At 58.3% G+C, this 53,986-nt stretch carries 66 protein-coding genes (1 of these 66 only partly in view); 32 read left to right on the forward strand and 34 right to left on the reverse strand.

Translation table 11 applies throughout. The features are described from left to right. Positions 1-98: 98 nt before the first annotated feature. Positions 99-341, forward strand: coding sequence for a CDGSH iron-sulfur domain-containing protein (locus tag GOW48_RS09820; protein WP_170753318.1), 243 nt, complete (start codon positions 99-101; stop codon positions 339-341). Here the strand turns inward: GOW48_RS09820 and GOW48_RS09825 are convergent. The 5 genes from GOW48_RS09825 to GOW48_RS09835 all read right to left on the reverse strand — a co-directional run bounded on the left by GOW48_RS09825 (position 338) and on the right by GOW48_RS09835 (position 2,271). After that, entirely contained in the window at positions 338-595 is a 258-nt protein-coding gene (locus GOW48_RS09825) for a DUF6455 family protein (protein WP_170753320.1), read from the reverse strand. The two genes, GOW48_RS09820 and GOW48_RS09825, sit on opposite strands and share 4 nt — an antisense overlap. Further along, a complete protein-coding gene (locus tag GOW48_RS22780; protein ID WP_414478914.1) occupies positions 595-867 on the reverse strand; it encodes a DUF6455 family protein in 273 nt (90 codons plus the stop codon). Before GOW48_RS22780 ends, GOW48_RS09825 begins: the two co-directional genes overlap by 1 nt. Continuing rightward, a complete protein-coding gene (locus GOW48_RS22415; RefSeq protein ID WP_234899418.1) occupies positions 855-1,130 on the reverse strand; it encodes a DUF6455 family protein in 276 nt (91 codons plus the stop codon). The genes GOW48_RS22780 and GOW48_RS22415 overlap by 13 nt, the downstream gene beginning before the upstream one ends. A gap of 68 nt (positions 1,131-1,198) precedes the next feature. Beyond that, positions 1,199-1,567: a YigZ family protein gene (locus GOW48_RS09830; RefSeq protein ID WP_170753322.1), complete on the reverse strand. Its 369-nt coding sequence runs from the start codon at positions 1,565-1,567 to the stop codon at positions 1,199-1,201. After that, positions 1,564-2,271, reverse strand: coding sequence for a M48 family metallopeptidase (locus tag GOW48_RS09835; protein WP_170753324.1), 708 nt, complete (start codon positions 2,269-2,271; stop codon positions 1,564-1,566). The genes GOW48_RS09830 and GOW48_RS09835 overlap by 4 nt, the downstream gene beginning before the upstream one ends. 123 nt (positions 2,272-2,394) lie before the next feature. On the opposite strand from GOW48_RS09835, the gene GOW48_RS09840 reads away from it, so the two are divergent. Further along, positions 2,395-2,643, forward strand: coding sequence for a hypothetical protein (locus GOW48_RS09840; RefSeq protein WP_170352379.1), 249 nt, complete (start codon positions 2,395-2,397; stop codon positions 2,641-2,643). Here the strand turns inward: GOW48_RS09840 and GOW48_RS09845 are convergent. Next, positions 2,631-2,906 carry a DUF167 domain-containing protein gene (locus GOW48_RS09845; RefSeq protein ID WP_170753326.1) on the reverse strand — a complete coding sequence of 92 codons (276 nt, stop codon included), beginning with the start codon at positions 2,904-2,906 and terminating at the stop codon, positions 2,631-2,633. The genes GOW48_RS09840 and GOW48_RS09845 overlap by 13 nt on opposite strands. A gap of 136 nt (positions 2,907-3,042) precedes the next feature. Here GOW48_RS09845 and GOW48_RS09850 point away from each other — a divergent pair, with 136 nt between their 5' ends. Together GOW48_RS09850 and GOW48_RS09855 are read left to right on the forward strand one after the other, a co-directional pair. Beyond that, complete coding sequence (locus GOW48_RS09850) at positions 3,043-3,621, forward strand: nitroreductase family protein (protein WP_170753328.1); 579 nt, start codon at positions 3,043-3,045, stop codon at positions 3,619-3,621. Further along, a complete protein-coding gene (locus tag GOW48_RS09855; RefSeq protein WP_170753330.1) occupies positions 3,621-4,316 on the forward strand; it encodes an EI24 domain-containing protein in 696 nt (231 codons plus the stop codon). Before GOW48_RS09850 ends, GOW48_RS09855 begins: the two co-directional genes overlap by 1 nt. A 3-nt stretch (positions 4,317-4,319) precedes the next feature. Here GOW48_RS09855 and GOW48_RS09860 read toward each other — a convergent pair whose 3' ends face one another. Continuing rightward, a complete protein-coding gene (locus tag GOW48_RS09860) occupies positions 4,320-4,595 on the reverse strand; it encodes a DUF1467 family protein (protein WP_170352376.1) in 276 nt (91 codons plus the stop codon). A 16-nt stretch (positions 4,596-4,611) separates the two neighbouring features. After that, positions 4,612-5,016: a methylmalonyl-CoA epimerase gene (mce, locus tag GOW48_RS09865; RefSeq protein WP_170352375.1), complete on the reverse strand. Its 405-nt coding sequence runs from the start codon at positions 5,014-5,016 to the stop codon at positions 4,612-4,614. Positions 5,017-5,153: 137 nt separating this feature from the next. Between mce and GOW48_RS09870 the strand changes: the two genes are divergently transcribed. Both GOW48_RS09870 and GOW48_RS22620 read left to right on the forward strand, forming a co-directional pair. Next, positions 5,154-5,870, forward strand: a complete 717-nt coding sequence (locus GOW48_RS09870; RefSeq protein WP_170753332.1) for a response regulator — start codon at positions 5,154-5,156, stop codon at positions 5,868-5,870. A 1-nt stretch (position 5,871) separates the two neighbouring features. After that, a complete protein-coding gene (locus GOW48_RS22620) occupies positions 5,872-6,006 on the forward strand; it encodes a hypothetical protein (protein WP_269149637.1) in 135 nt (44 codons plus the stop codon). A gap of 47 nt (positions 6,007-6,053) precedes the next feature. Here the strand turns inward: GOW48_RS22620 and aspS are convergent, their stop codons facing one another. The 4 genes from aspS to GOW48_RS09890 form a co-directional block, all read right to left on the reverse strand. Beyond that, a complete protein-coding gene (gene aspS, locus GOW48_RS09875; RefSeq protein ID WP_170753335.1) occupies positions 6,054-7,829 on the reverse strand; it encodes an aspartate--tRNA ligase in 1,776 nt (591 codons plus the stop codon). Between the two features lie 79 nt (positions 7,830-7,908). Next, on the reverse strand, positions 7,909-8,580 hold the full coding sequence (locus GOW48_RS09880) for a CPBP family intramembrane glutamic endopeptidase (protein ID WP_170753337.1): 672 nt from the start codon (positions 8,578-8,580) through the stop codon (positions 7,909-7,911). After that, positions 8,577-9,224 (reverse strand): aminotransferase class IV family protein, encoded by a 648-nt coding sequence (locus GOW48_RS09885; protein ID WP_170753339.1) that lies wholly within the window; start codon positions 9,222-9,224, stop codon positions 8,577-8,579. The genes GOW48_RS09880 and GOW48_RS09885 overlap by 4 nt, the downstream gene beginning before the upstream one ends. Further along, positions 9,179-10,306: an aminodeoxychorismate synthase component I gene (locus tag GOW48_RS09890; protein WP_170753530.1), complete on the reverse strand. Its 1,128-nt coding sequence runs from the start codon at positions 10,304-10,306 to the stop codon at positions 9,179-9,181. Before GOW48_RS09890 ends, GOW48_RS09885 begins: the two co-directional genes overlap by 46 nt. A gap of 176 nt (positions 10,307-10,482) precedes the next feature. Between GOW48_RS09890 and carB the strand changes: the two genes are divergently transcribed. Further along, entirely contained in the window at positions 10,483-13,827 is a 3,345-nt protein-coding gene (carB, locus tag GOW48_RS09895) for a carbamoyl-phosphate synthase large subunit (protein WP_170753341.1), read from the forward strand. A gap of 53 nt (positions 13,828-13,880) precedes the next feature. Here the strand turns inward: carB and GOW48_RS09900 are convergent, their stop codons facing one another. The 3 genes from GOW48_RS09900 to GOW48_RS09910 are packed head-to-tail and all read right to left on the reverse strand — an operon-like array spanning position 13,881 to position 18,444. Next, the gene (locus GOW48_RS09900) at positions 13,881-16,931 is read right to left on the reverse strand and encodes an efflux RND transporter permease subunit (RefSeq protein WP_170753343.1); all 3,051 of its coding nucleotides are present in this window, start codon (positions 16,929-16,931) and stop codon (positions 13,881-13,883) included. 11 nt (positions 16,932-16,942) lie between these two features. Beyond that, on the reverse strand, positions 16,943-17,980 hold the full coding sequence (locus GOW48_RS09905) for an efflux RND transporter periplasmic adaptor subunit (protein ID WP_170753345.1): 1,038 nt from the start codon (positions 17,978-17,980) through the stop codon (positions 16,943-16,945). Further along, positions 17,977-18,444, reverse strand: coding sequence for a MarR family winged helix-turn-helix transcriptional regulator (locus GOW48_RS09910; RefSeq protein WP_170753347.1), 468 nt, complete (start codon positions 18,442-18,444; stop codon positions 17,977-17,979). Before GOW48_RS09910 ends, GOW48_RS09905 begins: the two co-directional genes overlap by 4 nt. A 169-nt stretch (positions 18,445-18,613) precedes the next feature. On the opposite strand from GOW48_RS09910, the gene GOW48_RS09915 reads away from it, so the two are divergent. Both GOW48_RS09915 and GOW48_RS09920 read left to right on the forward strand, forming a co-directional pair. Next, complete coding sequence (locus GOW48_RS09915; protein WP_170352366.1) at positions 18,614-19,738, forward strand: beta-ketoacyl-ACP synthase III; 1,125 nt, start codon at positions 18,614-18,616, stop codon at positions 19,736-19,738. Between the two features lie 128 nt (positions 19,739-19,866). Then, complete coding sequence (locus tag GOW48_RS09920; protein WP_214648660.1) at positions 19,867-20,253, forward strand: ankyrin repeat domain-containing protein; 387 nt, start codon at positions 19,867-19,869, stop codon at positions 20,251-20,253. Positions 20,254-20,267: 14 nt separating this feature from the next. Here the strand turns inward: GOW48_RS09920 and GOW48_RS09925 are convergent, their stop codons facing one another. Beyond that, a complete protein-coding gene (locus GOW48_RS09925) occupies positions 20,268-20,729 on the reverse strand; it encodes a hypothetical protein (RefSeq protein ID WP_068336404.1) in 462 nt (153 codons plus the stop codon). Between the two features lie 357 nt (positions 20,730-21,086). Between GOW48_RS09925 and GOW48_RS09930 the strand changes: the two genes are divergently transcribed. Next, on the forward strand, positions 21,087-21,665 hold the full coding sequence (locus GOW48_RS09930) for a thymidine kinase (protein WP_170753349.1): 579 nt from the start codon (positions 21,087-21,089) through the stop codon (positions 21,663-21,665). Here the strand turns inward: GOW48_RS09930 and GOW48_RS09935 are convergent. From GOW48_RS09935 to GOW48_RS09955, 5 genes are all read right to left on the reverse strand, one after another. Continuing rightward, a complete protein-coding gene (locus GOW48_RS09935; protein ID WP_170753351.1) occupies positions 21,662-22,612 on the reverse strand; it encodes a 2-hydroxyacid dehydrogenase in 951 nt (316 codons plus the stop codon). The genes GOW48_RS09930 and GOW48_RS09935 overlap by 4 nt on opposite strands. Continuing rightward, complete coding sequence (locus GOW48_RS09940) at positions 22,612-22,950, reverse strand: tRNA-binding protein (RefSeq protein WP_170352363.1); 339 nt, start codon at positions 22,948-22,950, stop codon at positions 22,612-22,614. Before GOW48_RS09940 ends, GOW48_RS09935 begins: the two co-directional genes overlap by 1 nt. Then, positions 22,943-23,758: a pyrroline-5-carboxylate reductase gene (gene proC / locus GOW48_RS09945; protein ID WP_170753353.1), complete on the reverse strand. Its 816-nt coding sequence runs from the start codon at positions 23,756-23,758 to the stop codon at positions 22,943-22,945. The genes GOW48_RS09940 and proC overlap by 8 nt, the downstream gene beginning before the upstream one ends. Positions 23,759-23,795: 37 nt before the next feature. Beyond that, complete coding sequence (locus GOW48_RS09950; protein ID WP_170753355.1) at positions 23,796-24,296, reverse strand: type III secretion system chaperone family protein; 501 nt, start codon at positions 24,294-24,296, stop codon at positions 23,796-23,798. Between the two features lie 309 nt (positions 24,297-24,605). Further along, on the reverse strand, positions 24,606-24,854 hold the full coding sequence (locus GOW48_RS09955) for an accessory factor UbiK family protein (RefSeq protein ID WP_170753357.1): 249 nt from the start codon (positions 24,852-24,854) through the stop codon (positions 24,606-24,608). A 97-nt stretch (positions 24,855-24,951) separates the two neighbouring features. On the opposite strand from GOW48_RS09955, the gene lgt reads away from it, so the two are divergent. The 6 genes from lgt to GOW48_RS09985 all read left to right on the forward strand — a co-directional run bounded on the left by lgt (position 24,952) and on the right by GOW48_RS09985 (position 29,169). Next, entirely contained in the window at positions 24,952-25,839 is an 888-nt protein-coding gene (lgt, locus tag GOW48_RS09960; RefSeq protein WP_170753359.1) for a prolipoprotein diacylglyceryl transferase, read from the forward strand. After that, positions 25,836-26,903, forward strand: coding sequence for a class I SAM-dependent methyltransferase (locus tag GOW48_RS09965; protein ID WP_170753361.1), 1,068 nt, complete (start codon positions 25,836-25,838; stop codon positions 26,901-26,903). Before lgt ends, GOW48_RS09965 begins: the two co-directional genes overlap by 4 nt. Beyond that, entirely contained in the window at positions 26,900-27,658 is a 759-nt protein-coding gene (pgeF, locus tag GOW48_RS09970) for a peptidoglycan editing factor PgeF (RefSeq protein ID WP_170753363.1), read from the forward strand. Before GOW48_RS09965 ends, pgeF begins: the two co-directional genes overlap by 4 nt. A 271-nt stretch (positions 27,659-27,929) precedes the next feature. Beyond that, positions 27,930-28,058, forward strand: coding sequence for a hypothetical protein (locus GOW48_RS22625; RefSeq protein WP_269149638.1), 129 nt, complete (start codon positions 27,930-27,932; stop codon positions 28,056-28,058). Between the two features lie 173 nt (positions 28,059-28,231). Next, positions 28,232-28,390: a hypothetical protein gene (locus tag GOW48_RS09980; protein ID WP_170352357.1), complete on the forward strand. Its 159-nt coding sequence runs from the start codon at positions 28,232-28,234 to the stop codon at positions 28,388-28,390. Between the two features lie 2 nt (positions 28,391-28,392). After that, on the forward strand, positions 28,393-29,169 hold the full coding sequence (locus tag GOW48_RS09985) for a Hint domain-containing protein (protein WP_170352356.1): 777 nt from the start codon (positions 28,393-28,395) through the stop codon (positions 29,167-29,169). 116 nt (positions 29,170-29,285) lie between these two features. Here GOW48_RS09985 and GOW48_RS09990 read toward each other — a convergent pair whose 3' ends face one another. Next, positions 29,286-29,786: an Lrp/AsnC family transcriptional regulator gene (locus GOW48_RS09990; protein ID WP_170352355.1), complete on the reverse strand. Its 501-nt coding sequence runs from the start codon at positions 29,784-29,786 to the stop codon at positions 29,286-29,288. Positions 29,787-30,013: 227 nt separating this feature from the next. Between GOW48_RS09990 and trxB the strand changes: the two genes are divergently transcribed. The 4 genes from trxB (at position 30,014) to GOW48_RS10010 (ending at position 35,084) form a co-directional block, all read left to right on the forward strand. Then, positions 30,014-30,955 carry a thioredoxin-disulfide reductase gene (gene trxB / locus GOW48_RS09995; protein WP_170753365.1) on the forward strand — a complete coding sequence of 314 codons (942 nt, stop codon included), beginning with the start codon at positions 30,014-30,016 and terminating at the stop codon, positions 30,953-30,955. A 3-nt stretch (positions 30,956-30,958) separates the two neighbouring features. Continuing rightward, positions 30,959-31,417, forward strand: a complete 459-nt coding sequence (locus GOW48_RS10000) for an RES family NAD+ phosphorylase (protein WP_170753367.1) — start codon at positions 30,959-30,961, stop codon at positions 31,415-31,417. Between the two features lie 60 nt (positions 31,418-31,477). Then, positions 31,478-33,148, forward strand: coding sequence for an adenylate/guanylate cyclase domain-containing protein (locus tag GOW48_RS10005; RefSeq protein WP_170753369.1), 1,671 nt, complete (start codon positions 31,478-31,480; stop codon positions 33,146-33,148). 217 nt (positions 33,149-33,365) lie between these two features. Then, complete coding sequence (locus tag GOW48_RS10010; RefSeq protein WP_170753371.1) at positions 33,366-35,084, forward strand: bifunctional sulfate adenylyltransferase/adenylylsulfate kinase; 1,719 nt, start codon at positions 33,366-33,368, stop codon at positions 35,082-35,084. A gap of 51 nt (positions 35,085-35,135) precedes the next feature. Here GOW48_RS10010 and GOW48_RS10015 read toward each other — a convergent pair whose 3' ends face one another. The 5 genes from GOW48_RS10015 to GOW48_RS10035 form a co-directional block, all read right to left on the reverse strand. Continuing rightward, the gene (locus tag GOW48_RS10015; protein WP_170753373.1) at positions 35,136-35,996 is read right to left on the reverse strand and encodes a hypothetical protein; all 861 of its coding nucleotides are present in this window, start codon (positions 35,994-35,996) and stop codon (positions 35,136-35,138) included. Continuing rightward, positions 35,996-36,880, reverse strand: coding sequence for a PhzF family phenazine biosynthesis protein (locus GOW48_RS10020; protein ID WP_170753375.1), 885 nt, complete (start codon positions 36,878-36,880; stop codon positions 35,996-35,998). Before GOW48_RS10020 ends, GOW48_RS10015 begins: the two co-directional genes overlap by 1 nt. Positions 36,881-36,960: 80 nt before the next feature. Then, complete coding sequence (locus GOW48_RS10025) at positions 36,961-37,185, reverse strand: DUF1150 family protein (protein WP_170352348.1); 225 nt, start codon at positions 37,183-37,185, stop codon at positions 36,961-36,963. Positions 37,186-37,190: 5 nt separating this feature from the next. Beyond that, positions 37,191-37,604, reverse strand: coding sequence for an Hsp20 family protein (locus tag GOW48_RS10030; RefSeq protein ID WP_058280036.1), 414 nt, complete (start codon positions 37,602-37,604; stop codon positions 37,191-37,193). An 18-nt stretch (positions 37,605-37,622) separates the two neighbouring features. After that, positions 37,623-37,769 carry a hypothetical protein gene (locus GOW48_RS10035; RefSeq protein WP_170352347.1) on the reverse strand — a complete coding sequence of 49 codons (147 nt, stop codon included), beginning with the start codon at positions 37,767-37,769 and terminating at the stop codon, positions 37,623-37,625. On the opposite strand from GOW48_RS10035, the gene GOW48_RS10040 reads away from it, so the two are divergent. The 4 genes from GOW48_RS10040 to GOW48_RS10055 all read left to right on the forward strand — a co-directional run bounded on the left by GOW48_RS10040 (position 37,768) and on the right by GOW48_RS10055 (position 40,366). Beyond that, a complete protein-coding gene (locus GOW48_RS10040; protein ID WP_170352346.1) occupies positions 37,768-37,992 on the forward strand; it encodes a YdcH family protein in 225 nt (74 codons plus the stop codon). The two genes, GOW48_RS10035 and GOW48_RS10040, sit on opposite strands and share 2 nt — an antisense overlap. A gap of 65 nt (positions 37,993-38,057) precedes the next feature. Then, positions 38,058-38,543 (forward strand): 5-(carboxyamino)imidazole ribonucleotide mutase, encoded by a 486-nt coding sequence (gene purE, locus GOW48_RS10045; RefSeq protein ID WP_170352345.1) that lies wholly within the window; start codon positions 38,058-38,060, stop codon positions 38,541-38,543. After that, positions 38,540-39,295: an NAD(P)-binding domain-containing protein gene (locus GOW48_RS10050; protein ID WP_170753377.1), complete on the forward strand. Its 756-nt coding sequence runs from the start codon at positions 38,540-38,542 to the stop codon at positions 39,293-39,295. Before purE ends, GOW48_RS10050 begins: the two co-directional genes overlap by 4 nt. A 3-nt stretch (positions 39,296-39,298) precedes the next feature. Then, on the forward strand, positions 39,299-40,366 hold the full coding sequence (locus tag GOW48_RS10055; protein WP_170753379.1) for a 5-(carboxyamino)imidazole ribonucleotide synthase: 1,068 nt from the start codon (positions 39,299-39,301) through the stop codon (positions 40,364-40,366). 60 nt (positions 40,367-40,426) lie between these two features. On the opposite strand, the gene GOW48_RS10060 is transcribed toward GOW48_RS10055, so the two are convergent. The 6 genes from GOW48_RS10060 to GOW48_RS10085 all read right to left on the reverse strand — a co-directional run bounded on the left by GOW48_RS10060 (position 40,427) and on the right by GOW48_RS10085 (position 46,226). Further along, positions 40,427-41,578, reverse strand: coding sequence for an alpha-D-ribose 1-methylphosphonate 5-triphosphate diphosphatase (locus GOW48_RS10060; RefSeq protein WP_170753381.1), 1,152 nt, complete (start codon positions 41,576-41,578; stop codon positions 40,427-40,429). Continuing rightward, positions 41,575-42,348, reverse strand: a complete 774-nt coding sequence (locus GOW48_RS10065; protein ID WP_170753383.1) for an alpha/beta fold hydrolase — start codon at positions 42,346-42,348, stop codon at positions 41,575-41,577. Before GOW48_RS10065 ends, GOW48_RS10060 begins: the two co-directional genes overlap by 4 nt. 38 nt (positions 42,349-42,386) lie before the next feature. Further along, the gene (locus GOW48_RS10070; protein ID WP_170753385.1) at positions 42,387-43,229 is read right to left on the reverse strand and encodes a DMT family transporter; all 843 of its coding nucleotides are present in this window, start codon (positions 43,227-43,229) and stop codon (positions 42,387-42,389) included. Positions 43,230-43,413: 184 nt separating this feature from the next. Beyond that, the gene (gene groL / locus GOW48_RS10075) at positions 43,414-45,054 is read right to left on the reverse strand and encodes a chaperonin GroEL (protein ID WP_170753387.1); all 1,641 of its coding nucleotides are present in this window, start codon (positions 45,052-45,054) and stop codon (positions 43,414-43,416) included. Positions 45,055-45,111: 57 nt separating this feature from the next. Continuing rightward, positions 45,112-45,399, reverse strand: coding sequence for a co-chaperone GroES (groES, locus tag GOW48_RS10080; RefSeq protein ID WP_170352338.1), 288 nt, complete (start codon positions 45,397-45,399; stop codon positions 45,112-45,114). Positions 45,400-45,551: 152 nt separating this feature from the next. Next, on the reverse strand, positions 45,552-46,226 hold the full coding sequence (locus GOW48_RS10085) for a DUF2161 domain-containing phosphodiesterase (protein WP_170753389.1): 675 nt from the start codon (positions 46,224-46,226) through the stop codon (positions 45,552-45,554). Positions 46,227-46,363: 137 nt separating this feature from the next. On the opposite strand from GOW48_RS10085, the gene GOW48_RS10090 reads away from it, so the two are divergent. The 8 genes from GOW48_RS10090 to GOW48_RS10125 all read left to right on the forward strand — a co-directional run bounded on the left by GOW48_RS10090 (position 46,364) and on the right by GOW48_RS10125 (position 53,583). Next, entirely contained in the window at positions 46,364-47,344 is a 981-nt protein-coding gene (locus GOW48_RS10090) for a TraB/GumN family protein (RefSeq protein WP_170753391.1), read from the forward strand. A 100-nt stretch (positions 47,345-47,444) separates the two neighbouring features. Next, positions 47,445-48,365 carry a manganese-dependent inorganic pyrophosphatase gene (locus GOW48_RS10095; RefSeq protein WP_170753393.1) on the forward strand — a complete coding sequence of 307 codons (921 nt, stop codon included), beginning with the start codon at positions 47,445-47,447 and terminating at the stop codon, positions 48,363-48,365. Between the two features lie 131 nt (positions 48,366-48,496). Beyond that, on the forward strand, positions 48,497-49,573 hold the full coding sequence (locus GOW48_RS10100) for a DUF389 domain-containing protein (protein ID WP_170753394.1): 1,077 nt from the start codon (positions 48,497-48,499) through the stop codon (positions 49,571-49,573). A gap of 106 nt (positions 49,574-49,679) precedes the next feature. After that, on the forward strand, positions 49,680-50,555 hold the full coding sequence (locus tag GOW48_RS10105) for a TIGR01459 family HAD-type hydrolase (protein WP_170753396.1): 876 nt from the start codon (positions 49,680-49,682) through the stop codon (positions 50,553-50,555). 100 nt (positions 50,556-50,655) lie between these two features. Further along, on the forward strand, positions 50,656-51,099 hold the full coding sequence (locus GOW48_RS10110; protein ID WP_170352332.1) for a MaoC family dehydratase: 444 nt from the start codon (positions 50,656-50,658) through the stop codon (positions 51,097-51,099). A 47-nt stretch (positions 51,100-51,146) separates the two neighbouring features. Continuing rightward, positions 51,147-52,079, forward strand: coding sequence for a bifunctional riboflavin kinase/FAD synthetase (locus GOW48_RS10115; RefSeq protein WP_170753399.1), 933 nt, complete (start codon positions 51,147-51,149; stop codon positions 52,077-52,079). Next, positions 52,076-52,549: a YcgN family cysteine cluster protein gene (locus GOW48_RS10120; RefSeq protein WP_170753401.1), complete on the forward strand. Its 474-nt coding sequence runs from the start codon at positions 52,076-52,078 to the stop codon at positions 52,547-52,549. The genes GOW48_RS10115 and GOW48_RS10120 overlap by 4 nt, the downstream gene beginning before the upstream one ends. Further along, a complete protein-coding gene (locus tag GOW48_RS10125; RefSeq protein ID WP_170753403.1) occupies positions 52,549-53,583 on the forward strand; it encodes a threonine aldolase family protein in 1,035 nt (344 codons plus the stop codon). The genes GOW48_RS10120 and GOW48_RS10125 overlap by 1 nt, the downstream gene beginning before the upstream one ends. Positions 53,584-53,595: 12 nt before the next feature. On the opposite strand, the gene GOW48_RS10130 is transcribed toward GOW48_RS10125, so the two are convergent. Next, on the reverse strand, positions 53,596-53,986 hold the 3' portion of the coding sequence (locus tag GOW48_RS10130; protein WP_331251786.1) for an alpha/beta fold hydrolase. It continues 416 nt past the right edge of the window; 391 of the gene's 807 nt are visible here — the last part of the coding sequence; its start codon lies beyond the right edge, outside the window; the stop codon is at positions 53,596-53,598.

Consider the following 53,986-nt stretch of genomic DNA (forward strand, 5'->3'; position numbering starts at 1 on the left):
TCTACGCCGTTGTGGCGGAATATCCGACCGTTGCTGGAGTTTCAGAGGATTTGAACTAGAACCATCGGACAACACACGCCAAGAAAAGGAGCAGCCTAATGTCAGATGCGCCAATTATCGCTCAGAAAGCCCCATACCCGGTCGAGGTGACCGAGGGCAAAAACTACTTCTGGTGTGCGTGCGGACAGTCTAAGCGCCAGCCGTTTTGCGATGGGTCTCACAAGGGAAGCGGTATTGAGCCGGTAAAATACACCGCGGAAAGCACCAAGAAGGTGTTTTTTTGCGGGTGCAAACACAGCGCTAATCCGCCGCTTTGCGACGGATCCCATTCAAAGCTCTAAGCCTTCAAGGCGTTCAAAGTCTCGGCATTGGCGCAAAAGCCGGGGGCCTTGTCGGCCCCTGCTTGCTGGTCCGCAAGCCATCTGGCGCATTGACCGCTGCATTTCGAGGCCCTGCATCGCGTCACCATAGTCGCGTAGTCATCTGTACTGAGCCTGCCCTCTGCCATTGCCTCCGACAGCGATAGGTCGATACATCTGGCCATAGACCGCGTAAGCCAGAAATGCATCTCCACTTCGCCTAAAACGTCCCGCATTATTGGGTCTCCTGCATTTGTTGCACCTTTAGTTCTGCAAACCGCTCTCGGTTTGGGCAGGTCTGCGGCGCGCATACCGCATTTTGAGCATCAGACAGCCAGTCTGGGCATCGTTCGGCCCAATTGCATCCCTGACAGGATCTCACCATTCTTGCCCAATCCTGCTGACTAAGACGCCCTTGTCGGTGAGCCGAAGTCACATCTGTGCCTGTCGCCTTTCCCATACGCAGCACCAGCCGCAGATGAGTCATAACGTTCCCTAATTTTTGCATGACATAGCCGCCGACGAGACCAGTTGAGAAAACAGATCCTTATTGCGGCAATATTCTGGTGCCGACGGCGATGTCGCGTCTTGCTCCATTAGGGTTTTGCAATGTCCGGGATTTCCGCATTCCGTGCAACGCAGCACCGCCTCTGATATCTGATCGATCGAGACATCCCCCCGGATCGCCGCATCTTCAAGGTCGATACCGACCCGCGTTGCCATTCGATCAACGAGACTTGCGTGCTGCTTCAACGTTTCTCGGCTGGGCATTCGGCATCCTTTCCCTGACACGTTTTGATCAGAGTATCCGAAAGCTGCTGCGACGCCCTTGACTCAGGTCAACACTCTGCAACGATCTGGTCCAGATAGGCTCGTGTTGCATCCTGAACGCGGCGGAACCGGTCTCCGCCCAGTTTTTTACCACCATACCAACGCGTTACGATGATAACGTGCCCGTCCAAAGCCGCACGTTCCATCATCCGCAGAATAACCATGGCAGCCCCGGCTTCACCGTCGTCCGCCTTTAACGCACCCGTCGGCAGTGTCGCAGCCCAAGTGTTGTGCGTTGCCTTGGCATAACTCTTATCCGATTTCAGCGTCTTCAGAACGACTTCCACATCGGCCCGCGATGCGACCGGAGCACCCGACACGGCGTATTTTGATCCCCGGTCAGCCAGAACCACCCCCAAGCATTTCAACCCGGTCATTGCGTCAACCCAAGCTGGCGCGCTGTATCCACCACAACCTGAACCCGTTTTGCATTGGGCGGATGAGTGCTTAGAAAACTGTCTTCGGGGTCTAGAATGCGATCGAAGTACTTGGCCCCAACAAGTGGGTTATAACCTGCCTTGTAAGTGATAACGGTACCAAGCGCGTCGGCCTCGAGCTCGAAGTCCTTGATATAGACTTGCGCCCCGACCTGAGCACCTAGCTTCTGCGCCTCTTCCACATCTGCACCTTGCGCCCCGCCAAGCCGGGCCAGTTCACCAAAAATGGCAGCACTTTCGCGGGCATTCACCGATTGCCGGGGAATGTGCCGCAGGATGTGATGGGCGGCCTCATGCCCCATAACAAAGGCCAATTCATCCGCATTCTCAGCCGACTGAATCATGGCCCTTGTAAAGATGATTACCGGCTGATCCTTATCGTCCAGCGTTTGAAAGGCATTTGCGGGGGCTTTTGGGTTCAGGTCAACAACAATGGTAAAGTCGCAATTCCTGACACCTTCCCGTTTCAGGCATTCACTGCGAGCCTGTCGGCCCACCCTCCGGCTGATCTCCTGAAAAGCGGTTGCCTGAACCGCAAAACCGGCAGAATCCTGTTGCCAGTCTTCAACGGGTTGAACACGCAGCGTATTGGCTGTGCAAGCTGCCAACACCACAGGTAAAATCAAAGCAATCAGACGGCGCATTCATCATCCCTTTAAACGGTCCTGCCGCTTTTTTCGACCATAGCGCGCCCAGAATAAGACCGCCACTGGTTGAATGCGTTTGAACGGGTTGCAATGGCGTTAAACGCCCGGCAATCTGATCACATGTTTTCGATTGAGCATGAATTCGACTCGACAGTGATTACTCTGGTGGACGAGGGCCAAAAGCCTTTGCAGGAGGACGTAATCATCAACAATTTTGCCGAATGCGTCACGCTGGAACAACTGGATCCACGGACCGACACAGTGCAAAAAATTACACTATCGCCCGAACAGGTTCGGGATCTGGCTGCTGCCCTTGACCTGCCCGAGGGGGTTTACCAGATTCACGAGACACCGGATCAAGGGTCATAGACAAACAGCTTGTCCCGTGATGTCTGCCCCCGCCTTAGTGTCAGTGAAGTCGCCGGAACGCCTAACGCAATCGCAAGAACCCGGCGCACTGCGTCGTTGGCCTTACCTTCGGCGGGCGGGGCGGTGACGTAAACGCGAATTAAACCGCCATCAAGCGTGATACGGTCCAAGGCAGCTTTGGATGTTACCTTTACATTGATCTCAGCCCCCGGAAGAGCAATCCCGGTTAAATCCGGCACGTTTCGCATTTTTGGCTTTGCCATACGGATCTCCTGTCCCCAAACACTCTTGCACCCTATGGCGTGGGATGGAAATGATCCTCGTAGTCCAGCCGTTTGCTCTTGAAACCTGCCAGATGGTCAACCAGATACAATCTGCCTATGTGAAGGAAGTTAACATATGTCCTTGAAGAACCCGGCCGCCCTTGAGTTTCTGCAAACGCGCCGGTCCCGGCCCGCAAAGACGCTGGTCGCCCCTGCCCCGACCCGAGAAGAGCTGTTGCCTTTGCTGACAGCCGCCGCTCGCAGCCCCGATCACGGCAAGCTGGAACCGTGGCGGTTTATTGTGATCGAGAAAGGCGCGATGCCCAGGCTTTCTGCCCTGACACAGACCTGCGGCGAGCGTTTGGGCAAAACTCCGGAAGATATCAATAAGACCCGCAGCCAATTCGACATGGGTCAGTTGGCTGTCGCCGTGGTTGAGGTCCAAAAACCGTCTGACAAGGTGCCTTCTATCGAGCAGACGTATTCGGCAGGCACGGTTTGCCTTGGCTTGCTAAACGCGGCTTTGGCGGCCGGTTGGGGGGCAAACTGGCTGTCTGGCTGGCAATCGCATGACCCCGAATTCTGCCGCGAAGCTTTGGGTCTAAAGGACAATGAACGGATCGCAGGCTTTATCCACATCGCCACAGAATCTGTCACACCGCCTGAACGCCCCCGACCCGATGTGACCGCACTGATCGAATGGGTGTCCGAATGATGATCCTCAACGCGTTCTTCGCGGCGCTTGGTCAAATCGGCGACCCGAAGTTCCGCTCGGTCCTTTTACGCGGTGTCGGGTTAACGATCATTCTTCTGATTGCGGGCTGCGCAGCGGCGATTTGGTTGATTAACTGGTTGGCAAGCAGTGAAATCTCATTGCCTTGGATCGGTACAGTCTCATGGCTGAACGACGTGCTGAACTATTCGGGCATCTTTGTCGTTCTGGTGCTGCCGGTATTCTTGATGATGCCCGTCGCCTCGGCCATCATTTCGATGTTTCTCGAAGAGGTCGCGCAGGCGGTCGAAGACAAGCATTATCCCACGCTGCCCGCCGTACCCGGCATCCCGTTTAGCGACGGTGTCCGAGATGCGCTCAGCTTTATGGGCGTGCTGATTGTGGCCAACCTTCTGGCGTTGATCCTGTATGTGATCTTTTCGCCTTTGGCTCCGTTTATCTTTTGGGCCATGAATGGCTTCTTGCTCGGACGGGAATATTTCACTTTGGCCGCGATGCGCCGGATCGGGCGCGAAGAAGCGCGGAAGCTGCGCGCAAAACACACGTCAACCATTTGGCTTGCCGGCACACTGATGGCCATCCCACTGTCAGTACCGCTAGTGAACCTTGTGATTCCGATCATTGGTGCGGCTACATTCACCCACATCTATCACAAACTGTCAGGGCCGACGCCCTGACAGTTATCCCCTGGGTTCCAACTGGTTCAGCCAGTCGAAATCGCGGACCGAGATCACGCCGGAAACGATGATCCCGGCAATAATCGCCCACAGCACCACGGAAATTCCGGTAGTGATCCACATCTTCTTTTTCATGTGGTGGACTTCCGGCGCACCCGCATGAGTACCCGGCACGATCTCGTTCAGATCCCCCTGCGTCTTGATACGGATCGGCAGCACGATCAGCAACGTCATGAACCAGATGACGGCAAACAGGACGAGTGCAGCAGTAATGGTCATGACATCCTCGCTTTGGTTAAACCTGTTCTAGCTCGACCAGACAGCCGTTAAAGTCCTTGGGGTGCAGAAACAGCACCGGCTTGCCATGCGCCCCGATCTTGGGCTCACCAGATCCCAGCACGCGGGCGCCAGTTTCCTTCAGATGATCACGGGCCGCGATGATATCCTCGACCTCATAGCAGACATGGTGGATGCCGCCAGCGGGGTTCTTTTCCAGAAATCCGTTGATCGGGCTGTCATCGCCCAGCGGATACAGCAGTTCGATCTTGGTGTTTGGCAGTTCGATGAACACAACGGTCACCCCGTGATCGGGCTCGTCCTGCGGTGCACCGACTTTGGCGCCCAGCGCGTTGCGGTACTGCGCCGATGCGGCCTCTAAGTCAGGCACGGCGATGGCGACGTGGTTCAGACGACCAATCATGGAACTCTCCTCTGTTCTCTGCGTTGCAGCGGTTATGGGGCGTGTCCGGGCAAAGAACAAGTGCGCCAAATTGCCGTTAACGTCGTGTTAGCCAGAAGTTCCTAGCCTGAAGGCATCTGCTGAATAGGAGTTCTGCCATGGACGATTCGAACCCCTTCACCTCGCCCGCGCAGCCAACGGCGACGCGGCCGCTGCTGGGTCAAACGATTTTGGTTGTCGAAGACAGCCGCTATGCCTGCGATGCGATACGCCTGATGTGTTTGCACTCTGGCGCACGTATTCGACGCGCAGATTGCTTGAAATCGGCCCGTAGACACCTGCAGATTTATCGCCCCTCGGTAATTCTGGTCGATATGGGCCTGCCTGACGGGTCAGGCGCTGATTTGATCGCCGAACTAACTGAGGCTGTGCCGCGGATCGGTGCCATTCTGGGTATGTCCGGGGATGATTACGCACAGAAGGATGCGCAAACCGCAGGGGCCGATGGGTTTTTGGCCAAACCCCTAAAATCCCTTTCCTATTTTCAGAAGTCGATTTTAGAGCGTCTGCCCGCGGACCGCCGCCCTCACAGTCTGCACGCTGTCCGGGACGAAGTTATTCACCCGGACCCAATGGCCTATCAGGACGATATGGCCCATATCGCTGATGTTCTTGCCGGGCCGAACGATCACCGAAGTTTGGACTATGCGGCGCAGTTCTTGCGTGGCGTTGCACGCGATGCCGAAGACGCGATTCTGGCTGAAGCTGCCAGCAAACTTGCTGAGTCACGCGCGAGTGGCACTCCGGTAACGGCACTTGCGGCTCAGGTGGCCGGCATTGTTCAGGCACGACTTGAACAGCGCGAGGCTATCTGAGATGGCAACCGCCTATTTTGTAACCGCAGGTTTGGTCTGCCTGTGGGCTTATTGCCAGGCAAGACTTGCAGCACGCAATATTAGGGCAGCCCGCGACGAGGTCAGCGATCCGCTGGAAAAGACCGGACGGATATAGCTTGGCGTACAGAAAAAACCCGCCGCAAAGGATGCGACGGGTTTTTGTTATTCCTGCGGGATGATCCTCAGTCCCAGTTCCATCAACTGATCCGAGCTTGGATCGGACGGAGCGTCCATCATCAAATCTTCGGCGCGTTGGTTCATCGGGAACATCATGACTTCGCGGATGTTGGCTTCATCCGCCAGCAACATCACGATCCGGTCAATACCTGCAGCACAACCACCGTGGGGCGGTGCGCCATAGTGGAACGCGTTGAACAACGCACCAAATCGAGATTTCACCTCATCCGCACCATAGCCTGCCAGCTCAAAAGCTTTCAACATGATCTCGGGCTTGTGGTTCCTGATCGCACCTGAGACCAGCTCATACCCGTTGCAGGCCAGATCGTACTGATAGCCGCGCACGTCCAGAGGGTTGCCGTTCAGCGCCTCCATACCGCCCTGCGGCATCGAGAACGGGTTATGTTCAAAGTCGATCGCGCCGGTTTCTTCATCCTGCTCATAGATCGGGAAATCGACGATCCAGGCAAAGGCAAAGCGGTCTTTTTCGGTAAGACCCAGCTCATCACCGATCACGTCACGAGCTTTACCAGCCACCTTTTCAAAGGCCTTCGGCTTGCCACCCAGGAAGAACGCCGCGTCCCCGACACCCAGGCCCAGTTGCTGACGGATCGCCTCGGTGCGCTCGGGGCCTATGTTTTTGGCCAGTGGACCTGCGGCTTCCATCCCATCGCCCTGATCGCGCCAGAAGATGTAGCCCATTCCCGGCAGACCCTCTTTCTGCGCAAACGCATTCATACGGTCACAGAACTTGCGGCTGCCGCCGGTCGGCGCCGGGATAGCGCGAATTTCGGTACCCTCCTGCTCCAACAGCTTTGCGAAAATCGCAAAGCCAGACCCGCGGAAGTGGTCGGAGACCACTTGCATTTTAATAGGGTTCCGCAGGTCGGGCTTGTCGCTGCCGTACCACAGGGCCGCGTCCTTGTAGGATATCTGCGGCCATTCCTGATCCACTTTGCGGCCACCGCCGAATTCTTCGAACACACCGGTCAGAACCGGTTGGATCGTGTCAAACACGTCCTGCTGCTCGACAAAGGACATCTCAAGGTCAAGCTGATAGAAATCGGTGGGCGAGCGGTCGGCGCGAGGGTCTTCATCGCGGAAGCACGGAGCGATCTGGAAATACTTGTCGAAGCCCGACACCATGATCAGCTGTTTGAACTGCTGCGGGGCCTGCGGCAGCGCATAGAACTTGCCCGGATGCAGGCGCGAGGGCACCAGAAAGTCGCGCGCGCCTTCGGGCGAGGACGCCGTGATGATCGGCGTCTGATATTCGCGGAAGCCCTGATCCCACATGCGGCGGCGCATCGAGGACACAACGTCCGAGCGCAGGGTCATATTCTGCTGCATCGCCTCGCGGCGCAGGTCCAGATAGCGATAGCGCAGGCGGGTTTCCTCAGGGTATTCCTGATCACCGAAGACCATCAACGGCAGTTCGTCGGCAGCACCCAGCACTTCCAACTCGCGCACGTAGACCTCGACCTCGCCGGTGGGCAGTTTTGCGTTCACCAGTTCCGGGTCGCGCGCTTTGACGGTGCCGTCGATGCGGATACACCACTCGGACCGGACCTTTTCCAGCTCGGCAAAGGCGGCGCTGTCGCCGTCGCACAGCACCTGCGTCACGCCGAAATGGTCGCGCAGGTCGATGAACAGCACGCCGCCGTGATCTCGGACCCGATGCACCCAGCCGGACAGGCGGACGGTTTCACCGACATTGGCGGCGGTCAGAGCGGCGCAGGTGTGGCTGCGATAGGCGTGCATGGATCATATCCCTTCGGGCGCAGAATTCGTCGCGCCGATACACCCCGTCGGGCCGCGAAAGTCAAGGCAGGTATCCCGCTCAAAACGGCCTTTGCACGTTACCCGAGTAGAAATAGATGCCCAGACCGACCGCAAAGATGATGTTCCCGGCAATTGCGTGCAGCAGCACCGCGTAGAAAAACGAGCCGCGCCTGCGATAGGCCCAGGTGAACAGCAGCCCGCCCGCAAAGGTCATGATGGCGACGATCCAGCTCCAGTACATCAGATGCGCCAGCGAAAACAGCGCGGCGTTCAGCAGATAGGCCGCACTGCCACCCGGCAGGATCGCGTGATAGCGGCGAAAGAACAGCGACCGGAACAGCAGCTCTTGCGGCAGAGCCGAGACAATCGGATAGAACATCCAGATCACCAACAGCATCTGCGGCCGTTCGCGCAGCAGAAAAAAGGCCGCCTCGGGCCGGGCGATCATGACCACGGCCACACAGAACCCGGTCATCAAGATTGCGAAAATGGCGACTTCGGTCCAGGACCAGTTGTACGGGTTGTATCGAAGCTCTGCCCACGCAAATCCCGGTGTGTAATGCAGCAGGACGATGCCGATGGCCGTAAAGGTAAATAGCGACGGAAACATCCAGTTCGGCGGGAAAAACACCGCGATCAACACCGGTACTGCAACAAAAAACAGACAGAACTCGAGCCGCAACCGCAATAGCGGTGCCGCACTTTCGGCCCAATCGGTTTGTTTGCTCACTGTATTGCCAACTCCGCCCGGATCAGACCACGTAGAGAATTTCCGACATAGAGTTTTTCCGCGTTTTGCAGATCGGTCAAGGTCACCGGGGCTGCGGTAACCTGTTTATTATCCAGCAATTCTTCGCGCAGAATGCCAGGCAGGACGCCGCTGAACAACGCAGGTGTCAATCGCCGGCCATCCGCCATGTGTACAAACAAGTTGGTGATCGTGCCCTCACAAAGTTCATCGCGCTCGTTCAGGAACAGCAACTCATCTATCCCCGGTGGCAGCGATGCGCGGGCGTCATCGTACAAAGCGCGCTGCGTTGTCTTGTGCTGCAACCATACATCCGAGGCCTGCAGACGCTGGTCCGCTATTGCCACCCGCCAGAGCGGCGGGTTCTCGGCCAGTGCGCCGGTCGTCACCTCTACAGCGCCCGCTGCGTCCAGCGTCAGGCGACAACGCAGAGGGGATGTACCCGCGACACCTTCCAAAGCGGCAATAGCTCGGTCCCGATCAAACGGCACTCCTAGCGCCGCAGCGGAGCGACCCATGCGGGCCAAATGGCGATCACGGCGCACAAACCCCTGCCCCGGCCGGAAGGCCAGCGTTTCGATCAGGCGGAAGTCAGGATCATCTGGCGGGCGAAGCGGGCTTTCCATAGCGCCTCCTCATATTCGGATGGGGCGGTGCTGTCCCAGACCACGCCGCCGCCCACATTCAGTGTGGCTTTGCCGCCCTCGACCATCAGCGTGCGGATGGCAACGTTAAATTCCGACCGCCCATCCGGCGCGGCCCAGCCGATGGCACCGCAATAGATGTCGCGGGGCCAGGGTTCGAGATCGGACAGAATCTCCATCGCGCGGATTTTGGGCGCACCGGTGATCGAGCCGCAGGGGAAAAGCGCCATCAGAATGTCCGAAAGCTCGGCCCCCAGATGCAGCTGCGCCTGCACCAGCGAGATCATCTGATGCACGGTCGCATAAGTTTCGACCTTGAACAGTTCGGGCACGTTGACCGAACCGGGCAGCGCCACACGGCTGATATCGTTGCGCAGCAGGTCGACGATCATCAGGTTCTCCGCCCGGTTCTTTGCATCGGTCGACAGGAAATCGCGGCGGCGGGCGTCTTCGGCCAAGTCTTCGCTGCGCGGTTGGGTGCCTTTCATCGGGCGCGTTTCGATCAAACGGTCGGCATCGGTACGGAAAAACAGCTCGGGCGAGCGGCTGAGCAAGTCAGGCAACCCGTCCTGCTGTACGAGCGCGCCGTGGCCCACGGGCTGACCCGCCGCCAGCGCGGCATAAAGCGCAGCGCTGGCGCCTTCGAGCATCAGGTCAATCGGAAAGGTCAAGTTTGCCTGATAGATATCGCCCGCGCCGATGGCCTCGTGCACTCGGTTGAAGGCGCGAGTATAACGCGCTTCGTCCCAGCGAGGCGCGAAACCGGTCACTCCGCCCGCAGGCGCAGGCAAGTCGCTTTGGGCTGGCGCGTCAAAGACGCCAAAGCACAGCAATGGCAGGCGACGGCCCTCGGGCATCCGCGCGGACAACCTCGGCTCCAGCGCATAACTAAGCTCATAGCTGGCATAACCGGCCAACCACGCACCATCCGCGCGCGCGGAATCCAGCGCCTCCAACGCGTGGGGCACGTCCTCCGCGCGGTCGGCGCGGATCACCTGCGTGGGCCGGTCAAAAGTGGTCCCTTGCCCGGCCGGGCCCTGATCGAAACGAATACGCACCTGCATCCTCATTTGCCGTGCTGCGCGGTATAGAGAATACGGTGCCGAGGGAAAGAGGGGAAAGCGGCAATTTCACCCCTGTTTCCGATACCCCTTGAACCTTTTCGCGCTGTCCCTATAACGCAGGACAATTTGGGCGCTTGGGGGTGCCCTGACTCGCGAACAATTGAAGGAATGTGGCCATGCCGAGAAGAACCGACATCAAGTCGATCATGATCATCGGGGCGGGGCCCATTGTCATCGGTCAGGCATGCGAGTTCGACTATTCCGGCGCTCAGGCATGTAAAGCGCTGCGCGAAGAAGGCTACCGGGTCATTCTGGTGAACTCGAACCCTGCCACGATCATGACCGACCCCGGTCTGGCCGACGCCACCTATATCGAGCCGATCACCCCCGAAGTTGTTGCCAAGATCATCGAGAAAGAGCGCCCCGACGCGCTGCTGCCCACCATGGGCGGGCAGACCGGGCTGAACACTTCGCTAGCGCTGGAAGAGATGGGCGTGCTGGATAAGTTCGGCGTCGAGATGATCGGTGCCAAGCGTGACGCCATCGAGATGGCCGAAGACCGCGCACTGTTCCGCGAGGCGATGGACCGGCTCGGCATCGAAAACCCCAAGGCCGAGATTGTGACCGCCCCCAAGGACGCGGACGGCAAGAAAGATCTGGACGCGGGCGTAGCGCTGGCGCTTGAGACGCTGGAGACCGTCGGTCTGCCCGCCATCATCCGCCCCGCCTTTACATTAGGCGGCACCGGCGGCGGCGTAGCCTATAACCGAGAAGACTATATCCATATTTGCCGCACAGGCATGGATGCGTCCCCCGTGGGTCAGATCCTGATCGACGAAAGCCTGCTGGGCTGGAAAGAATATGAGATGGAGGTGGTGCGCGACACCGCCGACAACGCCATCATCGTCTGCTCCATCGAAAACGTCGATCCGATGGGTGTGCACACGGGCGACTCGATCACGGTTGCCCCGGCCCTGACGCTGACCGACAAAGAATACCAGATCATGCGCAACCACTCGATTGCCGTGCTGCGCGAGATCGGGGTCGAGACCGGCGGATCGAACGTGCAATGGGCGATCAACCCGGTCGATGGCCGGATGGTCGTGATCGAGATGAACCCGCGCGTGTCGCGCTCGTCTGCGCTGGCGTCCAAGGCGACCGGCTTCCCGATTGCGAAAATCGCCGCGAAACTGGCCGTGGGCTACACGCTGGACGAGCTGGACAATGACATCACCAAGGTCACGCCCGCCTCGTTCGAGCCGACCATCGACTATGTCGTCACCAAAATCCCGAAATTCGCCTTCGAGAAGTTCCCCGGCTCAGAACCCTACCTGACCACCGCAATGAAATCGGTGGGTGAGGCCATGTCCATCGGCCGCACCATCCACGAATCGATGCAAAAGGCGCTGGCCTCGATGGAATCTGGCCTGACCGGCTTTGATGAAATTGAAATCCCCGGCCTGAACGTTGGCCTATGGGATGAAGCCGACGACAAGGCCGCCGTGATCAAGGCCATCAGCCAACAGACACCGGATCGCCTACGCACCATCGCGCAGGCCATGCGCCATGGTCTGACCGACGATGAGATTTTCGGCGTAACCAAGTTCGACCCGTGGTTCCTTGCCCGCATCCGCGAGATAATCGACGCCGAGCGTCAGGTCCGCAAAGAGGGACTGCCCGTCACCGAAGACGGTATCCGCAAACTGAAAATGCTGGGCTTCACCGACGCGCGTCTGGGCAACCTGACCGGCCGGGACGAGGCCAACATCCGCCGCGCCCGCCGCAATCTGGGTGTGCACGCCGTGTTCAAACGCATCGACACTTGCGCCGCGGAATTCGAGGCGCAGACGCCCTATATGTATTCGACGTATGAGGCCCCGATGATGGGCGAGGTTGAGTGCGAGGCGCGCCCGAGCGACCGCAAAAAGGTCGTCATCCTCGGCGGTGGTCCCAACCGGATCGGTCAGGGGATCGAGTTCGACTATTGCTGCTGTCACGCATGTTTCGCGCTGACCGATCAGGGCTATGAGACCATCATGGTCAACTGCAACCCCGAGACCGTCAGCACCGACTATGACACCTCGGACCGCTTGTACTTTGAGCCGCTGACCTTTGAACACGTCATGGAAATCTTGACCAAGGAACAGGAAAACGGCACGCTGCACGGTCTGATCGTTCAGTTCGGCGGTCAGACCCCGCTGAAACTGGCCAACGCGCTTGAGGCCGAAGGCATTCCGATCCTTGGCACCACGCCGGACGCCATCGACCTTGCCGAAGACCGCGAACGCTTCCAGGCGCTGGTCAACGAACTGGGCTTGAAACAGCCCAAGAACGGCATCGCATCGACCGATGAACAGGCGCTTGAGATCGCGGACGAGATCGGTTTCCCGCTGGTGATCCGCCCTTCTTACGTGCTGGGCGGACGCGCGATGGAGATCGTGCGCGATATGGAGCAACTGAAACGCTATATCAACGAGGCTGTCGTGGTCTCGGGCGACAGCCCCGTACTGCTGGACAGCTATCTGGCCGGCGCGGTTGAACTGGACGTCGATGCGTTGTGCGACGGCACCGATGTGCATGTGGCGGGCATCATGCAGCATATCGAAGAGGCGGGCGTGCATTCGGGCGACTCGGCCTGTTCGCTGCCGCCCTACTCGCTGTCCAAGGATATCCTCGACCAGATCAAGGATCAGGCGTTCAAACTGGCCAAAGCGCTGAACGTCGTGGGCCTGATGAACGTGCAGTTCGCGATCAAGGACGATGAGATCTACCTGATCGAAGTGAACCCGCGTGCTTCGCGGACCGTGCCGTTCGTCGCCAAGGCGACCGACAGCGCGATTGCGTCCATCGCGGCGCGTATCATGGCTGGTGAGAAGCTCTCGACCTTCCCGATGCGCCCTGCCTACAAAGAAGGTCAAGACACCAAGATTGCCGACCAGATGACGCTGGCCGACCCGGACATGCCGTGGTTCTCGGTGAAAGAGGCGGTGCTGCCCTTCGCCCGCTTCCCCGGTGTCGACACCATTCTGGGGCCGGAAATGCGCTCGACCGGCGAGGTCATGGGCTGGGACCGCGACTTCCCGCGTGCCTTCCTCAAGGCGCAGATGGGCGCTGGTATGGTTCTGCCGTCTGAGGGCCGCGCATTTATCTCGATCAAGGATGCCGACAAAACACCCTCGATGCTTGAGGCGGCGCAGGTGCTGGCGGCACAGGGCTTTACGCTTGTTGCCACGCGCGGCACGCAATCATGGCTGGCGGAACAGGGTGTGGCCTGCGACGTAGTCAACAAGGTCTATGAAGGTCGTCCGGACGTGGCAGACATGTTGAAAGACGGTCAGGTACAATTGGTGATGAACACCACTGAAGGTGCGCAGGCGGTCGAAGACAGCAAAGCCATCCGGTCGATCGCGCTCTATGACAAGATCCCCTATTTCACTACAGCGGCCGCCAGCCATGCAGCCGCTTTGGCGATCAAGGCGCAGGCCGAGGGCGATGTCGAGGTCAAATCTCTTCAGGGCTGACCCCCGCACCAGAATAAAGCAGCGCCCCCGGTCGATGACCGGGGGTTTTTCATTTAAACAACAGGTTGCGGCGCGGACTTTCGCCGGTATTCCGGCAGGAAGAACACCATGTAGAACACCGGCGCCGCCACCATGGTCAGGATCGTGGCAAAAGCCAGTCCGCCCATGATCGTCACCGCCATCGATTTGAAGAATGCATCCGTCAACAGCGGCGCCATCCCAAGAATGGTGGTGATCGCTGCCAGCATCACAGGACGCAGACGCGAGACCGAGGCTTCAATGATCGACTCGCGCAGCCCTTTGCCGGTTTCGCGTACCAGATCGATCTCTTCGACCAGAACGATTCCGTTCTTGATCAACATCCCCGAGAGACTCAGCAGCCCAAGCAGCGCCGTAAACGTGAAGGGCAATCCGGTGCCCAGCAAGCCCAAGACCACCCCATTGACCGACATAGGCACAAGCAACCAGATGATGATCGGCTGACGGATTGCGTTAAAGATCAGCACCGAGATCAGCACCATGATCAGCAAGCTCAGCGGCAGTTGACGCCCAAGGCTTTCATTCGCTTCGCCGGCATTTTCGAACTCACCACCCCATTCCATCCGATACCCTGCAGGAAGGTCCATGCTTTCGATGGCCTCACGGACCTCGGAATGGACCTGAGCCGCCGTGAATCCCGCCGGAATATCCGCGCCAACTGTGATGGTCAGAACCCTGTCCCTTCGGTGCACAAGCGTGTTCAACGCCTTGTATTCGAACCCATCCACCATCTGTTCGATAGGAACAAAGCGCTCGGATTGGTCCGAGAACACGACCTGGTCCACGATCGAATAATCTCCGTCCGCCGGTCGACGCAGGATGATCGGGATCAGGCGATCCCTTTCGCGGAAAACGCCGCCCGTGATTCCATCGGTCGAAAACTGTAGCGTGGCCGCAATATCCTCGCGCGTAACACCCGCCGTCTGCGCACGTTCGGTCGCATAGATCGGCTGGACGGCCAACGACTTTTCACGCCAGTCATGATGAACGTGTAGCGCGTTTTGCGACGCATCCCGCATCCGCAACACAGCCTCATCCGCAAGCTGGCGCAGCACAACCGGGTCACTGCCCGAGAAGCGGGCCTGGATCGGATCGCCTCCGCCCGGACCAAAGATCAGTCGTCTTGTACGAAACTTTCCTTCAGGAAATTGCGCCTGACCAAATTCCGCAAGTTCGGCACGCAGCGGGGGGATGTCCTCCAGCGTCCTGGTACGGATGATCAGGTGGCCGTAACTTGGATTGGGTTTTTCTGCCTCATAAGTTAGCAGGAAACGGGTCGCGCCCTGCCCGACAAAGGTGGCGACGGACACTACATCATCCCGGTTGGCCAGCCACTCTTCGAAAACCGCGATATCCTCAGCGGTCCGCGCGATCGGCGTTCCTTGCGGCAGGTTGTAATGGACGAAGAACAGCGGCGTGTTCGAGTCGGGAAAGAACTGCTGTTTCACCAGCCCGAACCCGGCAAAGCATGCCACGGTGACAGACACCAACAAGGCAATCACCAACCAGCGGAACCGCAATGCCCATCTTAGGATCGCTCCGTAGACGCGGAACATGATACCGCCATAGGCATCAATTGCACCAGCTTTACCCTGCTTGAAAAAGTAATGTCCCAGCATCGGAGTAACCGTCAGGGCCAGAATCCAGCTCAGCAAAAGTGATATTCCGATGACGGCAAACAGCGAGAACATGAACTCTCCGGTCGCGTCCGGGCTTAAGCCTATCCCGGCGAAAGCCATGATGCCGATGATGGTCGCCCCCAAAAGCGGAATTTGGGTTTTGGACGCGGCCTCGTCCGCTGCATCGCGCGAGTTTTTGCCCCGCAACATTGCGATTTGCATTCCTTCGGCGACCACGATGGCGTTGTCGACCAGCATACCCATCGCAATAATCAGGGCCCCTAGGGAAATCCGTTCCATCTCGATGGAAAACAGCGCCATGAACAGCAACGTCCCGACAACGGTCAGCAACAGCGTCGAGCCGACGACAATCGCGGCCCGCCAACCCATGAACAAGGCCAGGACAAGAACGACGATTGCCACCGACATCGCAAGGTTCAACAGAAAATCGTTCGAGGCTTGCTCGACGACCACGTGCTGCTGATAGATCGGCAGGATTTCGACACCGTAGGGGATTTGCCCGTCAAGTTCGGCGAATTTCTCGTCTGCGCGCTTGCCAACCTCGACAATGTTCTCGGTCGACAGCCCCGCAATGCCCAGCGTAAAGGCTTCTTCCCCGTTAAAGCGGATGATGACATCCGGGTCGGTCTGGCGGCCGCGGTACACATTTGACATGTCAAACAGGTTGATCACCTGCCCCTGCGATCCAACGGACAGACCCGCAATGGCCGAAACAGTGTCGGAGCCTTCGGCGGTCAGGACCGTTGTTCGGTCATCTGCAGACCGCAACGAGCCTGATGCGTTCACCGAATCCGCATTGGCAATCGCATCGTTGATTGCCTGCAGCGGCACGTTCTGATTGACCGAGATTGCCAAGTCCGGTTCGACGAAAATCGCCTCTTGCGGCAGGCCCATGACTTCGACATCGGCCACTCCTTCGACCGTCAGCAATTCGCGCCGCAGAAACGTGGATAGTTCGTGTTTTTCAGCGTCCGAAAAGCCATCCGCAGTGACTGCATAGAAAAGGCCGAACACGTCGCCGAATCCATCGTTGACCAGCGGCTGGCCGACTCCGGACGGCAACGCCCGGGCTGCGTCGCGAACCTTGGCGCGCAGCTTGGTCCAGACTTCGGGCAGCTCGGTACCGTCATAGGTTGACTTGATCTCAACCTCGATCAGCGAAAATCCCGGCTGGTTGAGCGAGGTGATGGTTTTGACCTCTCCCATCTGCTGAATGGCCGATTCCAGTGGCTCCGATACCTCCAGAGCCACCTGCTCGGCCGTTGCGCCGGGATACTGCGTGGCGATGACAGCATTCTTGATGGTAAAGGCCGGGTCCTCCAGTCGCCCAAGCGACAGAAAACCCCAGATGCCGCCGAACAAGGCGATCAGGATGATCAACCACGTATAGATTGGCCGGTCTATGGATGCGCGTGCGATATTCATGCGTCCGCCCCTTAGTTCGCAAAGCCGGCAAAGCGGCGTACGGCTTGCCCGTCGATCAGCGCTCCGCCTCCGGCAACCACGATTTCATCGCCATCCTCCAGCCCGGACAAGACGCTTACGTCACCCGATGCCGTGGGTTCAATGGTCACGGGGACCCATTTGACACTGCCTTCATCCGCGCCGACGGGCGAAAAGACAAAGACACCCAAAACACCTTCCGCATCCGCAACAACCGCTGTGGCCGGAACAACGATACCTGTACGTTGGTCCTGCACCTGCACATTCACCGTTACCGATGACCCCGGAAGAATCTGCAGACCTTCTGGCGGTGTCAGGCCGAATTGAATACGGAAAGTCTGACCGACGCTCGACGACTCGGCGTCGAATTCCCGAATTTGCAGAGGGAATACTTCGTCACTGACAGGGAATTTCGCCGTGATGGTGATGTCATCCTGCTGGCCCGAGCGCTGGAACAAAATCTCGGGCACGTCGACTTCGATGCGTAGCTCGGACATGTCATGGATACGCACAATCGGTGTCCCCGCCGAGACGGTCGTAAAGGATTCCACTGCCCGGCTTGAAACCAGAGCATCAAAGGGGGCTGTTAGCGTTGCCTGCTCTAGATCATAAAGCGCATCGCGCACCGCAATATCCGCCAGCTGAGCCGCTGTCTCGGCATCATCCACAGCAACTTGACTTGCTGCAGTTCCCCGCAGACGGGACAAGCGCGCCAGCGTCCGGTCCGCCTGATCTTTCTGCAGCACAGCCCGGTCGTAGCGACGCTGGAATGGTTCACGATCCAGTTCCGCAATCAATTCGTCTTTGGGAATCACGAAACCTTCGGTTACCGGCATATCAACGATTTGCCCCGCCACCTGAAAAGCCAGATCAACCGTCTGTCGCGCTGCGACCCGGCCAAAGAACTGCCGCGAAAACCCGGGCGCAGTTTCTTGCACAACCATCAGCTTGACCGGCTTGGCAGCACTTTCTGCCATGGCCGTGGTGGCCAGCATGGTCAGGGCGAGGCCCAAAACAGAGATCAATTTCATTTCTTCAACCCCTCGGGTATTCCCGTTTTCAGAATGTTTTCACGGATTTTCCGGGCAAGCCGGGCGAATTCGGCCGTTTCATCAGGCGTCAAACCGGATGCGCGCTGAAACAGCGCCCCGGCCTCGGCCACCAAAGTCTGGCGCATCGCCAACCCCTTGTCGGACAACACCAACAGCCAGGCTCGACGGTCGTCCGGATCGCGCTCTCGCGTCAGGTATCCTGCCGTTTCCAAAGCATCAGCAGTAGACGTGATTGTGGATGGCACCGTCAGCATATCCGCCGCCAAAACGCCCATACGCTTGGGTTGGTCCAGTTTTATCACCATGTGACACTCTTGATGGGTCAGTTCGACCTCCATCAAATCAAAGCTCTCTTCCAGCTTCCAATAGAGGGCATAGACCCCCATCATGGCCTGCATTTCGGGGCTTAGTCGCTTTACCAGTGCGCTGTCGTCGAATGTCATGTGCCGAATCTGTTGCCGTTCACGGGACGTCATATACTTCAAAAAATGAACTATTCAAGATTTGAAGCACATTGACGCCGCAACTTTGATATTCCCTTGGGTCAATCTCTCTTGAACTAACCTTGCGTTGACTGCATTTTGGGCAAATCCGAAAAACGCAGGGGCAACAATGTATACGCCAGCAATCACCGGCACCGGTGTGTTCACGCCAGACAACGTCATCACCAACGCGGAACTTGTTGCCGCCTTTAATGCATACGCCGACAAGGTGAATGCCGAAAATGCCGACGCGATTGCTTCGGGTGAAGTGGAACCTCTGCAGCATTCATCGGAAGAGTTCATTCTCAAAGCGTCAGGCATCGAGAACCGGTATGTGATGGACAAGACCGGCGTGCTGGACCCCGACGTGATGCACCCCTTGCTGCGCCAGCGCAGTGATGATGAACCCGGCATCATGACCGAGATGGCCGTGGATGCTTGCAAAAAGGCGCTGGCCCAGGCCGGGCGCGCACCCGAAGATGTGGATCTGGTGATCTGCGCCGCCTCGAACCACGAACGGGCCTATCCGGCGATTGCGATCGAAATCCAGCAGGCGCTGGGGATCAAAGGCTTTGGCTTTGACATGAATGTCGCCTGTTCCTCGGCCACCTTCGGTATTCAGGCGGCCGCTGACATGATCAGGTCTGGGTCAGTGAAATCCGCGCTGGTGGTCAATCCCGAGATTTGTTCGGGCCATCTGGAGTGGCGCGACCGCGATTGCCATTTCATTTTCGGAGACGTAGCGACCGCCACCCTGATCGAGCGTGTAGAAGACGCAAACGGTCCCTATTTCGAAATCCTCTCCACCCGTTGCGCGACCGAGTTTTCAAACAACATTCGCAACAACAACGGCTACCTGCGCCGTTCGCGCCCCGATGGCGTAGTTGATCGCCGCGACATGCAATTCATGCAGAACGGCCGTAAAGTCTTCAAGGAAGTGCTTCCGATGGTCAGCAAACACATTGCCGACCATATGGACTCCGAAGGGCTAAACAGCTCTGACCTGAAACGCCTGTGGCTACATCAGGCGAACAAGACGATGAACGATTTCATAGGCAAAAAAGTTCTAGGCCGCGAGCCCGAACCCGGCGAACAACCCAATATCTTGCAGGACTACGCCAACACGTCCTCAGCGGGGTCGATCATCGCATTCTCGAAATACTCTGATGATTTCGCGGATGGAGAAGTCGGTCTGATCTGTTCATTCGGGGCGGGGTATTCCGTGGGTTCGGTAATCGTGCGGCGGCACGGATAGTCAACTCGATCCATCGCGCAACTCAAGAATTCACTTGCTCCAGAACCCTTTGGCGTGATGGATTGAAGTCAACTTGCCTTTGCACGCATTAGCTGTGTCAGCGACACCAATCATTCTGAGTTCACAAAATGGCAACCAAACCTAAAGCACGTGCGACTCTGGAAGATATCCTGGCATCTTGTTCGGACGTTCTTTTCCCGGAATCTCTCGGCGAAGCTCCGGTTTCTTTGAACAGCCGCGCGTCAAACGGTGATACCGCGTTGCACGCCGTTCTTTGGCGCGACGACACCTACGCTGCCCTGACGTTGATTGCCGCTGGCGCTGACGTAAACGCAGTCGGCGACATGTCGGAAACGCCCCTTCACGTCGCGGTTAAGAAACGAAACCTGAGCGTTATCGAAGCGCTTTTGAAAGCGGGTGCTGATCCCCTTCTGAAATCGGAATTCGATCAGTCTGCAAAGGAATTGGCTGGCGCGTTTGGTGGCGACCTTAAACGGCTTTTCGATTTCAATTAACGAAAAACCGGCGATCAACTCACGCTTTCTTCTTCCAGATGCAGCTTCATCTCGATCAGAACCTGTTGCAACAAACTGGTCTCCTTCAACAGACGCTTGGCCTCGTTGACGGTGATGATGCCGTCTTCAATAGCAGCCTGATATTCGGTCATCAGCATTGCAAACCGTTGGCTTAGGGCAATGACATCCGAATTCACACCTCCGGTCCTGGGGGTATCCGTATTACGGCCATCATAGGACAGCGTGATATTCTTAAGATCCGCCAGGGCCGAGGTCACATGCGGAAAGTTCGAGACCGCCTCGAGCCGAGCAACCGCATCGACTGGCATAAAACGGTCCGCATGTTCCGCGTTGTCCGAGTAGTACCGACCCAATGTTGCCTTGGACTTGCCTGTAATCTCACAGGCCGATTCAATGCCGACGTCTTTTACCAACGCCTCGGTATGTTTTTTCAGATAAGCCCCGATATCTGCCATGTTTCAACCTTTACTGCCTGGCTTTCCCACGACATCTGCGACTATGGGGGAAAGGGTAAGGAAATTTCCCATACTCGAGTCATAATTGAAATGCCATAAATTGACTATCCCTCAGATATGCAGGGATTTTGTGAGTGAGTGGCGGCGTTTCCAGCCGGTAATGAGTGTTTGCAAGGCGGTTTTCTGGTCTTGCTCTGTTTTGGCCGCATGATGGCCGACGGCGTCGCTGTTGTTGACGTGGGGGTATCCATCCCCAATGAGCTTTCGCTCGACCCTTGCAACGACAACGGCGACGTCGCTTATTTCATAGAATTTGGTTACTTGCCCATGCGGATCAGGCGTTTTAGACCCGGGCACATGGCAAAACTGTACTTCAACTATTCAACCATGAACGCGGGTAAATCGACTGTGTTGTTGCAGGCCTCGCACAACTATCGTGAACGCGGCATGGACACCTATCTTATGACCGCACAGCTTGACGGTCGCGCGGGCGTGGGCAAGATCGCCTCGCGCATTGGCATATCTGCAGATGCCGACACGTTCGGGGCAGAAGATAACGTGTTCGACATGATCGAGAACCGTCTGGCGCAGGGTAAGGTGGCCTGCGTATTCGTAGACGAGGCACAGTTTCTGACCCGCGATCAGGTCTGGCAGCTGGCCAGTGCCGTGGATGATCTGAACGTACCGGTTCTTGCCTATGGGTTACGGGTAGATTTTCAGGGACAGCTGTTTCCCGGCTCTGCAGCCCTCTTGGCCCTGGCGGATGAGATGCGCGAAGTTCGAACGATATGCGAATGTGGGCGCAAGGCCACAATGGTCATCCGTCAGGACGCGCACGGGAATACGATCACCGAAGGAGCACAGGTTCAGATCGGCGGGAACGAAACCTATGTCTCGCTCTGCCGCCGACACTGGCGCGAGGCGATGGGCGGTTAAACCGGCGTCAGCAGCGCCCGGCCTGCGATAAAGGCCGCAACATTGTCCAGCGCCAGGTAACCCATATCGGTGCGCACCTCTTCGGTGGCGGTACCCAGATGCGGGCAAAGGGTCACGTTCTCCATGTCGATCAGCGCCTGCGGAACCTTGGGTTCGAATTCGTATACATCCAGCCCCGCCCCTGCGATCTGCCCGGACTGAAGGGCTGCGATCAGGGCAGCCTCGTCCACGACTTCTCCGCGCGCGATATTGATCAGTAAGGTATTGGGGTTCATCGCCTCAAGTACCGGCGCATTGATCAGATGTTGAGTTTCCGCTCCACCGGGGACGGCCAGCACCAGAAAATCGACCGACGCGGCCAAAGCGGATAGATCGGGTACGAACTCTGCCGGGAATTCCAATTCCTTCGCACTACGCGACTGATAGGCAACCTGCATGGAAAACCCAAAGTGACAGCGCCGGGCAATGGCCTGTCCGATCCGACCCATGCCAACGATACCCACCCGCTTGCCGGTGACGTGGTGGCCCAGCATTTGCGCGGGATGCCAGCCATGCCAGCCCCCAGCCCTGACGATGCGTTCTCCTTCCCCGACACGGCGCGCGGTTGTCAGCAACAAAGTCATGGCGATATCGGCTGTGGCATCCGTAACGGCACCCGGCGTATTGGTGACCGCAATACCTGACGCGCTGGCCGCGTCCACGTCAATATGGTTGTAGCCGACGCCGAAATTGGCCAGCAGTTTGCAGCGCGGATCGGACACATCCGCGAATACCTGCGCCGAAAAAAGATCGCCAAGCGTTGGCATTACCACGTCGAATTCCGTCAAGGCCCGCTGCATCTCATCCGGTGTCAGTGGCGACGTTTCTTTGCGAATCTCCGCATCGAACTCCGTCCGTGCGCGCTCCATTACGGCGTCGGTCATGGGGCGTGTAATCAATAATTTCATCAGTGCATCCTCCCGCCGGTCGGAACCTCTCCATCCGGTCCGATCAGAACGATCTCGCCATTTTCGTCGGGCAGACCCAGAACCAGCACCTCGGACATGAACTTGCCGATCTGGCGCGGCGGGAAGTTCACCACGGCCATAACTTGCTTGCCCACCAGCGTAGCCGGATCGTAATGCGCGGTGATCTGGGCCGACGTCTTTCGCTCGCCGATCTCATCGCCGAAGTCGATCCACATCTTGATCGCCGGCTTGCGGGCCTCGGGGTACGGCTCGGCGCGGATCACTTCACCCACGCGGATGTCGACCTTGAGAAAATCGTCGAAGGAAATCTCACTCACGGGACAGCTCCTTGGATCGGTCGGTCGCGGCTTTGACGGCGCGGTGCAGCAGGTCTGGGAAACCCTGTTCTTCGTGCATCAGCACCTCGAGCGCTGCCTGCGTGGTGCCATTGGGAGAGGTCACATTGACTCGCAGCTGCGCGGGGTCTTCGTCGGCGGTCATCGCAAGCGCGCCTGCCCCTGCAACAGTAGATTTGGCCAGCTTCATTGCCAGTTCATGCGGCAAGCCCTGCGCCTGCCCCGCAGCGGCCAGCGTTTCGATCAGGTGGAATACATAGGCCGGACCCGACCCGCTGAGGCCGGTCACTGCGTCCATTTGCGCCTCATCCGTCAGCCGGACAGTCTCACCAATCGCGGACAGCAGGTTTTCGGCCAGGGTCACATCGGCCTCGGAGGCCTGTGCGTTGCCGATCAGCGCCGTGATGCCCTGCCGGATTGCTGCAGGCGTATTCGGCATCGCCCGTACGATCGGCGTGCCCGCGCCCAACACAGATTCAAATGTGGAAATCGACGTCCCCGCCGCGACCGAGACGAACAGGCTGCCGCCCCCGCCCAGCGCTTTGATCGCGGGCAATGCTTCGCCCATCATCTGCGGTTTGACGGCCACAAGCACCACGGCTGGGGCTTCCGGCAACGGTGTGTTGATATTGACGCCTTGTGCTTTCAACCAGTCCGAGGGGTACGGATCCACGACCCAGACTGACGACGCTGGTAAGCCATGCTCTAGCCAGCCAGCCAACATTGCCGATCCCATCTTTCCGCATCCCAGAAGCACAAGCCCCTGTTCCGCGACGCGCGACATGTCCATGATTGCCCCTCCCCATTAACTGGCTTGGGGCAAAGCTTTACGCGCGGCCGTAAGCCTCTGCAATGGCGACTTGCATCGCATCTTCGGGATCACGATTGCCCCAAGTGACCAGCTGGATCGCCGGGTAATACCGCTCGGCACTCAGAACCGCTGCGGTGATCATCGTATCAATCTGTTCGGGGCTGGCCATTTGACCTCCCGCCAGAACCAGACCATAGCGATAGACCATCAGTTTCTGGTTAGCCCAATAGGTAAACGCCCCGGCCCAGCACTGATCGTTCATCTTGTTCAGCAGCTCGTACAGTTCGCTTTCCCGCTCGGATGGCGGGTCCATTTCGAACGAGCACACCATGCGCAGGGTTTCGTCATAGTTCGACCAGGCCAGAGTGATGGAATAGGTGCGCCACTGTCCTTCGACAGCCATGGCGATCTGATCATCGCCGATGCGATCAAAATCCCAGTCGTGATGTTCGGCCAGGTGTTCAACAATATCAATCGGATGAAGGTCTTCTTCGAGAAACTGCTCGGATAGGGCCATAATGCCACCTCACTTATCTCTAGCAATTCGGGGCTGGCAGCGCCCCAGCGCTAGTTGCCTGCTCTACAAGCCGGGCTTCCCCCATGTGCCTGTACTAAATATGGTGCGCCGCGCGCACCCATCTGGCAACCCTATTTATTGGGGATAACAGCAATAAGTTGTGGACGAACAGCAACGGAGATCAAAATATTGGCGCCGAGCACAGCTTTGTCTTGATTTGCGTTTGCAGGGCAGCAAAATGCACAACACCGCACAATCTGGCCTCAGATTGCGCGGCGTTCTCTTTATCTTCGAATCTGTGCTGAGACGTTACTTGTCCAGCTTTGCCTCAAGCGCGGCGATACGCTGTTCCAAGGCTGCGTTTTCTTCGCGCGCCTTTTGCGCCATGGCGCGGACCGCATCGAATTCTTCGCGGGTGACGAAATCGCGGTCCGCCAGCCAGCGGTCGATCATCGACTTCATCGCATTCTCGGCCTCGTCCCGCGCGCCCTGCGCCACGCCCATAGCGTTGGTCATCAGTTGGGAAACATCGTCGAGGATCTTGTTGCGGGTCTGCATGGTTTTTCTCCGAAATCGCGGTTGTTCTCTATATGGGTAAACTTTGCGTCAGGCTCAAGGTTGACTTGCCCTGCAAAGCACGGGCAATGAGACGCACATGCAGGCTGTTCTGAATTTTCCCGATCTGTCGCCCGAGTTGTTCTCGATCTCACACTTCGGGATGGAGTTCGCGCTGCGTTGGTACGCGTTGGCCTATATCGCGGGCATCCTGATCGCGTGGAGGCTGGGTTCAGCGGCGCTGAAACGCCCCGCGCTTTGGGCGGATAACACGCCGCCGATGAAGCCCCAGCAGCTTGAGGATCTGATCACCTGGATCATTCTTGGGGTGATTCTGGGTGGTCGACTTGGGTTCGTGCTATTTTACCAGCCCGCCTATTACCTTGCGAACCCGGCGGACATTTTGAAAGTCTGGCAAGGTGGCATGGCATTTCACGGCGGGCTACTGGGCGTGATTGTCGCCTCTTACATCTATGCGCGCCGTCACAAGATATCGGTTCTGCCGCTGGCTGATCTCATTGCCCACGCTGTTCCGCCGGGGCTGCTACTGGGACGATTGGCCAACTTCATCAACGCCGAGCTTTGGGGCCGCCCCAGCGAGGTGCCATGGGCGGTGATCTTCCCCGGCCCTGCGGCGCAAGACTGCCCCGGCGTGCTGGTGGGCATGTGCGCACGCCACCCCTCGCAGCTTTACGAAGCCGCGTTAGAAGGGTTGCTGCTGGGGGCCGCGCTGCTGTGGCTGGTCTACCGCAAGGGCGCGCTGCGCAAACCCGGACTGGTTATGGGTGTGTTTCTGGCCGGGTATGGTGCGTCCCGGTTCATCGTTGAGTTCTTTCGGCAACCGGACGCACAGTTTATCTCGATCGGGAACCCTCTGGGTCTGGCGTGGCATATTGGCGGGTATGGCCTGACCATGGGGCAGCTCTTGTCGCTACCAATGATCGCGCTTGGCCTATGGTTCGCCCTGCGCGCACGAAACGCGCGATGAGCCTGACCGACCATCTGCTAGAGCGCATCGCGCAAGACGGCCCGATGACCGTGGCCGACTACATGACCGAATGCCTGCTGCACCCGACCTATGGCTATTATACCACCCGCGATCCTTTCGGCGCGCAGGGCGATTTCGTCACCGCGCCTGAAATCAGTCAGATGTTCGGTGAATTAATCGGCCTAAGTCTGGCGCAAAGCTGGATGGATCAGGGGCACCCCGATCACTTCGTTCTGGCCGAGCTTGGGCCAGGCCGCGGAACACTGATGGCGGACATCCTCCGGGCCACACGCGGGGTCCACGGGTTCCATGATGCGGCTGAAATCGTGTTACTCGAAGCCTCACCGACCTTGCGCGACATTCAGGCAGAAACGTTAAAGGATTTTGCACCGCGCTGGGTCACAACGCTCACCGAACTGCCCGACGCGCCCTTGTTTCTGGTCGCCAACGAGTTCTTTGACGCCCTGCCCATCCGCCAGTTCCTGCGCGACGGTCCTGCGTGGCGCGAGCGCCTTATCGGGGCCGAGGGCGAATCGCTGACCTTCGGACTGGGTGCTCGGGCGGATCAGGTTGCGCTGACGGATCGATTGCAGGACACGAAAGATGGAGATCTGGTTGAGCTTTGCGCGGCGGCAATCCCCATCCTGACCGTCATCGCAGGTCGAATCGCCAGCCACGGCGGTGCCGGTCTGATCGTGGATTACGGAGACTGGCATTCGCTGGGCGACACGTTTCAAGCCCTACGCGCGCATGACCGCGTAGATCCGCTGGATACGCCTGGCCAGGCCGATCTGACCGCGCATGTGGATTTCGAGCCGCTTGCACTGGCAGCACGTGCCGCCGGTTGCGCCCATTCCCGCCTGACCCCCCAGGGCGTGTTTCTGGAACGGCTTGGCATTACCGCCCGTGCGCAAGCTTTGGCCAAACCGCTCGGCGGGTCCGAGCTTGATACGCTGGTGGCAGCACATCGCAGGTTGACGCATCCCGAGGAAATGGGAAACCTGTTCAAAGTACTGGGGCTCTACCCCTCTTACGCGGCACCTCCACCGGGACTGGAACCATGACACTGGAAATACTGACCTCGGACATGCTGTCAGACGTACGCCACGGCTTTTTCAGCCGCCGTGGCGGAGCGTCATCAGGGGTGTTTTCCGGCTTGAATTGCGGCTACGGCTCGTCAGACCAGACCGAGGTTGTTTCGATCAACCGGGCGCGTGTAGCTCAGGCGATGGAAGTCGAGCCCGAAGCGCTGATTGGCGTACACCAGGTGCATTCTCCGACCGTGGTTAAGGTTGACGCCCCGATGAACGGCGAGCGTCCACGCGCGGACGCAGTGGTCACAGCCACTCCGGGCTTGGCCCTGACCATACTTACAGCGGATTGCCAGCCCGTTCTTTTTGCCGACACCCACGCAAACGTTATCGGCGCGGCCCACGCAGGGTGGCGCGGGGCGTTGGACGGCGTTCTCGAATCGACTCTGGACGCCATGGAAGAACTGGGGGCAAAGCGCGAAAACACGGTCGCTGTGATTGGCCCGTCGATTTCGCAACAAGCATATGAGGTCGGGCCTGAGTTCCTGGATGATTTCGTCGCAGAAACGCCAGAAAATCTGCGTTTCTTCGCAAATGGGGAAGGCGACAGACTGCAGTTTGACCTTCCCGCTTACGGTTTGCATCGCCTTCGACAGGCAGGCGTAGGCCAAGCTGAATGGACCCGGCACTGCACCTATTCAGACCCCGACAGATTCTATTCCTACCGGCGATCTACGCACACCAAAGAAGCGGACTATGGCCGCCTTATTTCTGCAATCAAATTGTAGACCTAGACTGAATTGTGGCGATTTCGCCGCTTTTTTGCCACATTCTTTGTGTCTACCTGAGTCGTAACAAGTTGAGTTTTATTGTCCGCTCTCAGGTGTTTATCTGCCGATGCTCCAGCAGTGTGAGACAGTATGAAGAAAGAGGAGCTGCTAACCTTCATTTTGTCCTGAATTGATCCCGGATCAGCCTTATCGCTGCCTCAATATGGCGTCAGATTGGCATCCCAAAGGGAAATGGGGCCCAAAAACCCCAGAGGAGCAGGACCAGATCATGAAGGTAAAATCTCGCTTTCTGAGCGCCGTTGTCGCGGCGACCAACGAAAAGACGCCGGAGATGCCTTGGAAAAGCATTTCCAGCGATTCGGTCAGGGTTGCCCGTCGTTTGGCGGAAGGGGTCTGATCGTGACGCCCAGGGTACCAAGCTGCCGGTTCCAGGGGCCAAGACGCGCATCGGAGGGGTGCTCCGGCCCGATGCGTGACCTGCCGCAGGTATTTTCCGCGGTCAGGTTCAGGGGTGTTGTGTGCGTGGGTAATTTTCGCCGGCGTTGTTGTGAGTTTGTCTGGGGGGTCAAGATGTTGACCAAAGGTGTGCTGAATACCATCACGTTGCGACGTCGGTTTGACGCTCGCCCTGAGGTCGCCCTTTCATTCAAAACAAAGAAAAAGATCGGTCAGACGGGCCTGTACGGAGGGTTCAACCTGTCTGCACGGATGATAGAAGGGACGGAATAAAAATGCCTATTCCACATTCGCTTTCGCGCGCGGCCAAAAACGCCGTCGATACTTCGGCGATGCTGCGGGATGCGCCAAGAGACAAACCAAAGGCGCAACTGCGGCGCTATGAGGTGAGCGCGCTGCTGCCAAATGGCGATATTTCTCAGACCCGCCACATCGCGCCCGCTTTGCCGATGTTCGAGGACGCATTCTGCGCCTTTACCCGAGGATCTTTAATTGAGACGGAAACCGGCCCGCTCGCGATTGAGGACCTGCTGCCCGGCGATACTGTGCTGACGCAGGATGGCTCGTCTCAGACTGTGCTATGGAAAGGGTCTGTGACCCTGGTTCCCGGACGCGAGGATTCCCGAGGTCGGACTCGCCCTCTGACGCGGATCATGGCCGACACATTCGGGATGCAGAAACCTCTTTCAGGCGTTATCGCGGGCCCAGCGGCGCGGTTGGTTGGAACCCCGTCCCACCTGCGCCATCTGCACGGCAATGAGACCGTTTTGACCCCGGTTCACGAATTTCAGGACGGAATGAGCGTGGTCGAAACCCTGCCGCCAACGCCGATCGAACTGTTTCATATCTGTCTCAAGCGCCATTCGGTGATCAAGATCGACGGGCTGCAGTTCGAGACGTATCATCCCGGTGTCAATGCAGTTCGGATGATCAGCCATTCCTTGCGCTCGATCTACCTGAACCTGTTCGCGCATGCCGATTCGCTGAATGATTTTGGTCCGCTGCTGATGCCGCGTGCTGGCGACGGAGAGGTGGACGCGATCACAGCGTAAATTTTTGTCAGTGCTGCAGAGTGGGGGCTTTATGCAGATTCTTTTGGGTTGGGTGCTGTTCCTGATCGTTACAGCGATTCTTCCGCCATGTTGTTCCGCACATAAACGGATGCGCTTCAGGCCATCCGGTTCATGCGTTCTTCCAGAACATCGAACGGCACACCGGGCTCGTCCTTAGCGCCTCGAATCACAAGCGATGTCTTAACACTGGCCACATTTGGGGTGGTCAGCAAATCGCCGGTCAGGAACCGCTGAAAACTGCTAAGGTCAGGGGCGACGCATTTCAGGATGAAATCAACCTCGCCATTCAGCATGTGGCATTCGCGGACCAAGGGCCAGTCGCGGCACCGCTCTTCGAAGGCGCTCAGTTCGGTCTCGGCCTGACTTTCCAAACCAACGCTGGCAAAGACCTGAACCTCAAATCCCAGCTCTCGCGCGTTCACTTCGGCGTGGTAACCGCGGATCAGGCCGGATTCCTCAAGCGTACGAACACGCCGCAAACACGGAGGCGCAGAAATGCCGACACGTTTCGCAAGTTCGACATTGGTCATTCGACCGTCTGCCTGCAATTCCGCCAGAATTTTGCGGTCAATCTCATCCAGCCGTGTCGCGACCATAAAATGCTCCTGATTTTTCGGTTGTTATATCAGCACCCAGAAGATGCGCAATAATCTTTCGCGTTAGCGCAATATTCTTTATTTTAAACGCCCTATTTATGGGCGCCATTCGCGTGACGCATAGCGGTTCTCTGTCAGGAAGGGGCTTTAAGCACCGCCACCGGGTCGCTATATCCAGTCGCCAAGGGGCCACGCGCCCACATCAGGCAGATCGAGTTGGGGGTACCATGGCCGAAACGAAACACACCAAGGTTCTGATCATAGGATCGGGGCCCGCCGGATACACGGCGGGCGTTTATGCCAGCCGCGCAATGCTGGAACCGATTCTGGTACAGGGCATTGAACCCGGCGGTCAGTTGACCACCACCACAGAGGTCGAGAACTGGCCCGGCGACACAGAGGTTCAAGGCCCCGACCTGATGGTTCGTATGCAGGACCATGCTAAGGCAATGGGATGTGAGATCATCGGTGACATCATCAGCGATCTGGACGTCAGCAAACGCCCCTTCACTGCCAAAGGCGACAGTGGCACGACCTATACAGCTGATGCGGTTATTCTGGCGACCGGCGCACGCGCAAAATGGCTTGGGCTGCCGTCCGAGGACAAGTTCAAAGGCTTTGGTGTCTCGGCCTGTGCCACCTGCGATGGGTTCTTCTATCGTGGACAGGAAATCGTTGTCATTGGCGGCGGCAACACGGCCGTGGAAGAAGCTCTGTTTCTGACGAATTTTGCCAGCAAGGTCACCCTGATCCACCGTCGTGACGAACTGCGGGCCGAGAAAATCCTGCAGGACCGCCTGATGAAAAACGAAAAGATTGAACCGCTTTGGTTCCACGAGCTGGATGAAGTGCTTGGCACCGATGCGCCTTTGGGCGTTGAGGGCGTGCGCGTCAAGAACGTGAAAACCGGTGAAATCTCTGAGATTCCCTGTAAGGGGGTGTTTGTAGCCATCGGTCACGCCCCTGCAAACGAGCTGGTCAAGGACACGCTTGAAACCCACATGGGTGGCTATGTCGTGACCAAGCCGGGTTCGACCGAGACTTCCATACCTGGCGTATTCGCCGCCGGTGACTTGACTGACCACATCTATCGTCAGGCCGTTACCAGCGCTGGTATGGGCTGCATGGCAGCGCTGGATGCCGAGCGGTTCCTGGCGGAGCAGGACTAGCCAATGATAGAATTCTCCGGCCCGGTCTGGAGAATTCTGTTTCGAACACATTCAGACGCCCCTTTGGCCCCCGCGCGGGCGCCAGAGGGGCGTTTTCACTATGCAGGACAGACCGCGCTTTACGCATCTCTCAGCGCCGAAGGGGCCGAAGTCGCGATACGTCGCTATGTATCGCGCGATGACCCACCGCGAATCCTGCAACGTGCAAGGATCACAGAGGCACGTCTTGTCGACTTCAGAGGTCAACCCGAAGCATCCATCGTTTGGCAAGACATTGCAAAGGCCTGCGGGCGTTCTCCAACCTGGAAATTCTCGGACAAGGCCCGAGCTTTAGGTGCCGATGGCATGATCTATAGCTCTCGATCACGGCCCCAGCTCAGCCATGTGGTTCTGTTCCGTACCAGTGCCCGGCTTATTTGCGTCGATGCCCCGTCAGAAACATGGGTGCCTGCTTATTCTTGACCCTCCCGCGCGCCCGTATCAGACTCGGGGTACAAGGCAAGAATTCACAGGTGACCTGAAGTGAAGAGCGTATTGTGGCAAGGCGGGTGGATAACCCGGCTGAGGATTGGCAGTGGCCTGATCCTTTTCGCGTTTGCATTCCTGCACTTCATCAATATCGGCTTGGGCCTGTTCCACACCGATTACCTGCACGGAATGCAAGACGGCCGCCACGCTGTCACCCGTCACGACATCGGCAGCGCCTTGCTCTATGCTGCTTTGTTCATTCACTCGGGCCTGGCGCTCTATTCGATCAGTCAACGCAAAACACTAAAAATGCCGCTGAGCATGGCATTGCAGATTGTTCTGGGATTGCTGATCCCGCTGCAACTGATCGCGCATATCGTTCATACACGTTACGCGCACGAGGTGTTCAACGTGAACGACGAGATGGGATACATCATCGCGCTGATGTGGCCCAGCTCGGCGATCTGGATGCAAAGCATGCTCTTGCTGGTCGTTTGGGTGCACAGCTGCATTGGTCTTCATATGTGGCTGCGGTTGACCAAATGGTGGCCCAAAACAGTCCCCTATCTGATCGGATTGGCCGTGTTCGTCCCGTCATTTGCGATGGCGGGATTATTGACAGAAGGGCGGCGGATTTGGGCCGATTTCGGCGACCCGTTTCTGCGCGACCAATATATCGAGCATTACAATTGGCCGTCGCCCGAAGAATTTCAGGCTCTGTTTAGCGTCAAGGACAATGCGCTATTGGCCTTTTGGATCGCTCTGGGTGTTTCGTTGGCCGTGTTTGCGGGACGCAAACTTCTACGGCGCAGACATTCGGTCCGCGTTACATATGTCGAAGGACCAGAGGTCGTCGCTGAAAAAGGCATGACCCTGCTTGAGATATCGCAAGCCAATGGCATCCCACATACGGCCCTGTGCGGTGGCAAAGGCCGCTGCACCACGTGCCGAGTCATTGTCGAAGACGGTGCGGCAGAGCTTCCGGCTCCAAGCGAAGTTGAAGCCCGCAGCCTTGCCGCAGTCCGGGCGCCCAAAGGCGCGCGGCTGGCTTGCCAAATCCGCCCGACTCAGCCGATTACGGCCTTTCGAATGTTTCGTCCTGATGGCCTTCGAAACCGCGCACATGCCAGCCAAGGCCAGGAACGTCAGCTTGCCGTTCTGTTTCTGGACATGCGTGGGTTTACGTCGCGCACAACGGGACAGCTGCCCTATGATATTGTCTTCCTTCTGAACCGTTTTTTTGATGCGATCGTTCCTGCGATCACCGCTGAAGGTGGGGTGGTCGACAAATACATGGGCGATGGTCTTTTGGCCGTGTTCGAAACCGCCGACCCCGCAAGTTCCGCCCGTGCTGGTTTGATGGCCGCAGCCGATGTCAGCCGCGCACTGGAACGATTCAACAAGCAACTCAACGCAGAAGGCAGCTCGCATATTCGCATAGGCATGGGGTTGCATCTGGGTGATCTGGTTCTGGGTGAAATCGGTGCCGCCGGAACAGCGACCCGTACTATCATCGGAGACGCGGTCAACGTTGCCAGCCGGTTAGAGGCAGAGACCAAAACTCTGGGCGTCGAGCTTTTGGTTTCAGAGGACCTTCTGCACGCGGCCGGATACGATGGCGACCAAACGGGGCTACAGTCTTTCAAACTAAGGGGGGTTTCCCGCCCAATTCCTGCGTTACCGGTAAGGAACGCCACCTTGCTGGCGCTTAGGATAGCTGCTTAGGAACACATAGCCTAGAACTTGCCCAATTCCCGACAATTCGAAGAACCACAGTCGGCATTTGCATTTGAATGTGGAAAATTCTTCCAATCCGAGCGAAAACCGCGCATATCGTCCTTTGTTTCATGAATGTATATGGACTTCACCTGATCATCGGGGCAAACGCCCCTTAAACACCTATGAAACACGGGCAAAACTGCCCTTACGCAAGAGTATTCCGATGACGATGTTAAGCAATCTGGCCCCTATCCCAGAACTCTATGTCTCCTACGACTCGGCGCAGAAGCTGAAAGTAGAAGCCGCTGACCTGACCAGTTGGGACCTGAGCCCGCGCCAGATCTGTGACCTTGAACTGCTGATGAACGGCGGGTTCAACCCGCTTAAGGGTTTCCTGTCCGAAGCCGATTACGACAACGTCGTTGAAAACATGCGTCTGGCCGACGGTACCCTGTGGCCGATGCCCATCACGCTGGACGTCAGCGAAGACTTCGCCCAATCAATCGAGCTGGGTCAGGACATCGCCCTGCGTGATCAGGAAGGCGTCATCCTCGGCACCATGACCGTGACCGACCGCTGGACCCCGAACAAATCCCGCGAGGCTGAAAAGGTATTCGGCGCGGATGACGACGCGCATCCAGCCGTGAATTATCTGCACAACACCGCAGGCAAGGTGTATCTGGGTGGACCTGTGGTCGGCATCCAGCAACCCGTCCACTATGATTTCCGCGCCCGCCGCGACACCCCGAACGAGTTGCGCGCCTATTTCCGCAAGCTGGGCTGGCGCCGCATCGTTGCGTTCCAAACCCGTAACCCGCTGCACCGCGCCCATCAGGAGCTGACCTTCCGCGCTGCCAAGGAAGCCCAAGCCAACCTGCTGATCCATCCGGTTGTCGGCATGACTAAGCCCGGCGACGTCGACCACTTTACCCGCGTGCGCTGTTATGAGGCTGTTCTGGACAAGTATCCGGCCTCGACCACCTCGATGTCGCTGCTGAATCTGGCCATGCGGATGGCAGGCCCCCGCGAGGCGGTCTGGCACGGGCTGATCCGCGCCAATCACGGCTGCACCCACTTCATCGTGGGCCGCGACCACGCGGGCCCCGGCAAGAACTCGGCCGGTGAAGATTTCTATGGCCCCTATGACGCGCAGGACCTGTTCCGCCAGTTCCAGGACGAGATCGGAGTCGAGATGGTCGACTTCAAACACATGGTCTATGTGCAGGAACGCGCCCAATACGAACCCAATGACGAAATCGCGGACAAGGATGACGTCACCATCCTGAACATCTCGGGCACCGAACTGCGCCGCCGTCTGGCCGAAGGTCTGGAAATCCCCGAATGGTTCAGCTTCCCCGAGGTTGTGGCCGAGTTGCGCAAGACCAAGCCACCGCGCAGCCAGCAGGGCTTTACCGTGTTCTTTACCGGCTTCTCGGGTTCCGGCAAATCGACTATCGCCAACGCGCTTATGGTCAAGCTGATGGAGATGGGCGGCCGCCCCGTGACCCTTCTGGATGGTGATATCGTTCGTAAGAACCTGTCGTCGGAACTCGGTTTCTCGAAGGAACACCGCGACCTGAACATCCGTCGCATCGGCTATGTGGCGTCGGAAATCACCAAGAACGGCGGCATCGCCATTTGTGCCCCAATCGCGCCCTACGCAACCACCCGTCGTGCCGTTCGCGAAGAGATCGAGCAATTCGGTGCCTTCTGCGAAGTCCATGTCGCGACCAGCATCGAAGAATGCGAGCGCCGTGACCGCAAGGGCCTGTATAAGCTTGCGCGTGAAGGCAAGATCAAGGAATTCACTGGCATCTCGGACCCTTATGATGTGCCCCAGAACCCGGAGCTGAGCGTCGAGACCGAGAATGTCGAGGTCGACAACTGCGCCCATCAGGTGCTGCTCAAGCTTGAAAGTATGGGTCTGATCGCGGCGACTTAAGCTGACCGCCACATGAAACAGGCCCTCGCGCTGCGGGGGCCTTTTTTGTGATTAGAGCTCGGCGCGAATGGCCGCAACGGCGCGGGCTTCGAAATCACCGTATTCAGCCGCCTTGGGCTGGATCGCCTGTAGATGCGATAGGCGCGCAGCGTAGTCCTCGGGTGAGGCCGTTTGAATGGCGCGGTGAATATCGACCTCGGATTCGCACAGGATCATGCCGGATGTGTCGAAGAAATCCCCGATATTCGGGCAGCCCCAATAGATCGGAACAGTGGCGCACAGGATCGCATCCGTCAGTTTTTCTGAGAAATAATTCCGTTCCCGCACATTCTCGATCACCACAGAATAGCGATACGGGGCCAGCCCGTCGGATTTCTGGTCAAACGGCATATAACCACGACCCATGATATCGACATCCGCGCCCGTCTCGCGCACCCAGTCGATGACCGCATGACGCAATTGGTGACCTTCCAGATCGCGCTTGGCCGAGGCGATCAACGAACAGGACTTGATCTTTTCGACGGACAACTTCTGCCAGTCCGGCACAATGGTGACGCCATAGGGCAGAAAGACCGCATTCGGGATGCCTTGCAGCAGGACGTCATGGAAGGTCAGCACACGAAAGAACCGACGCCATGTCCAGCGCAGCATCCGGTCGTGTTTTGCGTGGATGGCCGAGGGTTCCCCCATCATCAGCGAAATCTGCGCGCGGGTACCCCGACGCAACCGCAGATGCACGGTGGAATTGGGATACATGATCAGGTGATCGGTTGGTTCAAGATCCCCGACAGTTTTGCCAGTCAGACGATCCGGGCAACCCTCGGGCCAGATCAGATCGCTGAGGAGAACCGAGCTCAGCTTCGGCCCCAACCGGTGCCCATAGGGCAGAATCGCAATTGCGGGCTCAGACATCAATTTCCCTCCGGCAGATTGACCTGCCCACGCATCAGCACATGGCCGCTCCCGGCCACCTTGATACCGGTCATTGCCTCCGGCGGGCCAACACGCGTAACGGTGGCCTGACCCGGGCGGCCCATGTCATGGCCTTGTTCGGCAACAAAGCTGTCTTTCTCCATCAGACCGTGCTTCCACAGATAGGCCGCCATCGCACCGGTGGCGGACCCGGTAAAGGGGTCCTCGGGCGGGCTGGGCGGTGCCAGCAACAAGCGCGAAAACGTGTCCCCGCCTTCGGTCGCGCCTTGCAGCGTAACCAGAAACGGCTCGGCCATATCCGAACCCGAGAACCCAGCCATAGCCGCGACCTCACGCAGCGGTCCCTCGGCCAGTTTCGCCGCCCGCAGCGCCGCGTGATCACGCAGGACGGTGATGCAGAACGGCAAGCCGGTAGACACGAATTGCGGCGGTGAAGTGATGGCATCTGCGGACAGGCCGATCGCGGAGGCCACCAAATCAGCCGGCACCTCGGCGCCAAATTGCGGTGCGACCTGAGTCATCTCGATCTCGTCACCGTTCAGGCGGATATCGACGAGGCCCGCGCCCGTCTCAAGCGTCAGGCTGTCGCCGTCAATCATCCCGCGTGACCGCATGGCGGCCACGGTCGCAATGGTTGGGTGCCCGGCAAAGGGGATCTCGCGGCTGGCCAGAAAGTAGCGAACCCGGATATCAGCCACGTCAGAAGGCCCGGTAAAGGTGCATTCGACCAAAGACGTCTCTTGCACATAGGCCATGCAGATTGCATCCGACAAACCAGCGCCGCCATGCACGACTGCGCACCCATTGCCCCCAAAGGCGCGATTGGTAAAGGCATCTACCCAGTCAAAATCAAACCAGCTCATTCCTCGGACCCTTTGCTTTACAAGGCATATCTCGCCCGGTCAGCGTCGGATGTCACGAGGAAAACGCCCAAAGGGCCGTGTCAGTGCACGGCCACCGGCGAGAAGTCATGCTCGCGCGCGAGGTTGAAGGCCAGCTTACGGTCGGCGACCAAAGCCAGCCGTTGCCCATCCGAATCATGGACGGCATATATCTGATCCAGATCGCCTGCCTGCTCGCGCATTTCTTCTGGCAAATCGGCGACTTCAACCGTTTTGACATAGACGATCCGGTCGCCCTCGGCGTTCAGTTCAATCGGTGTATTCATTGCTCTTACCCCTTTCTTATGTTGATCGTTTGCACCACGGTTTCGGGCACGGCGCGGGTCAGATCCACATGCAGCAGACCATTTTCCATGATCGCCTCGCCCACCTCGACTCCGTCGGCCAGCACGAACATGCGCTGGAATTGACGCGCCGCGATGCCGCGATGCAGGAATATGCGCCCCTCGCTGTCGTCGCGTTGACGGCCCCGGATCACCAGTTGGCGATCCTCGATGGTGATCGACAGATCCTGCTCGGCAAACCCGGCCACGGCCAGCGTGATCCGATAGGAAAAGTCCGAGGTCTGTTCGATATTGTAGGGCGGATATCCTTCATTTCCGGCCTTTGCAGACCGTTCCAAAAGGCGTTCCAGTTGCTCGAACCCCAAAAGATGCGGGTATGAGCCCAAGGTAAGTTTAGACACGTATTTCGTCCTTTATTGTCAAAGCGACGTGTGGTGCGGCCCCGTTCTGGCAACCGCGTAGAATAGAATATGGGAATGTAGCCAGATGTCCACAAGGTCTGGCAGGATAAACCCTGACACACTATCTTGTGTGACAAGCACCACAATAACCACTGAGTCGACCATGAACGCCCCCACCGATCTTTCGATGAAAACTGATGACGTTCTGCGGGTCGAGCTGGAGGTTTTTCGCCGTCAGCACCGTGATCTGGACGAAGCGATTGAGGCACTTCAAGGCACCGGTACGGCCGACCAACTGACCATCAAGCGTTTGAAAAAGCAGAAATTGCGGCTGAAAGACATCATCCGTCTGATCGAAGACCGCCTGACCCCCGATATCATCGCCTGACACATTGCCTCGAATGCGGATTTGGCTATAGTGCGCGCTCTCTCAGAAGGCAGGGACATAAGCGGATGAGCGACGTGAAAGTGGGGATCATCATGGGCAGCCAGTCGGACTGGCCCACGATGAAAGAAGCCGCCAATATTCTGGACGAATTGGGCATAGCCTATGAAAAGCGCATCGTGTCCGCCCACCGCACCCCTGACCGGTTGTGGGACTATGGCAAGACCGCCGTATCGCGTGGTCTGCATGTGATCATCGCCGGTGCCGGAGGGGCAGCACATCTGCCTGGCATGATGGCCTCGAAAACCCGCGTGCCCGTGATCGGTGTTCCGGTGCAGACGCGGGCGCTGTCGGGGGTCGATTCGCTTTATTCCATCGTCCAGATGCCCAAAGGGTTTCCGGTGGCAACCATGGCGATTGGCGCCGCCGGTGGGGCCAATGCGGGCCTGATGGCAGCCGGTATTCTGGCACTGCAGGATGACGCTTTGGCGGGCCGTCTGGACGCGTGGCGCGATGCCCTGTCAGCCTCGATCCCGGAAGAACCGCAAGGATGAGCCGCGTCGGGTTCATTGGAACTGGCCATATAGCAGCGCCGATTGCACGGTTGCTGGCACGCAAGGGGCATGAGATTTATGTGACCGAGCGTAACGCCACCGTGTCGGCAGCGCTGAAGGTCGACATCAACGCAACCGTCGGCGACCCGCAATCAGTGATCGACCAATCCGACGTCGTGTTTCTGTGCCTTCGGCCTCAAGCCGCGCTTGATGTGCTCGAACCTCTGAGCTTTCGCCCCGATCATCGGATCGTATCGGTTATGGCGTCGGTGTCCGAAGCGGACCTCAGATCGCTTTGCACTCCGGCGGAGGATTTCGTGCAAACAATCCCTCTGGGCTTTTTGGAAAACGGCGGCTGCCCCATGGCAGCTTTTGGAAATGATCAGTTGTTGGCCAATCTGGTCTCACCCGAGAACCCGGTTGTTAAAGTCGCAAATGAAGCCTCGCTAAATGCCCATTTTGCGATCTGCGCGATGGTTCCCGGTGTTCTGGACTTGTTGGCAACCGGCTCGAAATGGCTAGCCGAACAGACTGGTGACGCTGACGGAGCCGAGTTCTATACGACCCAGTTGATAGCAGGATTTCTTGCGTCCACGGAAAAGGATCGGGCGGGTCGGCTTGCTGCAGAACGCGATGCGCTGGCAACAGACGGAACTCTGAGCTTGCAGATGACGCAGGCATTGCAAACGGACAAGGCCCACAAGGCGCTACGCGACGCCCTGACGGCAATCGGCAAACGGTTGGAGACCTGAACAATGACCGACATGCTTGCACCCGGCAACACGATTGGCATCCTCGGTGGTGGACAGCTGGGGCGGATGCTGTCCGTCGCGGCGGCTCGACTGGGGTTTGTGACCCATATCTTTGAACCCGGTGCCAACCCGCCCGCCGGTCAGGTGGCCGACCGGGTGACCACGGCAGCCTATGACGATGTCGACGCCCTGCGCGCCTTCGCCGAGTCCGTCGATGTCATCACCTATGAGTTTGAAAACATTCCGACCGAAGCGCTGGACCTGCTTGAGGCGCATCGCCCGATCCGTCCGGGGCGTGAGGCGCTGCGGGTCAGTCAGGACCGCCTGACCGAGAAGAATTTTCTGCAAGGGCTGGGCCTGCAAACCGCGCCTTTCGCAGATATCACCGATCTCGACAGCCTGAAGGCCGCGATTGATCAGATCGACACGCCTGCAATCCTGAAAACCCGCCGCTTTGGGTATGATGGCAAAGGGCAAGCCCGGCTGCGCGCACCCGGGGATGCCGAGACCGCCTTGGCCGATATGGCGGGCGCCCCTGCGATCCTGGAAGGGTTTGTGGAGTTCAGCCACGAAGTCTCGATCATCGCGGCGCGCGGGTTGGATGGGCAGGTCGCCTGCTTTGACCCCGGCGAGAATGTGCATCGCGATGGCATCCTGCACACGACGACGGTGCCCGCTCGCCTGCGCCCGGCGCAACGCACGGATGCGGTGCTGTTGGCAGCCAATATCCTGAACGCACTGGACTATGTGGGCGTGATGGGGGTTGAGCTGTTCGTGACGCCGCAGGTCCTGATTGTGAATGAGATCGCGCCGCGCGTGCATAATTCGGGCCACTGGACGCAGAATGGCTGCGCGGTGGATCAGTTCGAGCAGCATATCCGCGCGGTGGCCGGGTGGCCTTTGGGCGACGGTCAGCGGCATTCGGATGTGGTGATGGAGAACCTGATCGGTGACGACATGACCCGTGTGCCTGAGCTGGCGCAGGAACGAGACGTGGCACTGCATCTTTATGGCAAGGCCGAGGTTAAGGCTGGTCGTAAGATGGGGCACTTCAACCGTATCGTGCGCTGAGAAATCGCGCGGACGCGCGATGCCTCCGGCGGAGGTATTTTTAGCCAGATGAAGCGCGGATCAGTTGAAGAACCGGGCCGCGATATCCCCGGTCATATAGCTGATCCGGCCCCCGGCCATTGTGGCGGCGACCCGATGGGTGGATTTGTCCAGAATGGTCAGGTCGGCGCGCTTTCCTGGGGCCAACGTGCCCCGGTCGGTTAGGCCCAGCACACGCGCGGGGCCTGTAGAGACCAGCGCCCATGCCCCGGCCAAATCCATCAAGCCGGATTTGGCTAACATCAGCGCGGCGCGGCGCGGGCTTGGGTAGTGATAGTCCGAGGCCAGCGCGTCGCACAGCCCCATCGTGATCAGGTCCAGCGCGCTGACATTGCCCTTATGCGATCCGCCGCGCACCACGTTGGGCGAGCCCAGAACGATATGGCCGCCTGTGGAGTGTGCGGCCTCGGCGGCCTCGAGCGTTTCGGGGAATTCAGAAATGTGTGCCCCACGCGCGCGCCAATCGGCGCGGGTTTGGGATGTGGCGTCATCATGGCTGCCCATGCGTACGCCCTGCCCCGTCAGCACCGCGCACAGGTCGTCAAGCGCCGGGGGCACCTCGGCGCTACGGGCATGCATGGACAGCAGCATCTCGAAGTGTTTGTCAGGGTTGCGCCCGGCTTTCAGCGCCTGTCCGGTCAGGCGCGGTGGCTTGCGCCCCTCGGCCAGACGGTCATGCGGCAGGTGGTCATTGAACACCACATAGGGCACCTGCCAAGCGGCGATCTTTTCGGGCAGACCGGCGTAGTCGTACAGCATATGCGTCTCGAACCGAAGTTGGGGAACCAGGTCGGTCACCACACGGCCTTTAACCGCGGCAATTGCATCAAACACCTGACCCGCGAATGCTGGGCCGCGCACGCCGCCCTCCCAACTGTAGAACTGCGCCAGAACGGCGGTGGTGATGCCGTTGGCGGCCAGTTCGGCCTCGACCGAGAGGAGCCCTTCGTCCATCTGTTTCATCGCACCCCGGCGCGGGGCGATGTGGCGTTCGAACCCGTCGCCGTGCAGGTCGATGATGCCCGGCAGCACCAGATAGCCGGACAGATCAATAGGGCGCCCGGTGGCATCCGCCTGTATCACACCGTCCGCCAAGAACAGGTCGGTCGGAATCAGGCCATTCTCCGGCAGCAGAACCTCTGCGCCGGTCAGGGTCAGGTTCAATGTGCTCATTCGGAACGCTCCGACTCGGGTTCGGAGCAATCCTGCCCGATGCAGATCTCGTCGATGATATCCTGCACCCCGTCCAGCCACGTGATCTGAGGGTCAAACTGGCCGAATTCGATGAAGTGCAGCGCCTGTGCCATGACGCGCGGGTTGTTCATCATAAAAGTGTGGGTCACTGGCAGGACGATATGGTCCTTCATGCCCGCGACCTTGGTGCTTTCGACCGAAACCTTACCGTCATCCGGCCCATCAATCATCGAGGAAAACAGTGGGTTCAGTGTGTCTTTGCCCGCAATCACGCCCAATTCAAAATCCACCGGCGGCAACATGCGCGGAAGGCCCTCGGGGCCGGTGCCCAGCGCAAGGCCGGCGGGGCCGTTCAACATGCCGAACACCTCATAGGCGCTAAGTTCGTCCACCAATTGGCTGCCCTGGTTGGGCGGGCCCAGCATGACCACGCGGCCCAGATTTTCGGGCATGTTGTCCTGCAGCCAATAGCGCAGCAGGATGCCGCCCATCGAATGAGCCACCACGTTGACCGTATCCTCGCCACAAGCCGCGAACGCATCCGGCAGGGTCTGATTCGCAAGGTCCGGGATTGGCAAGTCGGTCGAGGGGTAGCCCGGTCGCACAACCGTATAACCATGCGCCTTGAACAGCTGATCCATTACGGTAAAAGACGCCTCGGTCCGCGCAAGCCCGTGCAAAAGCACTACGCATTTCGCTTGGGTCGCAACTGGCAGAAGGAACAGAATTAAGGTCAGCAGAACTCTCATAGCGGCCAGATAAGCCCTAAGCGCGAGTGATGAAACCCCTAGCGCGGTTTCAGGCGCAGAACAGCCAGCGCGATACCGCCCAGCACAAGTGCCGCACCAAAGATCAGGCGCAAGCTGGCGACCTCACCCAACAGAACCGCACCGCCCAAAATGGCAATGATCGGCACGCTCAACTGCACCACCGCCGCCGTGGTCGGGGCCAGTTGCGGCAATACGCGGTACCACAGCGCATAGCCCATCCCCGAGGTGACACCGCCCGACACAGCCGCCAGCACATATCCCGAGCCAGTCATCTGCCAATCGCCCCCAACGTTCAGCAAGGCCAACGCCGTCACCGGCAGAGCGACCACGAAATTCGCCGCAGTCCCGGCCAGAGCATCCGGCTCGGACCGACCGACCAGCGAATAGATCGCCCACCCGATCCCGGCGGCTGTCATCAGCGTCGCGCCAACCGGGCTGACCTGCACCTGATCTGTGGGCCAAAGCACCCAGGCCAATCCTGCCAGCGCGATCACCGCGCCAGCGATCTGGCGCACGGTAGGCAGGGCCCCGGTAACAGAGGTCACGGCAAACATCGTGATCTGCACGACACCAAAAAGGATCAACGCGCCCAACCCCGCATCCAGCGTCAGATAGGCAATCGAAAACCCGATCATATATAATGACAATGATCCTGCCCCTGCGATCCGCCGCATATTCCGAAGCGGCAGACGTCCCCCTTTGAGGGAAACAAGCGCGGCCAGAACCAACGCCCCGGCCAGTACGCGCACAGTGGCAAATCCGGCCGGATCGCTTGCCCCGCTGTCGATGGCAAGCCGGTTGAGAATCGAGTTGGCCGCAAAGGCAACCATGGTTAGGGCCGTCAACAGGAACAGTTTCATAACAACCGCATAATGGGTTTAGGGCCGTTTGCACATTCACAATCTGGCGCGAGGATTGAAACGAAACGGGGCCGCCCAAAGGCGACCCCATTCCTAAGCCCTGCGGCTTCCCTTCCGGCAGCTTGGCCTATTAGCCAGGCGCCTTTCGGGCTCGTCAAAATTCGCCGAGGCGAATTCGACGTGCTTACATCATGCCGCCCATGCCGCCCATGTCGGGCATGCCGCCTGCAGCGGGTGCGTCTTTCTGGGGCTTGTCGGCAACCATTGCTTCGGTAGTGACCAGCAGGCCAGCAACCGATGCTGCATCTTCCAGTGCAGTACGGACAACTTTGGCCGGGTCAATCACGCCGAACGAGAACATGTCGCCATATTCTTCGGTCTGCGCGTTGAAGCCGAACGATACATCGCCGGATTCACGGACTTTGCCCGCAACGACCGCACCGTCAACACCTGCGTTCTCAGCGATCTGGCGCAGCGGCGCTTCGATTGCTTTGCGAACGATGTTGATGCCTGCGTTCTGGTCAGCGTTTGCACCTTCCAGAGTTTCCAGTGCTTTGCCGGCCTGAACCAGAGCAACACCACCGCCGACGACAACGCCTTCCTGCACAGCAGCGCGGGTCGCGTTCAGCGCATCGTCCACACGGTCCTTACGTTCTTTCACTTCAACTTCGGTCATGCCGCCGACACGGATAACAGCAACACCGCCTGCCAGTTTGGCAACGCGCTCTTGCAGCTTCTCACGGTCGTAGTCCGACGAAGTTTCTTCGATCTGAGTGCGGATCTGAGCAACACGTGCTTCGATCTCGGCTTTTTCGCCTGCACCGTCGACGATGGTGGTTTCGTCTTTGGTGATTTCGATTTTCTTGGCGGTGCCCAGCATGTCCATGGTGACGGACTCGAGCTTCATGCCCAGATCTTCGCTGATGACCTGACCGCCGGTCAGGATTGCGATGTCCTGCAGCATGGCTTTGCGACGATCGCCGAAGCCCGGTGCTTTGACAGCAGCAATTTTCAGGCCGCCGCGCAGTTTGTTGACAACCAGAGTTGCCAGCGCTTCGCCTTCAACGTCTTCGGCAATGATCAGCAGCGGCTTCTGCGATTGGATCACCTGCTCCAGCAGCGGAACCATCGGCTGCAGCGAGGACAGTTTCTTTTCGTGCAGCAGGATCATGCAGTCGTCGAGTTCTGCGATCATCTTGTCTGCGTTGGTGACGAAGTAAGGCGACAGGTAGCCACGGTCGAACTGCATACCCTCGACAACATCGGTCTCGGTTTCCAGACCTTTGTTTTCTTCTACGGTGATAACGCCTTCGTTGCCAACCTTCTGCATCGCGTCTGCGATCTGCTGGCCGATTTCGGCTTCGCCGTTGGCCGAGATGGTGCCAACCTGAGCAACTTCTGCCGAGTCTTTGACTTCGCGCGAGGCGTCTTTGATGCCTTCAACAACCTTGGCGGTCGCCAGGTCGATGCCGCGCTTCAGGTCCATCGGGTTCAGGCCAGCAGCAACCTGCTTGAGACCTTCGCGCACGATGGCTTGGGCCAGAACGGTTGCGGTGGTGGTGCCGTCACCGGCTTCGTCATTGGTGCGGCTGGCGACTTCTTTCACCATCTGCGCGCCCATGTTTTCGAACTTGTCTTCCAGTTCGATTTCCTTGGCAACCGAAACACCGTCTTTGGTGATGCGCGGTGCGCCGAAGGATTTATCCAGAACCACGTTGCGGCCTTTGGGGCCCAGGGTCACTTTAACCGCGTCGGCCAGGATGTTTACGCCTGCCAGCATCCGGTTACGGGCATCGGTGTCGAACTTGACGTCCTTTGCAGCCATGTCGTTTCTCCTTGAGAAATTAGTTGTAGATGAAGATCAGAGTGAAGCGCGAGGGCCTTACTCGATGATCCCCATGATGTCGCTTTCTTTCATCATCAGCAGCTCTTCGCCGTCGACCTGAACCTCGGTGCCCGACCATTTGCCGAACAGGATCTTGTCGCCAGCTTTCACAGCCATTGCGATCAGCTCGCCGCTGTCCTTGCGTGCGCCTTCGCCGGTTGCGACGACTTCGCCTTCGCTGGGCTTTTCTTTTGCACTGTCAGGAATGATCAGGCCGCCTGCGGTTTTTTCTTCGCTTTCGGTACGGCGAACCAGCACGCGGTCATGAAGCGGTTTCAATGCCATCTTTGCAGCTCCTTGGGCTCAAAGTTGTTAATCCTCCCCTCGCCGATTGGCGGGGCGTTAGCACTCATGCTTGTCGAGTGATAACGACGCATAGCTAGGGGGTGCAATTCCCCGAGTCAACAAGCCGTGAAGGATTTTTTGAAAAGCAGTCGCTATTCGGGCTGCTCCCAACTGTAAGCCCAGTGTTTCAGACCCTCTTGTCCGGCATCGGTCAGGGCGTAAACACCCTTGTCGACCTTTTCAAACCAGCCGTAATGGTTCTCTCGCATTAGGCGGGTGGCGGTGGTCACACCGGTTGCCTTGGCAACCTCAGCTCCTTTGGTAGCTCCGCATTCCACCAGATGAGCGGCACATTTCAGCGCATCCTGACGATAGGCAGTGACAATCCCATGCCGCGTAGCCCCGCCCGCATTTGGGTCACCCTCCAACCGATCAAACTCGCGCAGCAGTCGCGCCGCTTTGGCTTTGTTCCTGCGCGGGGCATAAGGACCCGGATCACATTGCACCTCGACTGCCCCATCCGCGCGAACGGTGATCAAGCCCAGCCCCAAACGTCGACACATGGCCAGATTATCCTTCAGTGCCCGACGCGCACTGCGCCCGGTAGGCTTGCACACGCCCAGATAGACCTGATCCGTAACTTTTAAACGCGCCACCGCCTGATGAAACAAGGCCAGAGTAAACCGCAGTTTCAGCTCGACAATAACAGGCTCATCACCTGCGCGCACAGCCACGATATCGGCCGCGCCCACTTCACCCTTGACGGTATAACCCTGACGCTCCAACAGCGCTTTTATGGGGGGATAGAGATCCTGCTCACGGTCCATGACGCCATGCTAAGTGATTTATTGTGGAATGCCAGACACAGAAAACGCCGCCAATTGGTCAACTTGCTTGAACCCAACACTTGGCCAAGGCAAGGTCGCGCCACATATACGTACCGAGTTAATACGGGATGATCCTGATGCGTTTCTTTTTCTTTGTTGCTTTTTCGTTTTTTCCTTTGGCAGCCTATGCGGCCTGCGAAGGGCGAGACCTTCGGCCGGATCTTTCTGCGGACATGCGGGCGCAGCTTGATCAGGCGGTAAGCGGCACCCCGTTTTCTGAAGGCAACCACTGGATCGCGACCAAAGGCGATACGGTGCTGCACATGATCGGAACACTGCACACGAATGATCCACGCATGGATGCCGTTATGGAACGTCTGGCCCCTGCCCTGTCCGACGCGGACGCGTTCTATTTCGAAGTTACCAAGGACAAGATGGACGGATTCGAGCAACAGCTTGCCCAAGACCTCAGCCCTGTTCTGATAACTTCGGGCCCAACTCTGATTGACCTGATGTCTGAAGAAGACTGGGCCGCCCTGTCCACCGGATTGGCCGATCGAGGCATCCCCGGCTGGATGGCCGCCAAAATGCGCCCATGGTTCCTGAGCATGATGTTGGGTGTCCCGCCATGTATGACCCAGGACGAAGATGCCAGCTATGGCATGGATGCACGCCTGACTGATCTGGCCATTGAACTCGGGAAACCTCAGTACTCACTGGAAGAAATCGAAGACCTGATGGCGATGTTCAATGAACATCCGCTGGAAAAGCAGGTTCAGTCCCTGGTGCGAATGGCCAGCGCCTTTGAAAGCAGCGAAGATCAGCTTGCCACGATGGTCAACGCCTATATCGAGGAAAAACACGGCGAGATTCTTCACTTTGCTCGCCTACAGGGGCTCGAGACTTCGGGCCTGTCACAAGATGTCTTTGACCAGGAATGGGGCAGCTTTGAAGATCAGCTGCTCGTCGGGCGCAACAACAACTGGATGCAGCATATTCTGAATATTCAGGACCAAACAGCAGTCATCGCCGTTGGCGCGGGGCATCTTGCTGACGAATTCGGCCTTCTGAACCAATTGCAACAAGCTGGCTACACCTTGGAACGCGCGCCGTTCTAAGGCAAAATTTACCCTTCGTCGCAGTTTACGCAGGGGCGGGTGACAAGCGCGTCGGACCACCCTATAAGGCGCGCAAATTTACCTTCCTCAGGACGCAGACATGACAACCCTCGTATTTGGACACAAATCCCCCGACACCGATTCCACCGGCTCCCCAATCCTTTGGTCGTGGTATCTGAACGAAGTCAAAGGTGAACAGGCCGAACCCGTGCTGCTGGGTGAACCCAACACCGAGGCCGCCTTTATGCTGCAGCGCTGGGACCTGCCCAAGCCGCGCATCATCGCAGACGTAGACGCGGACGCGCCAGTTGTTATCGTTGATACCAACAACCCCGCCGAACTGCCTGCCAGCGTCAACAGCGCCGACATTCGCGCCATCATCGACCACCACAAACTGGTTGGCGGTCTGGAAACCAAAGGCCCCATCGACATCACCGTGCGCCCGCTGGCCTGCACCGCGACCATCATGGTTGACTTGATGGGCGACGACGCGGCCAAAATGCCCGACGCCGTCAAAGGCGCAGCGTTGACCTGCATCCTGTCGGACACGCTGGAGTTCCGCTCGCCTACCACCACCGCGCATGACCGCGCAGTGGCCGAGAAACTGGCGGCTGAGCTGGGTCTGGATGTCTCGGCCTATGCCGCTGACATGTTCGCGGCAAAATCGGACGTATCCTCGTTCTCGGACGCCGAACTAATCCGCATGGACAGCAAGGAATACGAAGTCGACGGCACCAAGTTCCGCGTCTCGGTCCTAGAAACCACCGCTCCGGGCGTCGTTCTGGACCGCAAAGCCAGCCTAGCCGCGTCAATGGTGGACGTAGCCAAGGAAGACGGCGTTGATCAGGTATTGCTGTTTGTCGTCGACATCCTCAACGAAGAAGCCACCCTGCTTGTGCCCAATGACCTTGTGAAAGACGTGGCCGAGAAGAGCTTTGGTGCGTCAGTAAACGGCGACGCCGTGGTTCTGCCTGGAATCATGAGCCGGAAAAAGCAGATCATCCCCAACCTCAAAGTGTGATCTTCGTAGCACCACAAACAAAAGGCGCCTGTATCGGGGCGCCTTTTTTTCGTTAAGACACAAGATTTTGCATAGAGCGTATCCGTTGATAGTCTGGTGCGGATAGTCTTGCTTGGGTCTTGGTCGCAGGAATGAGTAAACGAAAATTCAGCACCACCAGGGACATCCTTCGGTTCGAAGGGCATGACCGAGCGGCCTACTGGCGCAGATTTGCGATGCTTTTGACATTGTCGGTGGTGATCGCGACCATGGGGATGCTTCGCGATTCAGGCGCAGTGGTGATTGCCGCCATGTTGGTCGCACCGTTGATGACACCGATACTGGGGATAGCTGCCTCGATGGTCATGGGGTGGCTGGGACGTGCGTTTAAGCTTGCCCTGATTGTAAGCGGGGCGGCAGTTATCTGCGTCTTTCTGGCCTGGTTTCTTGTCTATATCGCCGATGTTCCCCGCGGAATTCTGATCCCAGATCAGGTTCTGGCGCGTACCGATCCCGGAACTGAAGATCTGATCGTTGCCTTGGCGGCTGGCGTCGCCGGAGCGTATGTGCAGATAAATCGATCAGAAGTTAGCCTGCTGCCAGGTGCTGCGATCGGCGTGTCTTTGGTGCCCCCATTATCCGCCTCGGGGGTATTGATGTATTTTGAAGAAGCGGCTGAAGCTTATGAGGCCGGCTTGCTGTTCGCAACAAACCTTGGGGCGATCATCCTATCGGCTTGCGCGGTCTACATCGTGTACGCTGCTCGTTCGGTGGTTTTCAGCAAGGGGCGTCGCAAGCTGAACTTTACTGCCAGCGTCGTTGTGACCTTGGCGTTCTTGACCTTCGTTGTCATTCAATTGGGCAAGTCGACATATAACCGCTATCTGGAAACCCGGACCGAAGCGCAATTGGCGCAGACAATTCGCGATTGGGCTGACCCAGTCTCGGTCGAGATTATTCGCGTCGACGTCAACGCTCAACGCAAGCAAGCCGATATCTGGCTGATCGTTGACCTGCCAATTGAAGCCGCGTTCAAGGTGTCTTCAATCGCAGGCCTCCTGCCGGAAAGCCTGCGCGAGAACCCCCTAGTCGACGTGCTGCGCAACGAGTTGGGGCCGGGTTATCTGGTTGTCGTTCGCTTTCAGAACAGGATCGGCGCCCAGGTCATTCTAGGCACTGAAAACGTTCAACAGGCACCAGACGTCGAGGAAATCAGTGAAGACAACTGATCGCATACGGCTATTCATTCAGAAAATTTGCAGCTGGGATGGTCAAAAGACCGAAGCTTTGACATAGCTGGCACAACTTCGACTCCAGACCCCCGGGGGCAGCTCAATGACTCAGATTATTCACAAACTTGATGAAATCTCCGATCGCTACAAAGCGCTGTTTGTCGACCTCTGGGGCTGTGTGCATAACGGCATAACCGCCTATCCCGAAGCCGTGGCAGCGCTTCAAGGTTATCGCGCCAAAGGGGGCATTGTTGTTCTGGTCACCAACTCGCCCAAGCCCCGCGCGGGGGTGGCCGAGCAACTGGAACAATTCAACGTTCCCAACGATGCATATGATACGATCGCCACAAGCGGAGACTCGGCGCGCTCAGCTATGTTTCGAGGCGCAGTAGGCGAAAAAGTTTACTTCATGGGAGAATGGGCGCGCGATGCTGGCTTTTTCGAGCCACTGAAGATTTTGCACCACCCAATTCAAATCGAGCGTGTGCCACTGGATCAGGCCGAAGGGATTATCTGCTGTGGACCATTCGATCCAATGGCCGACCCTGACGTCAACCGCGCGGATTTCCTTTATGCCAAGCAGAAGGGCATGAAACTTCTCTGCGCCAATCCAGATATCGTGGTCGACCGGGGCGAGGTTCGGGAATGGTGTGCGGGCGCTTTGGCCAAGCTCTATACCGAGATGGGGGGCGAGAGCCTTTACTTCGGCAAGCCGCATCCGCCGATCTATGATCTGGCGCGCCGGCGTCTGCAGGAGCTGGGTCACGATATCCCGGATGGGGATATTCTGGTCATCGGCGACGGCCCACATACCGACATTCTGGGGGGCATGGGTGAGGGGATTGATTCTCTGTTCATTTCAGGCGGACTGGCTGCGGCGGAAACCAAAACGTCGCACCACCCGCACCACGAGTCCTTAACCGATTATATCGCAAGGGAAAACATCAACCCCACCTATACGATCGGACGGCTACGTTAGTCAGAAAAGACTTGATTTTCTGCAGTTGCGAAGTAATAAAGTTACCCAACTTGGGTGACTTTGGTTTTTTTGTTGCCCGCTTAAATCCAGTGAGGGTGACATGTTGGACAATCTTCCGCGCGGCACGATCTGTATTGAAGACATCGAAATGGGCATGACCCGCCACCTGCGCAAAGTGGTGACGGACGAGGATATCGAAATGTTCGCGCAGGTCTCGACCGACCGTAATCCCGTGCATCTAGATGACGACTATGCCCGCGACACGATCTTTGAGGGGCGCATTGCCCACGGGATGTTGACGGCCGGCCTGATCTCGGCCGTGATCGGGGAACAACTGCCGGGCCACGGCACAGTTTATATGGGGCAGTCGCTGAAATTCCTGGCCCCCGTTCGCCCCGGTGACATGGTCTACGCCGAGGTCAAGGTGATCGACATCGACTTTGCCAAGCGACGGGTCAAGCTGGATTGCCACTGTGCGGTGGACGGCAAAAAGGTGTTGATGGGCGAGGCCATGGTGCTGGCACCATCGCGCAAGTTCGACTGACGTCTCAAACCCTTGAACCTGCCTCGCAGTCCCGCTAGGCAGGCGCTATGCGCATTATTCGGGATTTCCAGTTTGTCGAGCCTCAGGACCGTGGTGCCAGTGTGGCCATCGGCAACTTTGATGGCGTTCATATCGGCCACCGTTCAGTGATCGAGCTGGCGCGCAACGCCGCGCCGGATGCGCCACTGGGTGTGATGACTTTCGAGCCACATCCGCGGGAATATTTTGCACCCGACAGCCCCCCTTTTCGCCTGATGCGCGGCAATGCCCGTGCGCACCGTTTGCAGAAGCTGGGAGTTCAGAAGCTCTATGAATTACCCTTTAACGCGGCGCTGGCCGGGCTGACGCCCGAAGAATTCGCACGCAATGTAATCTGCGACGGGCTGGGGCTGTCGCATGTGGTGGTCGGGGCCGATTTCTGTTTCGGCAAGGGCCGCAGCGGCACCGCCGATGATCTGGTTCGGTTCGGGGCCCAGATGGGCTTTGGCGTGACCATCGCACCGTTGATGGAGCGGTCGGAAAACGTCGTGTCCTCAACCGCGATCCGTACTGCACTGTCCGAAGGCCGCCCGCGGGATGCCGCCGCAATGCTGGGCCACTGGCACCGGATCGAGGGCGAGGTGATCGGCGGCGAACAGCGCGGACGCGAGCTGGGTTATCCCACCGCCAACATGTCGATCGAGGGGCTGCACCCCCCCAAATTCGGTGTCTATGCAGTTCTGGTCGATGTGCTGGATGGCCCGCATCAGGGCAGCTATCACGGTGCGGCCTCAGCTGGCACGCGGCCGATGTTCAACGGCGAAGTGCCCAATATCGAGACGTTCCTGTTTGATTTCTCGGGCGATCTTTATGGCGCGACGCTCTCGGTCGGTCTGGTCGAATACCTGCGCCCAGAGATGACCTTTGACGGTTTGGACGGGCTGATCATCCAGATGGATGCCGATTGCGACAAGGCCCGTGCGCTACTGGCGGCGCTATGACCTCCAACCCGATTGACCGCAACGGCCTGTCCGCCCGGTTTTGGGAACGCAAACCGCTGACCAAGATGAACCAGCGTGAGTGGGAGGCGCTGTGCGACGGCTGCGGCAAGTGCTGTCTGAACAAGCTGGAAGACGAAGACACTGGCGAGGTTGCCCTGACCTGCGTTGCCTGCCGTTTGCTGGACGATGAGACCTGCCGCTGCACCCAATACGACATCCGCCACCAATTCGTGCCGGAATGCATCGTGATGACGCCCGATAATATCGACGAACACGCCTATTGGCTGCCCCAGACCTGCGCCTATCGGCTGCTGTGGGAAGGCAAGCCCCTTTACGACTGGCACCCTTTGATATCTGGTACGCCAGACAGCGTACATGCCGCCGGAGTCTCGGTTCAGGGCCGCACGGTGTCCGAGTTCGAAACCCCCATGGAAGAGTGGGAAGACTATATCATCGAGGAGCCCAACTGATGTATTTCGCCTCTGACAATTCCGGGCCGGTTCACCCGCAAGTGATGGCCGCGTTGAGCGCCGCGAATGAGGGCTATCAGATGGCCTACGGGGCCGACACGCTGATGAACGAGGTGCGCGACCGTATCCGTGGTATCTTTGAAGCGCCGGGGGCAGCTGTCTATCTGGTGGCCACAGGCACGGCGGCAAATTCGCTGGCTTTGTCGACGCTGGCGAACCCGTGGGACACGGTGTTTTGTTCCCCCGTTGCGCATATTCACGAGGACGAGTGCAACGCCCCGGAATTCTACAGCGGCGCCAAGCTGACGCTGGTGCCCGGTGGTGACAAGATGACGGCAGACGCATTGCGCAGCACCATTCTGGCCGAAGAAACTCGCGGTGTGCATGGGCCGCAACGCGGGCCAGTCTCGATCACGCAGGTGACCGAGCGAGGTTCGGTTTATTCGCTGGAAGAGTTGCAGGCGCTGTGCGGTGTTGCCAAGGAATACGGCCTGCCAGTGCATCTGGACGGTGCGCGGTTCACCAATGCGTTGGTCGCGCTGAACTGTTCTCCGGCCGAGATGACATGGAAATCGGGTGTTGATGCGGTCAGCTTTGGCGGCACAAAGAACGGACTGATGGGGGTCGAGGCGGTCGTCTTTTTCGACGAGACCAAAGCCTGGGAATTCGAGCTGCGCCGGAAACGTGGCGCGCATCTGTTTTCGAAACACCGGTACTTGTCGGCTCAGATGGCCGCCTATCTGCAGGATGATCTGTGGTTGCAGATGGCGCGTCAGGCCAATGACAATTGCGCACGTCTGGCTGACGGGCTGCGGGCCAAGGGGGCCTCTTTCCTGCATCAACCGCAGGCAAACATGATCTTCGCCGAATTCTCGCGCGCGCGGCACAAGCAATTGCACGACGCGGGTGCAGTCTATCATCTGTGGGGCGGAGAGCTGGACGGGGCCGATGACGCAGAGCCGCTTGCTTGTCGTCTGGTCTGCGACTGGTCGATCAGCCCTGAACAGATCGACCAGTTTATCGCACTACTGTAAGGTCAGCACTTCCTAAGGCTGCCCATCCCAGAAATCCCGTATCACGCGCGCCATGTCTCGAGCATGCGTGATCGGGGCCATGTGCCCTGCCCCTTCAATGACACAGCCCGAGGCATTGGGCAGGCGTTGTTGCAGCCCTTCACAGATCGCGGGCATCGCGGGATGTGTACGTGACCCGTTGACCAACAGAATGGGCATATTTGCGCGGCTCATCATATCGGGGGCCAGCAAGCCCTTTTTATCCTCGAACAAATCATCTTTAACCGCAGGAACAAGATGCACACCGCGGGTCATTGCGGCACGGGTCCGTTCGGGTAGGTCCGGCCAGCGAGGACTGTCATCAGTGCTCCACATCCTGTTGAAAAGGCGCGCGGCCAGTTCCATATCACCGTCAGCTAAAGCC

The organism is Ruegeria lacuscaerulensis, from assembly GCF_013033355.1.
Taxonomy (GTDB): domain Bacteria; phylum Pseudomonadota; class Alphaproteobacteria; order Rhodobacterales; family Rhodobacteraceae; genus Ruegeria; species Ruegeria lacuscaerulensis_A.

Coding starts and splice junctions, on each gene's coding strand:
- GOW48_RS09820 (WP_170753318.1), top strand. CDS start 99: ATGTCAGATGCGCCAATTATCGCTCAGAAAGCCCCATACCCGGTCGAG.
- GOW48_RS09825 (WP_170753320.1), bottom strand. CDS start 595: ATGCGGGACGTTTTAGGCGAAGTGGAGATGCATTTCTGGCTTACGCGG.
- GOW48_RS22780 (WP_414478914.1), bottom strand. CDS start 867: ATGCAAAAATTAGGGAACGTTATGACTCATCTGCGGCTGGTGCTGCGT.
- GOW48_RS22415 (WP_234899418.1), bottom strand. CDS start 1,130: ATGCCCAGCCGAGAAACGTTGAAGCAGCACGCAAGTCTCGTTGATCGA.
- GOW48_RS09830 (WP_170753322.1), bottom strand. CDS start 1,567: ATGACCGGGTTGAAATGCTTGGGGGTGGTTCTGGCTGACCGGGGATCA.
- GOW48_RS09835 (WP_170753324.1), bottom strand. CDS start 2,271: ATGCGCCGTCTGATTGCTTTGATTTTACCTGTGGTGTTGGCAGCTTGC.
- GOW48_RS09840 (WP_170352379.1), top strand. CDS start 2,395: ATGTTTTCGATTGAGCATGAATTCGACTCGACAGTGATTACTCTGGTG.
- GOW48_RS09845 (WP_170753326.1), bottom strand. CDS start 2,906: ATGGCAAAGCCAAAAATGCGAAACGTGCCGGATTTAACCGGGATTGCT.
- GOW48_RS09850 (WP_170753328.1), top strand. CDS start 3,043: ATGTCCTTGAAGAACCCGGCCGCCCTTGAGTTTCTGCAAACGCGCCGG.
- GOW48_RS09855 (WP_170753330.1), top strand. CDS start 3,621: ATGATCCTCAACGCGTTCTTCGCGGCGCTTGGTCAAATCGGCGACCCG.
- GOW48_RS09860 (WP_170352376.1), bottom strand. CDS start 4,595: ATGACCATTACTGCTGCACTCGTCCTGTTTGCCGTCATCTGGTTCATG.
- mce (WP_170352375.1), bottom strand. CDS start 5,016: ATGATTGGTCGTCTGAACCACGTCGCCATCGCCGTGCCTGACTTAGAG.
- GOW48_RS09870 (WP_170753332.1), top strand. CDS start 5,154: ATGGACGATTCGAACCCCTTCACCTCGCCCGCGCAGCCAACGGCGACG.
- GOW48_RS22620 (WP_269149637.1), top strand. CDS start 5,872: ATGGCAACCGCCTATTTTGTAACCGCAGGTTTGGTCTGCCTGTGGGCT.
- aspS (WP_170753335.1), bottom strand. CDS start 7,829: ATGCACGCCTATCGCAGCCACACCTGCGCCGCTCTGACCGCCGCCAAT.
- GOW48_RS09885 (WP_170753339.1), bottom strand. CDS start 9,224: ATGGAAAGCCCGCTTCGCCCGCCAGATGATCCTGACTTCCGCCTGATC.
- GOW48_RS09890 (WP_170753530.1), bottom strand. CDS start 10,306: ATGCAGGTGCGTATTCGTTTCGATCAGGGCCCGGCCGGGCAAGGGACC.
- carB (WP_170753341.1), top strand. CDS start 10,483: ATGCCGAGAAGAACCGACATCAAGTCGATCATGATCATCGGGGCGGGG.
- GOW48_RS09900 (WP_170753343.1), bottom strand. CDS start 16,931: ATGAATATCGCACGCGCATCCATAGACCGGCCAATCTATACGTGGTTG.
- GOW48_RS09905 (WP_170753345.1), bottom strand. CDS start 17,980: ATGAAATTGATCTCTGTTTTGGGCCTCGCCCTGACCATGCTGGCCACC.
- GOW48_RS09910 (WP_170753347.1), bottom strand. CDS start 18,444: ATGACATTCGACGACAGCGCACTGGTAAAGCGACTAAGCCCCGAAATG.
- GOW48_RS09915 (WP_170352366.1), top strand. CDS start 18,614: ATGTATACGCCAGCAATCACCGGCACCGGTGTGTTCACGCCAGACAAC.
- GOW48_RS09920 (WP_214648660.1), top strand. CDS start 19,867: ATGGCAACCAAACCTAAAGCACGTGCGACTCTGGAAGATATCCTGGCA.
- GOW48_RS09925 (WP_068336404.1), bottom strand. CDS start 20,729: ATGGCAGATATCGGGGCTTATCTGAAAAAACATACCGAGGCGTTGGTA.
- GOW48_RS09930 (WP_170753349.1), top strand. CDS start 21,087: ATGGCAAAACTGTACTTCAACTATTCAACCATGAACGCGGGTAAATCG.
- GOW48_RS09935 (WP_170753351.1), bottom strand. CDS start 22,612: ATGAAATTATTGATTACACGCCCCATGACCGACGCCGTAATGGAGCGC.
- proC (WP_170753353.1), bottom strand. CDS start 23,758: ATGGACATGTCGCGCGTCGCGGAACAGGGGCTTGTGCTTCTGGGATGC.
- GOW48_RS09950 (WP_170753355.1), bottom strand. CDS start 24,296: ATGGCCCTATCCGAGCAGTTTCTCGAAGAAGACCTTCATCCGATTGAT.
- GOW48_RS09955 (WP_170753357.1), bottom strand. CDS start 24,854: ATGCAGACCCGCAACAAGATCCTCGACGATGTTTCCCAACTGATGACC.
- lgt (WP_170753359.1), top strand. CDS start 24,952: ATGCAGGCTGTTCTGAATTTTCCCGATCTGTCGCCCGAGTTGTTCTCG.
- GOW48_RS09965 (WP_170753361.1), top strand. CDS start 25,836: ATGAGCCTGACCGACCATCTGCTAGAGCGCATCGCGCAAGACGGCCCG.
- pgeF (WP_170753363.1), top strand. CDS start 26,900: ATGACACTGGAAATACTGACCTCGGACATGCTGTCAGACGTACGCCAC.
- GOW48_RS22625 (WP_269149638.1), top strand. CDS start 27,930: ATGAAGGTAAAATCTCGCTTTCTGAGCGCCGTTGTCGCGGCGACCAAC.
- GOW48_RS09980 (WP_170352357.1), top strand. CDS start 28,232: ATGTTGACCAAAGGTGTGCTGAATACCATCACGTTGCGACGTCGGTTT.
- GOW48_RS09985 (WP_170352356.1), top strand. CDS start 28,393: ATGCCTATTCCACATTCGCTTTCGCGCGCGGCCAAAAACGCCGTCGAT.
- GOW48_RS09990 (WP_170352355.1), bottom strand. CDS start 29,786: ATGGTCGCGACACGGCTGGATGAGATTGACCGCAAAATTCTGGCGGAA.
- trxB (WP_170753365.1), top strand. CDS start 30,014: ATGGCCGAAACGAAACACACCAAGGTTCTGATCATAGGATCGGGGCCC.
- GOW48_RS10000 (WP_170753367.1), top strand. CDS start 30,959: ATGATAGAATTCTCCGGCCCGGTCTGGAGAATTCTGTTTCGAACACAT.
- GOW48_RS10010 (WP_170753371.1), top strand. CDS start 33,366: ATGACGATGTTAAGCAATCTGGCCCCTATCCCAGAACTCTATGTCTCC.
- GOW48_RS10015 (WP_170753373.1), bottom strand. CDS start 35,996: ATGTCTGAGCCCGCAATTGCGATTCTGCCCTATGGGCACCGGTTGGGG.
- GOW48_RS10020 (WP_170753375.1), bottom strand. CDS start 36,880: ATGAGCTGGTTTGATTTTGACTGGGTAGATGCCTTTACCAATCGCGCC.
- GOW48_RS10025 (WP_170352348.1), bottom strand. CDS start 37,185: ATGAATACACCGATTGAACTGAACGCCGAGGGCGACCGGATCGTCTAT.
- GOW48_RS10040 (WP_170352346.1), top strand. CDS start 37,768: ATGAACGCCCCCACCGATCTTTCGATGAAAACTGATGACGTTCTGCGG.
- GOW48_RS10035 (WP_170352347.1), bottom strand. CDS start 37,769: ATGGTCGACTCAGTGGTTATTGTGGTGCTTGTCACACAAGATAGTGTG.
- purE (WP_170352345.1), top strand. CDS start 38,058: ATGAGCGACGTGAAAGTGGGGATCATCATGGGCAGCCAGTCGGACTGG.
- GOW48_RS10050 (WP_170753377.1), top strand. CDS start 38,540: ATGAGCCGCGTCGGGTTCATTGGAACTGGCCATATAGCAGCGCCGATT.
- GOW48_RS10055 (WP_170753379.1), top strand. CDS start 39,299: ATGACCGACATGCTTGCACCCGGCAACACGATTGGCATCCTCGGTGGT.
- GOW48_RS10060 (WP_170753381.1), bottom strand. CDS start 41,578: ATGAGCACATTGAACCTGACCCTGACCGGCGCAGAGGTTCTGCTGCCG.
- GOW48_RS10065 (WP_170753383.1), bottom strand. CDS start 42,348: ATGAGAGTTCTGCTGACCTTAATTCTGTTCCTTCTGCCAGTTGCGACC.
- GOW48_RS10070 (WP_170753385.1), bottom strand. CDS start 43,229: ATGAAACTGTTCCTGTTGACGGCCCTAACCATGGTTGCCTTTGCGGCC.
- groL (WP_170753387.1), bottom strand. CDS start 45,054: ATGGCTGCAAAGGACGTCAAGTTCGACACCGATGCCCGTAACCGGATG.
- groES (WP_170352338.1), bottom strand. CDS start 45,399: ATGGCATTGAAACCGCTTCATGACCGCGTGCTGGTTCGCCGTACCGAA.
- GOW48_RS10085 (WP_170753389.1), bottom strand. CDS start 46,226: ATGGACCGTGAGCAGGATCTCTATCCCCCCATAAAAGCGCTGTTGGAG.
- GOW48_RS10090 (WP_170753391.1), top strand. CDS start 46,364: ATGCGTTTCTTTTTCTTTGTTGCTTTTTCGTTTTTTCCTTTGGCAGCC.
- GOW48_RS10095 (WP_170753393.1), top strand. CDS start 47,445: ATGACAACCCTCGTATTTGGACACAAATCCCCCGACACCGATTCCACC.
- GOW48_RS10100 (WP_170753394.1), top strand. CDS start 48,497: ATGAGTAAACGAAAATTCAGCACCACCAGGGACATCCTTCGGTTCGAA.
- GOW48_RS10105 (WP_170753396.1), top strand. CDS start 49,680: ATGACTCAGATTATTCACAAACTTGATGAAATCTCCGATCGCTACAAA.
- GOW48_RS10110 (WP_170352332.1), top strand. CDS start 50,656: ATGTTGGACAATCTTCCGCGCGGCACGATCTGTATTGAAGACATCGAA.
- GOW48_RS10115 (WP_170753399.1), top strand. CDS start 51,147: ATGCGCATTATTCGGGATTTCCAGTTTGTCGAGCCTCAGGACCGTGGT.
- GOW48_RS10120 (WP_170753401.1), top strand. CDS start 52,076: ATGACCTCCAACCCGATTGACCGCAACGGCCTGTCCGCCCGGTTTTGG.
- GOW48_RS10125 (WP_170753403.1), top strand. CDS start 52,549: ATGTATTTCGCCTCTGACAATTCCGGGCCGGTTCACCCGCAAGTGATG.